The 57,671-nt window shown below is 37.2% G+C and carries 50 protein-coding genes and 1 riboswitch (2 of these 51 cut by a window edge); of the genes, 38 read left to right on the top strand and 12 right to left on the bottom strand.

Annotated elements, in window-relative coordinates; all coding sequences use genetic code 11:
* Positions 1 to 421, bottom strand: the 5' portion of a protein-coding gene (recJ, locus tag ASG31_RS00755) for a single-stranded-DNA-specific exonuclease RecJ (RefSeq protein ID WP_056026711.1). Its footprint begins 1,298 nt before the window's first position; only the first 421 of its 1,719 coding nucleotides appear in the window; the start codon lies at positions 419 to 421; the stop codon falls past the left edge of the window.
* Positions 422 to 523: 102 nt separating this feature from the next.
* On the opposite strand from recJ, the gene ASG31_RS00750 reads away from it, so the two are divergent.
* Complete coding sequence (locus tag ASG31_RS00750) at positions 524 to 1,339, top strand: M48 family metalloprotease (RefSeq protein ID WP_056026708.1); 816 nt, start codon at positions 524 to 526, stop codon at positions 1,337 to 1,339.
* 80 nt (positions 1,340 to 1,419) lie between these two features.
* Here ASG31_RS00750 and ASG31_RS00745 read toward each other — a convergent pair whose 3' ends face one another.
* A complete protein-coding gene (locus ASG31_RS00745) occupies positions 1,420 to 3,042 on the bottom strand; it encodes an ABC-F family ATP-binding cassette domain-containing protein (RefSeq protein ID WP_056028008.1) in 1,623 nt (540 codons plus the stop codon).
* A 119-nt stretch (positions 3,043 to 3,161) separates the two neighbouring features.
* On the opposite strand from ASG31_RS00745, the gene smpB reads away from it, so the two are divergent.
* From smpB to ASG31_RS00720, 5 genes are all read left to right on the top strand, one after another.
* Entirely contained in the window at positions 3,162 to 3,620 is a 459-nt protein-coding gene (gene smpB / locus ASG31_RS00740) for an SsrA-binding protein SmpB (protein ID WP_056026705.1), read from the top strand.
* Between the two features lie 77 nt (positions 3,621 to 3,697).
* Positions 3,698 to 5,167 (top strand): OmpA family protein, encoded by a 1,470-nt coding sequence (locus ASG31_RS00735; RefSeq protein ID WP_056026702.1) that lies wholly within the window; start codon positions 3,698 to 3,700, stop codon positions 5,165 to 5,167.
* Positions 5,168 to 5,260: 93 nt separating this feature from the next.
* Positions 5,261 to 6,001, top strand: a complete 741-nt coding sequence (locus ASG31_RS00730; RefSeq protein ID WP_056026699.1) for a YebC/PmpR family DNA-binding transcriptional regulator — start codon at positions 5,261 to 5,263, stop codon at positions 5,999 to 6,001.
* Between the two features lie 275 nt (positions 6,002 to 6,276).
* Positions 6,277 to 7,101: a UDP-2,3-diacylglucosamine diphosphatase gene (locus ASG31_RS00725; RefSeq protein ID WP_056026696.1), complete on the top strand. Its 825-nt coding sequence runs from the start codon at positions 6,277 to 6,279 to the stop codon at positions 7,099 to 7,101.
* A 90-nt stretch (positions 7,102 to 7,191) separates the two neighbouring features.
* Positions 7,192 to 8,166 (top strand): glycosyltransferase family protein, encoded by a 975-nt coding sequence (locus ASG31_RS00720; RefSeq protein WP_056026694.1) that lies wholly within the window; start codon positions 7,192 to 7,194, stop codon positions 8,164 to 8,166.
* Here the strand turns inward: ASG31_RS00720 and ASG31_RS00715 are convergent.
* Together ASG31_RS00715 and ASG31_RS00710 are read right to left on the bottom strand one after the other, a co-directional pair.
* Positions 8,152 to 8,442, bottom strand: coding sequence for a GNAT family N-acetyltransferase (locus ASG31_RS00715; protein WP_056026690.1), 291 nt, complete (start codon positions 8,440 to 8,442; stop codon positions 8,152 to 8,154). The two genes, ASG31_RS00720 and ASG31_RS00715, sit on opposite strands and share 15 nt — an antisense overlap.
* A 57-nt stretch (positions 8,443 to 8,499) precedes the next feature.
* Positions 8,500 to 9,249: an RDD family protein gene (locus tag ASG31_RS00710; RefSeq protein WP_056026687.1), complete on the bottom strand. Its 750-nt coding sequence runs from the start codon at positions 9,247 to 9,249 to the stop codon at positions 8,500 to 8,502.
* Between the two features lie 27 nt (positions 9,250 to 9,276).
* On the opposite strand from ASG31_RS00710, the gene ASG31_RS00705 reads away from it, so the two are divergent.
* From ASG31_RS00705 to ASG31_RS00660, 10 genes are all read left to right on the top strand, one after another.
* Positions 9,277 to 10,260, top strand: coding sequence for a stage II sporulation protein M (locus ASG31_RS00705; protein ID WP_056026684.1), 984 nt, complete (start codon positions 9,277 to 9,279; stop codon positions 10,258 to 10,260).
* On the top strand, positions 10,244 to 11,206 hold the full coding sequence (locus tag ASG31_RS00700; RefSeq protein WP_056026680.1) for a hypothetical protein: 963 nt from the start codon (positions 10,244 to 10,246) through the stop codon (positions 11,204 to 11,206). The genes ASG31_RS00705 and ASG31_RS00700 overlap by 17 nt, the downstream gene beginning before the upstream one ends.
* Complete coding sequence (locus ASG31_RS00695) at positions 11,199 to 11,993, top strand: hypothetical protein (RefSeq protein ID WP_056026677.1); 795 nt, start codon at positions 11,199 to 11,201, stop codon at positions 11,991 to 11,993. Before ASG31_RS00700 ends, ASG31_RS00695 begins: the two co-directional genes overlap by 8 nt.
* 15 nt (positions 11,994 to 12,008) lie before the next feature.
* Positions 12,009 to 13,166, top strand: a complete 1,158-nt coding sequence (locus ASG31_RS00690; protein ID WP_056026674.1) for a hypothetical protein — start codon at positions 12,009 to 12,011, stop codon at positions 13,164 to 13,166.
* Positions 13,167 to 13,302: 136 nt separating this feature from the next.
* Entirely contained in the window at positions 13,303 to 13,776 is a 474-nt protein-coding gene (gene tnpA, locus ASG31_RS00685) for an IS200/IS605 family transposase (RefSeq protein WP_056026671.1), read from the top strand.
* 94 nt (positions 13,777 to 13,870) lie between these two features.
* Positions 13,871 to 14,899, top strand: a complete 1,029-nt coding sequence (locus tag ASG31_RS00680) for an AAA family ATPase (RefSeq protein ID WP_056026669.1) — start codon at positions 13,871 to 13,873, stop codon at positions 14,897 to 14,899.
* Positions 14,900 to 14,905: 6 nt separating this feature from the next.
* Positions 14,906 to 16,228, top strand: a complete 1,323-nt coding sequence (locus ASG31_RS00675; RefSeq protein WP_056026666.1) for a DUF58 domain-containing protein — start codon at positions 14,906 to 14,908, stop codon at positions 16,226 to 16,228.
* Positions 16,229 to 16,239: 11 nt separating this feature from the next.
* Positions 16,240 to 16,740 carry a YegJ family protein gene (locus tag ASG31_RS00670; RefSeq protein ID WP_056026663.1) on the top strand — a complete coding sequence of 167 codons (501 nt, stop codon included), beginning with the start codon at positions 16,240 to 16,242 and terminating at the stop codon, positions 16,738 to 16,740.
* Between the two features lie 27 nt (positions 16,741 to 16,767).
* Positions 16,768 to 17,334: a YdcF family protein gene (locus ASG31_RS00665; protein ID WP_056026660.1), complete on the top strand. Its 567-nt coding sequence runs from the start codon at positions 16,768 to 16,770 to the stop codon at positions 17,332 to 17,334.
* A gap of 60 nt (positions 17,335 to 17,394) precedes the next feature.
* Positions 17,395 to 17,820 (top strand): OsmC family protein, encoded by a 426-nt coding sequence (locus ASG31_RS00660; protein ID WP_056026656.1) that lies wholly within the window; start codon positions 17,395 to 17,397, stop codon positions 17,818 to 17,820.
* A 94-nt stretch (positions 17,821 to 17,914) separates the two neighbouring features.
* On the opposite strand, the gene ASG31_RS00655 is transcribed toward ASG31_RS00660, so the two are convergent.
* Positions 17,915 to 20,521: an MGH1-like glycoside hydrolase domain-containing protein gene (locus tag ASG31_RS00655; protein WP_056026654.1), complete on the bottom strand. Its 2,607-nt coding sequence runs from the start codon at positions 20,519 to 20,521 to the stop codon at positions 17,915 to 17,917.
* A 186-nt stretch (positions 20,522 to 20,707) separates the two neighbouring features.
* A riboswitch (SAM riboswitch) is annotated at positions 20,708 to 20,819 on the top strand.
* 63 nt (positions 20,820 to 20,882) lie between these two features.
* Between ASG31_RS00655 and ASG31_RS19125 the strand changes: the two genes are divergently transcribed.
* From ASG31_RS19125 to metF, 7 genes are all read left to right on the top strand, one after another.
* A complete protein-coding gene (locus tag ASG31_RS19125; RefSeq protein WP_056026650.1) occupies positions 20,883 to 21,821 on the top strand; it encodes an alpha/beta fold hydrolase in 939 nt (312 codons plus the stop codon).
* Between the two features lie 11 nt (positions 21,822 to 21,832).
* Positions 21,833 to 23,368 (top strand): ACT domain-containing protein, encoded by a 1,536-nt coding sequence (locus ASG31_RS19120; RefSeq protein WP_056028006.1) that lies wholly within the window; start codon positions 21,833 to 21,835, stop codon positions 23,366 to 23,368.
* A 106-nt stretch (positions 23,369 to 23,474) separates the two neighbouring features.
* Positions 23,475 to 24,641 (top strand): O-succinylhomoserine sulfhydrylase, encoded by a 1,167-nt coding sequence (locus ASG31_RS00640; protein ID WP_056026647.1) that lies wholly within the window; start codon positions 23,475 to 23,477, stop codon positions 24,639 to 24,641.
* 155 nt (positions 24,642 to 24,796) lie between these two features.
* Positions 24,797 to 25,807, top strand: coding sequence for a homocysteine S-methyltransferase family protein (locus ASG31_RS00635; protein ID WP_056026644.1), 1,011 nt, complete (start codon positions 24,797 to 24,799; stop codon positions 25,805 to 25,807).
* Between the two features lie 213 nt (positions 25,808 to 26,020).
* Complete coding sequence (metH, locus tag ASG31_RS00630) at positions 26,021 to 28,687, top strand: methionine synthase (RefSeq protein WP_056026641.1); 2,667 nt, start codon at positions 26,021 to 26,023, stop codon at positions 28,685 to 28,687.
* A gap of 1 nt (position 28,688) precedes the next feature.
* Positions 28,689 to 29,168 (top strand): hypothetical protein, encoded by a 480-nt coding sequence (locus tag ASG31_RS18675; RefSeq protein ID WP_131725478.1) that lies wholly within the window; start codon positions 28,689 to 28,691, stop codon positions 29,166 to 29,168.
* 16 nt (positions 29,169 to 29,184) lie between these two features.
* Positions 29,185 to 30,141, top strand: coding sequence for a methylenetetrahydrofolate reductase [NAD(P)H] (metF, locus tag ASG31_RS00620; RefSeq protein ID WP_056026635.1), 957 nt, complete (start codon positions 29,185 to 29,187; stop codon positions 30,139 to 30,141).
* A gap of 70 nt (positions 30,142 to 30,211) precedes the next feature.
* Here metF and ASG31_RS00615 read toward each other — a convergent pair whose 3' ends face one another.
* Positions 30,212 to 31,369 (bottom strand): hypothetical protein, encoded by a 1,158-nt coding sequence (locus ASG31_RS00615; RefSeq protein ID WP_056026632.1) that lies wholly within the window; start codon positions 31,367 to 31,369, stop codon positions 30,212 to 30,214.
* A 98-nt stretch (positions 31,370 to 31,467) separates the two neighbouring features.
* Here ASG31_RS00615 and folE point away from each other — a divergent pair, with 98 nt between their 5' ends.
* The 11 genes from folE to ASG31_RS00560 all read left to right on the top strand — a co-directional run bounded on the left by folE (position 31,468) and on the right by ASG31_RS00560 (position 43,225).
* Entirely contained in the window at positions 31,468 to 32,136 is a 669-nt protein-coding gene (gene folE / locus ASG31_RS00610) for a GTP cyclohydrolase I FolE (protein ID WP_056026629.1), read from the top strand.
* 132 nt (positions 32,137 to 32,268) lie between these two features.
* Complete coding sequence (gene cysS, locus ASG31_RS00605) at positions 32,269 to 33,735, top strand: cysteine--tRNA ligase (protein WP_056028004.1); 1,467 nt, start codon at positions 32,269 to 32,271, stop codon at positions 33,733 to 33,735.
* 314 nt (positions 33,736 to 34,049) lie between these two features.
* Positions 34,050 to 35,216, top strand: coding sequence for a T9SS type A sorting domain-containing protein (locus tag ASG31_RS00600; RefSeq protein ID WP_056026626.1), 1,167 nt, complete (start codon positions 34,050 to 34,052; stop codon positions 35,214 to 35,216).
* Between the two features lie 122 nt (positions 35,217 to 35,338).
* The gene (locus tag ASG31_RS00595; protein ID WP_056026624.1) at positions 35,339 to 37,990 is read left to right on the top strand and encodes a 4-alpha-glucanotransferase; all 2,652 of its coding nucleotides are present in this window, start codon (positions 35,339 to 35,341) and stop codon (positions 37,988 to 37,990) included.
* 137 nt (positions 37,991 to 38,127) lie between these two features.
* Entirely contained in the window at positions 38,128 to 39,162 is a 1,035-nt protein-coding gene (locus ASG31_RS00590) for a hypothetical protein (protein ID WP_056026620.1), read from the top strand.
* 181 nt (positions 39,163 to 39,343) lie between these two features.
* Positions 39,344 to 39,808, top strand: a complete 465-nt coding sequence (locus tag ASG31_RS00585) for a hypothetical protein (protein WP_056026616.1) — start codon at positions 39,344 to 39,346, stop codon at positions 39,806 to 39,808.
* A 170-nt stretch (positions 39,809 to 39,978) separates the two neighbouring features.
* Positions 39,979 to 40,488, top strand: coding sequence for a ferritin (locus ASG31_RS00580; protein ID WP_056026613.1), 510 nt, complete (start codon positions 39,979 to 39,981; stop codon positions 40,486 to 40,488).
* Between the two features lie 159 nt (positions 40,489 to 40,647).
* Positions 40,648 to 41,139, top strand: coding sequence for a hypothetical protein (locus ASG31_RS00575; RefSeq protein WP_056026610.1), 492 nt, complete (start codon positions 40,648 to 40,650; stop codon positions 41,137 to 41,139).
* A 12-nt stretch (positions 41,140 to 41,151) separates the two neighbouring features.
* Positions 41,152 to 41,820: a hypothetical protein gene (locus ASG31_RS00570; protein ID WP_056026608.1), complete on the top strand. Its 669-nt coding sequence runs from the start codon at positions 41,152 to 41,154 to the stop codon at positions 41,818 to 41,820.
* The gene (locus ASG31_RS00565; RefSeq protein ID WP_056026605.1) at positions 41,799 to 42,578 is read left to right on the top strand and encodes a sensor histidine kinase; all 780 of its coding nucleotides are present in this window, start codon (positions 41,799 to 41,801) and stop codon (positions 42,576 to 42,578) included. Before ASG31_RS00570 ends, ASG31_RS00565 begins: the two co-directional genes overlap by 22 nt.
* 2 nt (positions 42,579 to 42,580) lie before the next feature.
* Complete coding sequence (locus ASG31_RS00560) at positions 42,581 to 43,225, top strand: response regulator transcription factor (protein WP_056026602.1); 645 nt, start codon at positions 42,581 to 42,583, stop codon at positions 43,223 to 43,225.
* Positions 43,226 to 43,260: 35 nt separating this feature from the next.
* Here ASG31_RS00560 and ASG31_RS00555 read toward each other — a convergent pair whose 3' ends face one another.
* The 4 genes from ASG31_RS00555 to ASG31_RS00540 all read right to left on the bottom strand — a co-directional run bounded on the left by ASG31_RS00555 (position 43,261) and on the right by ASG31_RS00540 (position 48,193).
* Positions 43,261 to 44,088: an endonuclease/exonuclease/phosphatase family protein gene (locus ASG31_RS00555; RefSeq protein WP_056026599.1), complete on the bottom strand. Its 828-nt coding sequence runs from the start codon at positions 44,086 to 44,088 to the stop codon at positions 43,261 to 43,263.
* Positions 44,089 to 44,448: 360 nt separating this feature from the next.
* Complete coding sequence (locus tag ASG31_RS00550) at positions 44,449 to 46,662, bottom strand: M1 family metallopeptidase (RefSeq protein WP_056026596.1); 2,214 nt, start codon at positions 46,660 to 46,662, stop codon at positions 44,449 to 44,451.
* Positions 46,663 to 46,745: 83 nt separating this feature from the next.
* Complete coding sequence (locus ASG31_RS00545) at positions 46,746 to 47,627, bottom strand: SDR family oxidoreductase (protein WP_056026594.1); 882 nt, start codon at positions 47,625 to 47,627, stop codon at positions 46,746 to 46,748.
* Positions 47,628 to 47,779: 152 nt separating this feature from the next.
* Positions 47,780 to 48,193, bottom strand: coding sequence for a DUF1573 domain-containing protein (locus ASG31_RS00540; protein WP_056026591.1), 414 nt, complete (start codon positions 48,191 to 48,193; stop codon positions 47,780 to 47,782).
* A 171-nt stretch (positions 48,194 to 48,364) separates the two neighbouring features.
* Between ASG31_RS00540 and ASG31_RS00535 the strand changes: the two genes are divergently transcribed.
* From ASG31_RS00535 to ASG31_RS00525, 3 genes are all read left to right on the top strand, one after another.
* Positions 48,365 to 49,615, top strand: a complete 1,251-nt coding sequence (locus ASG31_RS00535) for a sensor histidine kinase (protein ID WP_056026588.1) — start codon at positions 48,365 to 48,367, stop codon at positions 49,613 to 49,615.
* Between the two features lie 9 nt (positions 49,616 to 49,624).
* A complete protein-coding gene (locus tag ASG31_RS00530; protein WP_056026585.1) occupies positions 49,625 to 50,305 on the top strand; it encodes a response regulator transcription factor in 681 nt (226 codons plus the stop codon).
* 87 nt (positions 50,306 to 50,392) lie between these two features.
* Entirely contained in the window at positions 50,393 to 52,690 is a 2,298-nt protein-coding gene (locus tag ASG31_RS00525; RefSeq protein ID WP_082504387.1) for a GH92 family glycosyl hydrolase, read from the top strand.
* Positions 52,691 to 52,758: 68 nt separating this feature from the next.
* Here the strand turns inward: ASG31_RS00525 and ASG31_RS00520 are convergent, their stop codons facing one another.
* Positions 52,759 to 53,334: a TetR/AcrR family transcriptional regulator gene (locus tag ASG31_RS00520; RefSeq protein WP_056026582.1), complete on the bottom strand. Its 576-nt coding sequence runs from the start codon at positions 53,332 to 53,334 to the stop codon at positions 52,759 to 52,761.
* A gap of 400 nt (positions 53,335 to 53,734) precedes the next feature.
* Here ASG31_RS00520 and clpB point away from each other — a divergent pair, with 400 nt between their 5' ends.
* Positions 53,735 to 56,329 carry an ATP-dependent chaperone ClpB gene (clpB, locus tag ASG31_RS00515; protein ID WP_056026578.1) on the top strand — a complete coding sequence of 865 codons (2,595 nt, stop codon included), beginning with the start codon at positions 53,735 to 53,737 and terminating at the stop codon, positions 56,327 to 56,329.
* Between the two features lie 94 nt (positions 56,330 to 56,423).
* Here the strand turns inward: clpB and ASG31_RS00510 are convergent, their stop codons facing one another.
* Positions 56,424 to 57,671, bottom strand: the end of a protein-coding gene (locus ASG31_RS00510; RefSeq protein WP_056026575.1) for a UvrD-helicase domain-containing protein. 1,890 nt of this gene lie beyond the right edge of the window; 1,248 of the gene's 3,138 nt are visible here — the last part of the coding sequence; its start codon lies off the right edge, out of view; it ends in the stop codon at positions 56,424 to 56,426.

Here is a 57,671-nt window from a genome sequence, read left to right as displayed (position 1 = left end):
TTAATGAAAAACCATTTTCTTTGGCGAAATCTATTCCTTCGGTAGAGATTCCGTAGCCTTCAGAATTCCTGTCTGGGATATAATAATCTAAATAACTTTTGTGTACAATTTTTCTGAGGTACAGATACATCAGAGCCACGGCGGTGGTTCCGTCTACGTCATAATCTCCGTAGACCATTATTTTCTCTCCGTTTTCAATAGCCGTAGCAATGCGTTCTACCGCTTTTTGCATATCTGCCATCAGGAAAGGGTTGTGGATGTCGTTGAGGTTGGGTTTAAAAAATTCCCTTGCCTTTTGATAATTGTCAATACCTCTCATAACGAGGAGTTTAGATTCAAAAGTTCCAAAACCAAGCGACGAGCTCAATCCGTCTACAATTTCTTCATCGGGTTCGGGTTTAAAAATCCATTTATGACTCATTTCACAAAAATAGGGAAAATTATTAGCTTTCAAAAATGAAAAGAAATATTGTTCAGGTTTTTCGAAATGCTTATCTTGTCAGCGGAAAAAATTAACATTTAAATGAAAAAAATTATTCTATCTCTGGCTGTTCTAGCCACAGTGGCATCTGTGAATGCTCAGAAAATCAATCTTGGAAAAGCAGCTGGTGTACTGTCTAAAGGTGCTCAGGCACTTACATTTTCAAATGCTGACGCTGTTAAATTATCTAAAGAGTCTGTAGACTATATGGATAAAAATAATCCGGTTGCAGGTCCTAAAGATCCTTATACAGTGAGACTAAACAAGCTTTTCGCTAAGCACAAATCTCAGGACGGTCTGAATCTTAATTATAAAGTCTATAAAGTGGCTGATATCAACGCTTTTGCATGTGCTGACGGCAGTGTAAGAGTATTTTCCGGTTTGATGGATTTGATGACGGATAACGAACTTTTAGCGGTTATCGGTCACGAAATCGGTCATGTGAAAAATGAAGACACCAAAGACGGGATCAAGTCTGCCTATCTGAAAGCTGCGGCAATGGAAGCGGCATCGTCAGCATCAAATGCCGTGGCAACTTTAAGTGAAAGCCAGGTAGGAAAAATGGCGAACGCATTTTTGGATGCTTCTCACAGCAAAAAGCAGGAAAATGAGGCTGATAATTATTCTTATGATTTTATGAAATCTAATAATTATAATGTTGTGGGAGCCTATACAGCATTTAAAAAACTGGCTTTGCTTTCAGAAGGCGGAACGGCTCAGTCTAAATTTCAGAAAATGTTTAATTCGCACCCCGACAGCAATAAAAGGGCAGAAGCGATTAAGAAAAAAGCTGAGAAAGACGGTCTCTGGAAAGATCCGGGAACGGTTTCTTTACCGAAAACAAAACTTACGAAATAATAGAATTTTGTACTGAAATAAAAAACTCCTCAATCAATTTTGAGGAGTTTTTTGTAAAAGTTTTAGATCGATCTTAGAAATTAAGCATACATTTTTTCTCTCAATTCTTTAATCTTTTTATCTGCAAGATATTCGTCATAAGTCATTTCTCTGTCGATGATTCCGTTTGGAGTCAGTTCGATGATTCTGTTACAGACTGTTGAAAGCATTTCGTGGTCATGAGATGCCAACAAAAGATTTCCTTTGAAATTAGACAGTGAGTTGTTTAATGTTGTAATACTTTCAAGGTCTAAGTGATTGGTAGGTTCATCAAGTAAAAGAACGTTTGCTTTCTGAAGCATCATTCTGCTGAACATACATCTCATTTTTTCACCTCCTGAAAGTACTTTACATGATTTTAAAGCTTCGTCACCGGAGAAAAGCATTCTTCCTAAGAAACCTCTCATGAATTCTTCGTGACGCTCTTCATCATTTTTGGTGAACTGTCTCAGCCAATCAACCAAATTGATGTCTTCCTGAAAGAAACTGGTGTTGTCTAGAGGCATGTGAGACTGGTTGGTGGTAACTCCCCAAGCCACAGTTCCTTTATCCGGCTGATTGTTTCCGGCTAAAATTTCAAAAAATTCAGTGATAGCCAAAGAATTTTTAGAAATTACAGCTACTTTATCTCCTTTATTAAGGTTCAAATCAATATTAGAGAAAAGCAATTCGCCGTCTTTTGTTTTTTCTAAATCTTTCACATCTAAAATCTGATCTCCCACCTCTCTTTCCATTTCAAAAATAATGGCAGGGTATCTTCTTGATGAAGGTTTAATATCATCGATGTTCAGCTTGTCGATCATTTTTTTCCTTGCAGTTGCCTGTTTAGCTTTTGCAACGTTTGAACTGAATCTTGCGATGAAGTCCTGAAGTTCTTTCTTCTTTTCTTCTGCTTTTTTGTTAGCCTGTGCTCTCTGTCTTGTTGCTAATTGTGAAGCCTGATACCAGAAAGAGTAGTTACCTGTGTAAAGGTTTAACTTGGCATAATCTAAATCTCCGATATGTGTACAGACAGTGTCTAAGAAGTGACGGTCGTGAGATACAACGATTACTGTATTTTCATAATCTGCCAGGAAATCTTCCAGCCACGCGATTGTTTCGATATCCAGGTCGTTCGTAGGTTCATCCAGAATCAAAACATCAGGATTTCCGAAAAGTGCCTGAGCCAAAAGAACTTTTACTTTGTCTTTATTTTCGAGCTCGCTCATCATCTGCCAGTGCATGTCGTCTTTTACACCTACGTTTGAAAGCATAGTCTGAGCATCAGATTCTGAGTTCCAGCCGCCCATTTCGTCGTAGATTACGCCAAGTTCGCCGGCTTTAATTCCGTCTTCATCAGAGAAGTCTTCTTTCGCATACAGCGCATCCATCTCCTCTTTTATCTCGAATAATTTTTTGTTTCCTCTTAAAACGGCCTCAAGTACATTATATTGATCATAAGCAAAGTGATCCTGCTCCAGAACAGACATTCTTTTTCCTGGCTCCAGAGATACGTGGCCTGTGGTAGGATCCTGTTTTCCTGTTAATATTTTAAGGAAAGTGGATTTACCTGCACCGTTGGCACCGATGATTCCGTAGCAGTTACCTTTCGCAAACATGATGTTTACTTCGTCGAAAAGCACTCTCTTTCCGAATTGTAAAGATAAGTTAGATACTGTTAACATATAAGTTTGTAAATTTGGGCACAAAAATACAAAAAGAATTTCGGTATTTTCTAATATAATAGCATACATATTGTGCTGCTGCATTAATTTTGCATGTTATTTTTTAAAGTTTTGAAATTATGAAGATTGAAAAGACAGTTAATATATTAAATAGAAAAGCAAGGTTTGAATACGAAATCCTTGATGAGCTGGAAGCGGGAATGGTGCTTACAGGCACAGAAATTAAGTCTCTGCGCTCGTCCAAAGCTTCCATTGCTGAATCTTTCTGTCAGTTTATTGATGGTGAATTGTATATCATTAATATGATGATTGATGAATACAAACTGGGAACATTTTACAACCACAAAACAAAAAGGGAACGGAAATTGCTGTTGCACAAAAAAGAATTGGCAAAGCTGGAGAAAAAACTCAAAGATGCGGGGAATACCATAGTGCCTTTGAAGTTGTATATCAATGATAGAGGGAAAGCTAAAGTAAGGATCGCTTTAGCCAGAGGTAAGAAACTTTTTGATAAAAGAGAATCTATAAAGGATAGAGAGAGCAAGAGAAGCCTCGACAGAATATTAAAGAAAAGTTAAAAATCATACTCAAAACTTTGTTTATAAAGAAAAATTATATTTATTTTGCAATATCAATTATTTAATCATTTAATTCTATGAAAAATCTAAAATTAGGAATTTCAGTATTGGCACTTACTGTCGCTTCTACTGTTTTCGCTCAGACTACCAACAATCCGTGGTTAATCGGGGTTGGTGCTCATGGTGAAAATCATAAAGCAGTACGTGGAGAGTTCAGCCAGACTTTTTCGGCTAGAAACTTAACGAAAACTATGTTCAATATGAACAATTTTTCTATCACGCCACCGCTTTCTAAACTAATGGTAGCTAGAAACATCACCAAAGGTTTCGTTATCGATTGGTCTACAACTGTAGGTAATGTTGAGAATCAGAGATTCAACACAGGGAAAGAGTTTATGCTTATGACAGGTCTTGGTTTACAGGCTAAAGCAGCAGGTCTTCTTTGGGACGAAGAGTCTTGGTTTGATCCTTACTTGAGAGTGGGTGCAAACTATTTAAGACAAGATTACACTGGTCTTACATTCCCAAGAACAGACTTATTAGGATATACTCATGACAATGACGGTGATCCTAACGGTAAAGCAAACTTCTTTACAGTATCTGCAGGTGCAGGTGCAAACTTCTGGGTAACTAAAAACTTCGGTATCGGAGTTCAGGGAGATTACGTAGGTACTCCAGTAGACAAGCCAGATTATGCTAACTTTTGGCAGGCTTCTGCTTCCCTATTATTCAGATTCGGAAACAGAGACAGAGATAAGGATGGTATTTTAGATAAAGATGATTTATGTCCTGATACACCAGGTTTACCAGAATTCCAGGGATGTCCTGATACAGATGGTGACGGTGTTCCAGATAAAGACGATCAGTGTCCAGATGTTGCTGGTCCAGTTGAAAACGGTGGATGTCCTTGGCCAGATACTGATGGTGACGGTGTAATCGACAAAGATGATGCTTGTCCTTCAGTTGCAGGTCCTGTTGAAAACAATGGTTGTCCTTGGCCTGATACAGACGGAGACGGAATATTAGATAAAGATGATGCTTGTCCTTCAGTTCCGGGTCTTCCAGAATACAACGGATGTCCTAAGCCTAAAACTGTTACTGCTACAGCTGTACAGGATGAATTCAGAAATGTATATTTCGATTTCAACAAAGCTACAATCAAAGCAGAATCTAAGCCTGCATTAGACAGAGCTGCTGCTTTAATTATGAAAGACGGTGGTAACTACTTGTTAGAAGGTAGAACTGATGCTAAAGGTGCTGAAGCTTACAACTTGAAATTATCTAGAGAAAGAGCTGCTTCTGTAGTTGCTGCTTTAGATGCAAGAGGGGTAGACGCAAACGCTCTTAAATCTATCGGTGTAGGTGAAGCTAAAGCTACTGTAGATGAGAAAGCTTCTGATGCTGAAAGACAAAAAGATAGAATTGTTACTGTAACAGCTATCGAAAACGAAGCTGAGTGGAACGCAATCAAGAAAAGAGATTACGAAGATGCTCCAGTGAAAAAAGCTCCAGCTAAGAAAAAAGCTCCAGCTAAAAAAAGAAAATAATTAATTTTTCTACATAATAAATACCTCCAGTCTTCTGGGGGTATTTTTTTTGTTGTTGATTTTAATTATTTTTGTCAAAATTATATACATAAAATGGGAAGAGCATTTGAATATAGAAAAGCCTCAAAAATGGCGCGTTGGGATAAAATGGCCAAGACCTTTTCAAAAATAGGGAAAGACATTGCCTTAGCTGTAAAAGCAGGAGGTACTGATCCGGAAGCCAATCCTGCACTGAGAAGATGTATCCAGAATGCGAAGGGTGCCAATATGCCGAAAGACAATGTGGAAAGAGCCATCAAAAAAGCAGGTGGTGCAGATGCAGAAAACTACGAAGAGATCACTTACGAAGGATACGGCCAGGGCGGTGTAGCATTTTTCGTGGAATGTACTACAAATAATCCTACGAGAACTGTAGCCAATGTAAGAGCTATTTTCAATAAGTTTGACGGGAACCTGGGGAAGAACGGTGAGTTGGCATTTATCTTCGACAGAAAAGGAATTTTCACGATAGATTTAGCTCAAATCAAAATGGATTGGGATGATTTTGAAATGGAAATGATTGACGGTGGTGCTGAAGATGTTGAAAAAGATGATGAAGAAGTAATGATTACGACGGCGTTCGAAGATTTTGGTTCTCTTTCTCACAAACTGGATGAACTGAAAATTGAAGCTAAAAGTGCGGAACTCCAGAGAATTCCAAACAACACAAAAGAAGTAAATCTGGAGCAGTTTAAAGCCAATATGAAAATGCTGGACCGTTTCGAAGAAGATGATGACGTACAAAACGTTTATCACAACATGGAAATTACTGAGGAATTGTTGGAGTCTTTATAAGTCTGACAATTTTTCAACAGCTAAATATTTTGCCACGAATTCATGAATTAAATTTGTTTAAAATCCTTTTAGGTAAAACTGAATTATTCGTGAGTTCGTGGTTTTTTTATGTCTTCAATTTCTGCCAGCAGGAAAAATAATATTGCATTCATATACAGTTCATTTTCAATCAGTTTCTTTGCAGAAGAATCAGACGTGACATCGCCATCAGTGGTTAATCAAAATACTTACGGTTATGGCGGTCACTTTTGATCAAAGAGAAAAAATCTCTGCTCATGAAAAGAAACGTTGAGTTGGTTGTCATTTCAGATGTTCATTTGGGAACTTATGGATGTAAAGCCAAAGAGTTGCTCAGATACCTGAATTCTGTTCAACCTAAAACATTAGTTTTAAACGGAGATATTATTGATATCTGGCAGTTTAAAAAGTCTTATTTCCCCAAATCTCACCTTAAAGTCATCAGAAAATTTCTTTCTCTGGCTACAAAAAGCACCGATGTGTTCTACATCACGGGAAATCACGACGAGATGTTCCGCAAGTTCACAGATTTTGAACTGGGTAAACTTAAAGTCTGTAACAAACTAAATCTTATTCTTGACGGTAAAAAAACATGGATCTTCCACGGAGATGTTTTTGATGCCTCTGTACAGCATTCAAAATGGATTGCAAAACTCGGCGGAAAGGGCTATGACCTTCTGATTGTCATTAATAATATGGTCAACTGGTTTTTGGAAAAAATGGGTCGTGAGAAATATTCATTTTCAAAAAAGATTAAAAACAACGTGAAAAAAGCCATTAAATATATCGGTGATTTTGAGCTGACAGCTTCAGAATTAGCTATCGACAATGGTTACGACTATGTACTTTGCGGTCATATTCATCAGCCCCAGATGAGAGAAGTTCAGAACAAAAAAGGTTCATGCCTGTATCTGAATTCTGGTGACTGGATTGAGAATCTGTCGGCACTGGAATACAATGAAGGAAAATGGTCCGTATTCAATTATGACGATCATAAACATAATCTGAAAGATCATGAAACAGACGAAATTCAGGATATCAACAGCGATCAGCTGATGCAAATTGTAACTCAATTTTCATGATATGAAATCGCCATTAATATAATTTGTAAAAAAAGACAAAGAAGATGTGGCGATACCATACGACCATTAAATTACAATAAAAATCTACATATGAAAATATTGTACGCCTTTCAGGGAACAGGAAATGGCCACATGGCAAGAGCTCAGGAAATCGTTCCTTTGCTTAAAAAATACGGTTGCGTGGAGACGTTAATCAGTGGTCATCAGTCCCAACTGAAGTCAGATTTTAAGATTGATTTTCAACATAAAGGGATTTCACTTCTGTACAACAGTTCAGGCGGGATTTCTTACTCTAAAATTCTTTTTGAAAATAATTACCTCAGGGCTTTTAATACCATCAAGTCTCTTGATTTATCAAAATATGATTTAGTTATTAACGATTACGAACCTTTAACAGGATGGGCATGTAAAATCAAGAAAATTCCGTTTCTGGAATTGAGCCATCAGGCGTCGATGAGTTTTTGTGAAACTCCAAAACCTGTAAAAAAGGATTTTTTTGGCGAGCAGGTTTTGAAATATTATGTTCCGAGCGAGCATAGGATTGGTTTTCATTTTGAACCGTATCATTCTCAAATCAAAACGCCGGTGATCAGAAAGAAAATCCGTCAGCTTGACGGTTTTAGAAAAGGATTTTATCTGGTTTATCTCCCAAGTTTTTCAGATGAAAATATCATTAAAATTTTAAGTCAGATCCCTGTGGAATGGAAAGTATTTTCAAAGTATTCCAAACTTTATTTTAAAAATAAAAATGTTGAGGTTTTCCCGATAGACCAGATGGAATATTTAAAAGCATTCGAAAGTTGCGAAGGTATTTTATGCAACGCAGGCTTCGAAACTCCTGCCGAAGCTTTGTTTTTAGATAAAAAGCTTTTTGTCATTCCTATTCATAACCAGTACGAACAGGAATGCAATGCCGCTGCTCTGGATTTACTGGGAATTCCCAATTCGAAAAACCTGAGAAAAGAGGAGATTGAAAACTGGGTCAGTTCAAAACAGCGTCTGAAAGTGAATTACCCGGATAATATCGAAGAGGTTTTGGTGAATGAAGTTTTAACGTTCAAGTAAAATATCGTCTACATCGTTCATTCTTTTCATCACAGCTCTCGCATATGAACAGTGAGGATATACATTCCATTTGTTTTCTCTGCTGAATTTAATCGCTTCTTCAACCAAATATTTCCCCAGTCCGCGACCTTCAAATTCACTGTGAACCAAAACAAAAGAAATAATCAGTTTTTTATCTTCAGGGAATATCGTGTAAGTTAATCTTCCGACCTCGCTGATCTCGTTATTCAGGGTGATTACACCGCCGTTTCCGCTTTTATTATTGGTGAATGTCATAAGTTTAATTTACAGAAAAGCCTGCAAAAACTGAACCGAGCAGAAATTGTTAAGAAATTAACTTTCTCTTCCGGTATAAAAATTATAATCCTTTATCACAATCCCGATGAACTGTCTTTCTGTCATTTGCCGCGGATCCACTTCGAGTTTCAGAATGCTTTTAATTTTGTCTGAAAGTTTGGTGATCACCTGTCTGTCGTCAATTTTTAAAGCTTTAAGAAAATTGTCTTTGATAATTCTCATATCGTTATCGCTCAGAGCAATCACCTGAGGGAACGTAGGAATATAATCATCCTGAAGTTTCTCGAGAATGGTGTGTGAAATATTGATGTTGTTTTTAAGCGAAATCACTGCGGTTCCGGCAGCAATATCCCCTAATCTCTGGTTGTTTCTGGTAGCTATTGCAGAAATAAGGCCTACAATTCCTAAAAAAGTTACATCAATTACCCTGAATACCCAACGGATAAGATAATCTCCAAAACTTGCCTGGTAGCCGTCTATTTTCACAACTCTGATTTTCATTATCTTTTTTCCGGGAGTCTGGCCTTCCATCAGGCTTTCCATCACTAAAGGATACACTGTAGCAGGAAACGCGATGACGATAGAAATGGCTCTCTGTGACCACTGATCCAGCCCCATCATATATGTGTAAAGATTAAAAAAGTCAAACAGCGCATAATACATCAGGAGCAGATATACAAGCCGGATTGCGCCGTCAATAAGAAATGCCAGAAATCTTTCACCAATATTGGATATGTTAAAATTAATATTAACATTTTGTGATGTATTTATCGCAATTTGAGACATAATTTTTATTATTTTAGCTTTACAATTATGAGAGAAGTTTATTTCATCAAACAAAATAAAGAAAAATGGTTGGGAATAGAGGAGGTTATTCAGGGTAAATTGAAAAAAAATCCTGACGAGCTCTCATCGCTTTACATCAACCTGATCAACGACCTTTCTTTTGCCCAGACTTATTATCCTAAAAGCAATACGGTGGTTTATCTCAATCATCTTTCTTCGCAGATCTATCAGCAGATTTACAAGACCAAAAGGGTAGAGCAGAACAGGCTTTTCCATTTTTTTGCGACTGAAGTTCCGCTGCTGGTGCATCAGTACAGAAGATATTTGGGTTACGCTTTTGCGTTTTTCCTGCTGTTTACAAGCATCGGCGTAGTTTCCGCGGTTTATGATAAAGAATTTGTGAACATTATTTTGGGCGAAGATTATGTAAATATGACCGTCGAAAATATCAAAAATAAAAATGCGGTAGGGGTTTACCAGAGCGGTTCTACATGGGGAAGTACTATTGGAATTGTCTTTAATAATATTCAGGTGGGTGCAAAATTGTATCTCTTTGGATTGTTTGCGGGCATCGGAACTTTATTTTTTTACCTCTCAAACTGCGTGATGCTGGGTTCTTTCCAGTATTTTTTCTACGATAACGGTGCGTTGGCAGACAGTGCGAAAGGCATCTGGCTTCACGGTACATTCGAGATTTTTTCGATGGTGATTGAGGCGATGTGCGGGCTGATTTTAGGAGCGTCCATCCTCTTTCCTAAAACGCTTTCAAGATTTAACTCTCTGAAAAGAGGTTTTAAAGATTCATTTAAAATATTTCTGAGCACGGTTCCGTTCACGGTCTGTGCAGGAATTATTGAAGGTTACGTAACGAGACATGCTTTAGATATGCCTTTGGCCATTAATCTACTTATTATTTTAGGTTCGCTTGTTTTAATTGGCGGATACTATATTATTTACCCTAACTACGTTGCAAAACAGCAAAAACTATTAGCGAATGATCACATTTTATAAAAACCGCGACTTCGGATCTTTTATTACCGACAGTTTTGCGTTCTTCAAATTCAACGGAAAAAATTATTTTAAAAATTTTATTCTCATCAACGGGATGGTGCTGATTCTTTTGGTTTTGGTAATGTATTTCGGTTTTAGAGAATTGTTGGGGCAGTTTTTCAACGGAAACTTAGAAGGGCAAAGTTATTTTTTTGAAAGATATTTCGAAGATAATCTTGGGCTGACGATCATCACGGGAATTATCATCATGCTGATTTATTCTTTTCTGATGATGCTCAATTTTCTGTATCCTGTATTTTACATGAAACGCGTTGCCAATGGACAAAAGCTGGTAAGTGTTGAAGATATTATTTCTGATCTGAAAACCAATTCCAGAAAGCTGATTCAGCTGTATTTCGGGTTAATACTTCTTGTAATTCCTGCTGCCTTTGTGCTTTTTGCGATTTCCTATGCCATGGTTTTGATTTTGATAGGAATTCCAGTCATACTTTTCATTGTTCCCACGCTTTTTAATGCCATCACTTTTTTAGTCTATGATTTTATTTACACAAACCGTGGATTTTTCGGAAGCCTGAGTTATGCCATCAGATCCCAGTTTTCTTACGCTAACGGAAGAGAAAAAACACCCTATTGGAAATATTGGGGCTCCACCATCATTCTCTTTGTGTTGTATTATGTCATCACATCTGTTTTCACAGCCATTCCGATGGTTATTTTAATGATGAGACTTGCTACAACTACTTCAGATAACGGATTTGAGCAGAATCCTTTCGAGGGCGGTTTTGGTGCAGTAATTATGGTTGTTTACGGAATTTCAGTGATCATTTCTGCTTTGCTAATGAATGTGCTGTACATAAATTCTGGTTTACTGTATTTTGACAGCAGAAGAGATCTGCACCAGAAACTGGAAATTGAAGAAATAGAAAGCATCGGTCTCAATGCGTAAACTGATACTTTTACTGAGCGTTTTAATATTCTCTGATCCTGCTGCTGCACAGGATTACGATTCTGCCTATGTGGAAGAAGATTCTGTGGAGCAGGTGTATGAAGAGGGCAATCCTTTTGACGGAATGGTTTCTTCAGACTCACTGCTTTTAGAAAGACCGCAGACAGAAAATACGGTTTACAGCAGAAAATTTAAAGAAAATATCTCTTCCAGGTACAAAGATGAAGACTTCAACTATGAAACAGTAAAACCCCGCGAGTCTTTTTGGGAAAGATTAATGCGGAAATTTGAACGTTTTTTTGGCAGTATTTTCGGTAATGATCTAAATTCATCATTCAGTTTAGGGAAGCTGCTTTTGAGGATTTTTGTTATTATACTGGCAGGATTTGTCATCTATTTTGTGATAAAATTTCTGATCGGAAAAAACATTGGATTCTTTGGCAGAAAAAATTCCGGTACTGAAATTAAAGAGGAGGATCTGCACGAAAATATTCACGAAATAAACTTTGCCGAGACCATTGCACAATTTGAAAACAGTGCAGAATACCGCCTCGCAGTAAGATACCAGTTTCTTTTAATCCTTAAAAAACTCAGCGATAAAAAACTCATCTCATGGAATCCCGAGAAAACAAACAAAGAATACAGTTACGAAATTAAAGACGAAAATCTGAAGCAGAAGTTCTCTGATCTGGCTTTGATTTTCGATTATATCTGGTACGGCGAGTTTGGTGTAGACCATAATTCTTACCTTAAATTTAAAGAGCAGTTCCAGTCATTCAAACCGTAAATCAGAATTTTTAAAATGAATAAAACTTTCAAAATATATGCTGTAATTTTAGCCATCATTCTGGCCATTATAGCGTTGCTTGAAGTCAACAAAACGGAAGTTACAGACTGGCGGAAAAATTTTAATACTTCAAAAAAATCTCCTTTCGGTTTCTATGTTTTTAATCAGGAAGCCAAGTTTCTATTTAAAGATAAGCTGAAGAAAATTTCAGAAAATCCTTACGATTATTACGAAAGCAATAGCAGGAAGTCACACAATATTTTTGTTTTGGAAACGGAGCTCGATATAGAATCCTGGAAGAAAATCATGCACGAAGTTTCCAAAGGGTCAGACGCGATGGTGATTTTCCAGTATATTCCCAAGAATATTTCAGACAGCATTGGTTTTTATACTTCGAATTTTTCTTATTCTGAAAGCAATGTATTAAAGCTTACCGATAAAAAATTCTCAAACAGCTTCATTAAAATTGATAAATTTCCGGGCGGACGGGGCTTTACGTATGTGAAACCTGAAATTGAAATTCTGGGAAAGATTGTTTCTGAAGAAGCAGATGATCAGGCAGGTTTTATCAAAGCAAAATATGGTAAAGGTCATTTCTACGTGCATTCTGAACCACTTTTTTTAACGAATTATTATCTTCTTAAAAAAGGAAATAACCATTACGCACAGGATGTTTTCTCTTATCTCCCTGATCGGGAAACATTATGGTTTACAGATAAGAAAAGCGAAAAATCAAAGTTTTTTCTGAGGTTTATTTTTGATAATCCTGCTTTGAAATACGCATGGTGGCTTCTGCTTGCCGGGATGCTTCTCTTCATATTTTTTAACGCAAAAAGAAAACAGAGAATTGTTCCTGAAATCGATCCGCTGAAAAATTCTTCTATAGATTTTGTGAAAAGTATTGGAAATCTCTACATGCAGGAAGGCGATTTCCACGAAATGATGGCTAAAAAAGCACAGTATTTTCTTCATAAAGTGAGGCTTGATCTTTTAATCGATACCCAAAATATAGATGACGATTTTGCTGAAAAACTTCAGCTGAAAACAGGCAGAGTCCAGGAAAAAATAAATGAAGCAATTGTTTTAATCAAAAAAGCTCAGGATCCGTATGCATCGGTGATGAAGGAAGATTTGGTGAGAATGAATGCGTTGCTGGATGAGATATTGAAGTAATTTAAGTTTTTTAGATTACGCAATTTTAGGGCGGCTCCCAAGGAGCCTAACCTTTGTAGCAGAAAGATTTGTATCAAATGCGAAGCTCCGTAGGAGCGGCACCTTTGTAAAAAATAATGTTGTTAAATTATCTGATATGGCAAATACATATTCTCAAATTTTTGTTCAGTTTGTCTTCGCTGTTAAAGGCAGAGAAAGACAAATTCCCGAAGATATGCGAGAACGTTTGGAGAAATATATGACAGGAATCGTTCAAAAAAACCAGCAGAAACTACTTGCAATTTATGCAAATCCAGATCATGTTCATGTTTTTGTAGGTTTTAATAATTTAAATATTACAATTCCAAATTTGATTAGAGATATTAAAGCGGGCTCTTCAAAAATGATAAATGATGAAAGATGGTTTGATGAAAAATTTAACTGGCAGGAAGGTTATGGAGCATTTTCTTACTCAAGAAGTCAAATTGACAGAGTTGTAAAGTATATACTGAATCAGAAACATCATCATAAGAAAAAATCTTTTAGAGAAGAGTATTTGGAATTTTTACAAAAATTTGAAATAGATTACAAAGAAGAATATATTTTTGAATTTTATGATGATAATGATTAAAGGTGTCGCTCCTACGGAGCTAAGAAATGAGCATTCGCTTAACAACAAAGGTGAGGCTCCTACGGAGCCTATTGAAAAACAATAAAAAAAAACAATGGAAAACATTGAAAATCAAAATACAGAAAATACAGGTATAAATCTTCAGAAAGAAGACAATAACTTCGAATTGAGAATCGACATGATCGATCTCAAAAACAGCCTGCAAAAAGTAAAATCTGAATTGGCAAAAGTAATTGTAGGTCAGGAAGACATGATCGAGCACTTACTTGCGGCGTTACTTTCCAATGGTCACGTCTTAATTGAAGGCGTTCCCGGTGTGGCGAAAACCATTACGGCAAAATTATTGGCAAAAACGATAGAGGTCGATTTCAGCAGAATTCAGTTTACACCGGATCTGATGCCTTCGGACATTTTGGGGACATCAGTTTTCAATGTCAAAAACTCCGAATTTGAGTTTAAAAAAGGTCCTATCTTTTCAAGCTTTGTTTTGATTGATGAAATCAACAGATCCCCAGCGAAAACACAGTCCGCCTTATTTGAGGTTATGGAAGAGAGACAGATCACGATGGATGGGATCCGTTACCAGATGGATGAACCTTTTATCGTCATCGCCACCCAAAACCCAATCGAGCACGAAGGAACATACCGTCTTCCGGAAGCCCAGTTGGACAGGTTTTTATTTAAAATCAATGTTGGCTATCCCAATTTGAAGCAGGAAATTGCCATTATTAAAAACCAGCACGAAAGCCGTGTGGAAGATAAAACCGAAGGAATCACTACGGTACTTACAGCAAGCCAGCTGAAAACCTATCAGAATTTAGTAAAAGAAATCGTTGTAGAATCCCAGCTGATTGAATATATCGCTAAAATCATTTCCAATACGAGAGAGAATCAGTTTTTATATTTGGGAGCTTCTCCGAGAGCAAGTTTGGCGTTGCTTACAGCATCAAAAGCTTTTGCAGCTTTGAGAGGAAGAGATTTTGTAACTCCTGAAGACATCAAGGAAGCGAGTTTTGCTGTTTTAAGACACCGAGTTATAGTATCTCCGGAGCGTGAAATGGAAGGTCTTACCGCTGACGAAATTATCAGACAGATTTTAGAAGGAATTGAAATTCCGAGATAAGTTTTAATGAAAAATCTCTACATCCATACCCGTTTTTTTCTGGCGCTCATCATAGTGGGAATTGTGTATGTCTTTGCATTCTTTTTTCCGTGGATGATGGTCGTGGCGCATATTTTACTGCTGCTGGTTTTTCTTGCTGCGATGGTGGAATCCTTGTTTTTGTTCAGCAAAAAAGAAAATATTTCGGCACAGAGAATTTTACCTGAAAAACTTTCTAACGGCGACGAAAATCCAGTGAAGATTGACCTTAGAAATAATTACAGTTTTAAAGTTAATGTAAACGTTATCGATGAAATACCATTTCAGTTTCAAAAGAGGGATTTTTTAATTAAAAAGCAGATTGAAAGTGGTAAAAATGCCTATTTCCAGTATATTTTAGAGCCGAAAGAACGTGGTGAATACAGTTTTGGAGCTTTGAATGTGTACGCATCTTCGTCATTGGGTTTTGTGGCAAAAAGATATAGATTTCAAAAAGATGCGATGCTGGCGGCGTATCCGTCGTTTATTCATTTACGGAAATATGAACTGATGGCTTTACAGAATGAAGTTCTTCTGGGCGGAATCAAAAAAATCAGAAAGCTAGGGCATACAATGGAGTTTGAGCAGATCAAAGAATACGTTCCCGGCGATGACATCCGTACGGTCAACTGGAAAGCGACTTCCAAAACCAACAGGTTAATGGTAAATCAGTTTCAGGATGAAAAATCGCAGCGTATTTTCATGATTATTGACAAAGGCAGAACGATGAAAATGCCTTTTAAAGGATTGAGTTTACTGGATTATTCCATCAATGCGTCCATGGCTTTATCACATATTATTTTGAAGAAAAGCGACCGCGCCGGAATGATGACTTTCTCTAAAAAAGCAGAAAACAAAGTGTCTGCAGACAATAAGTCTGGCCAACTCAGAAAGATTTCCGAAGCTTTGTACAATGTGAAAACCGATTTTTTTGAAAGTGATTTCAACAGGCTTTATCAGGACGTCAAATTTTCATTAAACCAAAGAAGTTTAGTCTTGCTTTTTACCAATTTTGAAACACTGGACGGGCTTAACCGCCAAATGAAATACCTCCGGGGAATTGCCAAAAATCATCTTCTCGTAGTTGTTTTCTTTAAAAATTCTGAACTTCATCAGCTGATCGATAAAAACCCTGAAAACACTCAGGAAGTCTATGACCAGATCATTGCCGAAAAATTTGAATTTGAAAAAAAACTCATCATTCAGGAACTCAGAAAATACGGAATTTTCTCTGTCTACACCCTTCCCGAAAATCTGAATATTGAGGTGATTAATAAATATCTCGAGATTAAAGCGAGAGGAATTTTGTAAAATTAAATCATATGAAAAAAATATTTATTATTGCTGTAATTGCCTTTATTACGGTGGGTTGTCAGGAGAAGAAAGAGAAAATTGAGAGAGAAGGTGAACCACCTGTAGTTCTCGTGAAATCTGAAGATGACGAGATGAATATCGCTATCGAAAATGCTAAGAAAACTTTTGGAAAAGACTTTCATACAGCACTTTTAAGCAAAAATCCGGATTATTCAAATTTTACAATCAAACAAAGATTTGATTTGCCGGATAACAACGGTGAACATATCTGGATTGGCGATATTACTTTTAAAAATGGTAAATATTCCGGTGTGATTCAAAATGAACCTTACGAACAAGTTGGCGTTAAGCTGGGTGATACAGTTGATGTGAATATTGATAATCTGTCAGACTGGATGTATTATGATAAAAATATTGTAAAAGGAGCGTACACCGTTAAAGTTTTACGAAAATCATTAACCGATGAAGAGAAAAAACAGATGGATGTTGGCGGTTTGATTTACGAATAATTTCATATTCATTGACTACTATTAATAATGAAAAAGGCTTTCAAACTGTTTAAAAGAATTATTGGCGTTCTCATTTTGTGGTTTCTTATTCATTCTGTCTTGATTATTTACGATGGTTTAAGAGATAAAAATCAAAATGCTGATGTAGCCATTGTTCTTGGAAATAAAATTAATACCGATGGAACTCCTTCAGAAAGACTTAAAGCAAGACTTGACAAAAGCTTAGAATTATATGAAGCAAAGCGTATCAACAAAATAATTGTCAGCGGTGGCTTTGGCATAGAAGGTTTTTGGGAAGGAGATAAAATGAAACAATATTTAGAATCTAAAAATATTCCTTCAGATAAAATAATTGTTGATAATTATGGAAATGATACCGAAAAAACGGTTGAAAATTCCATCAGAATTATGGATAGTTTAAATATAAAAAGTGCGGTTTCTGTTTCGCAATATTTTCATCAAACCAGAACGAAGCAATTGTTCAGAAAACATCATTTTAAGAACATAGAAAGTTCAAGCCCGAATTATTTTGAAATGCGTGACTTTTATTCTGTTATCAGAGAGTTTCTCGCTTTTTACGCAGATTTGCTTTAATAAATGAAATTTCAAAATTGATTTTGTAATTTTACACTCATTACTCATTACTCATTACTCATGAAAATAACCCTCAACCGAATCAATGACGATTTTTTATTTGAATGCACCAACGCACAGGGAAATTCAATTCTTTTAGATAACACTTCGCAACCTGGAGCAAAAGGCGTTTCTCCCATGGAAAGCGTCATGATGGCAGTAGCAGGATGCAGCGGAATTGACGTTGTCTCCATCCTGAAAAAACAAAGACAGGAAATCACAGATTTTAAAGCAGAAGTGGAAGGCGAACGAATTCCGGTAGATGATGCAAAACCATTCAAATCAATGGTTGTAAAATTCTTTCTGGAAGGGAATATCGATCCAAAAAAAGCATTAAAAGCTTCAGAATTATCATTTGAAAAATACTGTTCCGTCTCAAAAACCTTGGAACCGAATGTAGAAATCAGCTACGAAGTTTTTGTAAATGGAAATAAGGTTGAGCTGTAGGGAGGGAGCGTATTGGAGTTTGAGCGTTTGTGTGTAAGAGCTGAAATGTAATGAAAACTTTTCCACTCAAACACTCAAACCCTCAAACAAAAATTTACATCCTTGGTCTTAAAAGTTTCGCCACTGTTGCAGTCCATCCCGTTTGGTGTGAAGCTCCTACGCCACGGCCATTGTCACCATGGAAATATTCAAAGAAAGTGATGTAATCTTTAAAATTTTCGTCAAAATTAAATTTATCGTATTCACCGTTAAAGGCTCTTCTTCCATTTTCGTCTTTCAGAAATATTGAACAAAGTCTGTTGCTGATATCCTGGGCAACTTCATCAAGATCTTTCTTTTCGCCGCTTCCTGTGGGAAATTCTACCTGAAAGCTGCTTCCGTAATAAAAGTGGAAACGCTGAAGGCTTTCCACAATCAGGAAATTAATAGGAAACCAAATTGGACCACGCCAGTTGCTGTTCCCTCCAAACATACGGCTGTCGCTTTCTGCAGGAGTATAATAAACAACGTTTTCAACACCGTCTATTGAGAATACAAACGGATTTTCTTCATAAACTTTAGACATCGCACGGATTCCGTAAATGCTCAAAAACTCTTTTTCATCAAGCATTCTTGTTAAGACCTTTGTTAATCGGGTTCTTCTTACAATGCTCATCAGGTGCTTCCGGCCATGGCCTTCTTCATCCCAGTGCGAAACGAGATTGGCAAGTTCCGGTTTGTTTTTCAGAATCCATTCCATTCTGCCTTGGAAATTCGGCATTTTTTCAAGCAGGTGATGGTCTATAATTTCTACGGCAAACAGGGGAATTAATCCAACGATGCTTCTCAGTCTCAAAGAAACCGCGTCGCCGCTCTGCAACTGTAAAACGTCATAGAAAAAGCCGTCTTCTTCGTTCCAGAGACCTTTGGTTCCTTCACCAAGGTTTTCCATCGCTTCAGCAATGTAAAGATAATGTTCGAAAAATTTGATGGCCATATCTTCATAAACCTGGTAATACTGAGCCAGCTCCATGGCAATTCTCATCATGTTGAGTGCATACATTGCCATCCAGCTTGTACCATCTGCCTGCTCAAGATGTTCACCATCTCTCAGTTCCATATTCCTGTCAAACGCACCGATATTATCGAGACCGAGGAAGCCTCCGCCAAAAATATTCTGACCGTTTTTGTCTTTTCTGTTTACCCACCATGTGAAATTCAGTAGCAGTTTCTGGAAAACTTTTTCTAAAAATAACAGATCCGGTTTTCCGTTGGCTTTCTCGTCGATTTTAAAAACCCTGAAGCAGGACCAGGCATGAACCGGAGGATTTACGTCGCTTAAATTCCATTCGTAGGCGGGCATTTGTCCATTCGGGTGCATGTACCATTCTTTGGTGAGAAGAACAAGTTGGTTTTTTGCAAAATCGGCATCAATCAAGGCAAACGGCACGCAGTGAAAAGCGAGATCCCAGGTTGCATACCACGGATATTCCCATTTATCCGGCATAGAAATGATATCTTTATTGTGAAGGTGGTCCCACTCAAAATTTCTCACATACTGTTTAAAATTTCTCGGAGCTTCAAATTTAGGATCTCCTTTCAGCCATTTTCCTACGTTGTAGTGATAAAACTGTTTGTTCCAAAGCAATCCTGCAAACGCCTGTCTCTGCACATTTTTTTCGTCATCACTTAGAATTTCTTCCTGAACGGTTGCGTAAAAATCATCAGCCTCAGCGATTCTTTCAGCAAAAATACTGTCAAAATTTTCAAAAGGATTTTCGGTTTCCGAAGAGGCAAGTTTAAATTCAAATACCTCGCAGCTGCCTGCTTTTATATTTTTATTGATAGAAATTGCAGCTTTTGTGCCCCTTTTTTCAGAATTTACTGTAGGCAGCTTTTTTGTAATGTAATTGTTGATTCCGTCTTTATAATAAGCGTTTTCTCTCTCAGGGCAATCGTAAATTTTGGGAGTATTGGTTTCATTCTCACAGAAAAGAGCTTCACCGGAAGATTTAGTGTAGAGCTTTTTAATAGCAATACTGTCGTGGTAAATATTAATTTGGTCATCAGAAAAAGCATTAAGCTGTCCTTTGTATTCATTATAACCCCATTTCCAGTTGTTTCTGAACCATAGTGTGGGCAGAATGGTAAGTGGTGCATCTTCTTTACTTCTGTTGTAAACACTTACTCTTACTAAGATATCGTCACGGTCTGCTTTGCAGTACTCGATAAAAATATCAAAATACTCATCATTGTCAAAAATTCCGGTGTCTACAATTTCGTATTCACGTTCTTTTTTACTTCGGCTGGCATTTTCCCGGCGAATATCGTCATAAGGAAATTCATTAATGGGGTATTTATACAGCATTTTCATGTAGCTGTGAGTAGGGGTGTTATCAAGATAGTAGAAAAGTTCTTTCACATCTTCACCATGGTTTCCCTGAGGATTGCTCAGCCCGAAGAAACGTTCCTTCACCATTTTGTCTTTCCCGTTCCAAAATGACAACGCAAAACATAAAAGTTGTTTATGATCACAAATTCCGGCAATCCCTTCTTCACCCCAGCGGTAGGTGTAGCTTTCAGCATTGTCATGATTGGTGAAATTCCATGCATCACCGTTTGGGCTGTAGTCTTCACGCACATTTCCCCATTGCCTGTTGCTCACGTATGGCCCCCAGTTTTGCCAGTCGTGGCTGTTTAATTTTTCTTTTTCTACAGTCATACAAGTACTTTTACCTTACGAATTTAATTTTTTTTGTGAATAAAAAACAATTTTTATGGTCTGAATAATTATTAATATTCATTGTAATGCTTTTATCAGAGCTAATTTTCAATGTTACATTAATTTATTTTAATAATTAAAAATAATGCCATATCTTTGCACCATTCGTTCATTAAAATATTGAAAATGTTATCAAGAAAGGTTGAGGGACAGACCCTGTGAAACCTTAGCAACCCTTTGCGCAAGCGAAGAAGGTGCTACGTTCTACCAAAAGTTTTATTTTTTGGACAGATAACTTACTGATTTTTTTCAGCCATTTCCTGTGGCATTTTCAATTGTATTATCATAAAGTGTAATAGAATTGAAGCCAGAACTTAAACATATTAATTTTTCGTATCAAACCAATTCCGGTAAACAATACAATATCCCGTTAAGCTATCAGCTTTTTGGGAAAGACTTGTTTTCAGCACCTATCATTTTAGTTAATCATGCCTTAACTGGAAATTCAAACGTTTCCGGAGAAAAAGGTTGGTGGAAACAGTTGATCGCTGAAAATCAGGCAATTGATACCAATAAATATACAGTGCTTTGTTTCAATATTCCCGGAAACGGATTTGATGAATTTTTAATTGATGAGTATGAAGATTTCACACCTTCAGATATAGCCAGAATCTTTCTAAAAGGTCTTGAAATTTTAAAGATTAAGAATCTGTACGCCGTTATCGGCGGTTCACTTGGCGGCGGGATAGGTTGGCACATGTTGTCTGAAAATCCTGCAATCGCAGAAATATTTATTCCGATAGCCTGCGATTACAAAACTCACGACTGGCTTCATGCCCAATGTCTCGTTCAGAAGTTTTTATTGAATCAGAATGACGAACCTTTACAGAAAGCCAGAATTCATGCCATGCTGTGCTACAGAACCCCAGAATCTTTGAATGAAAGATTCAGAAATAAATATAATCAGGAAAAAAACAGGCTGGAATCAGAAGACTGGCTCCGATATCACGGAGATTCTTTAAACGAAAGGTTTAGTTTGAAATCTTACAAACTGATGAACCATTTGTTAATGAATATTAACGTGAATGATAGTTACCTGAGTAAAATTAAGGCTCGGATTCACATGATTTCTGTTGATACAGATTTATTTTTCCCTGCTTCTGAAATCCGGATGTGCTGTGAAAAGCTGAAAAAAGAACAAGATGATGTTTACTATTACGAGATCAAATCAATTCACGGCCACGACGCCTTTTTAATGGAATACCAACAGTTAAATACTATCATAAAAAATATTTTGTAGAAATGAGTAAGATGAATGCCAACGAAATAAAATTTTTTAAAAACAGATCAATCATTAAATTTGAAGGAGCAGATTTTCTGGGTGAAATCGGGATTGACGGAAGGGTGTTTAAAGCACTCACTCTGGCAAGAATAAGTGTGGGAGTAATCTCTCAGCAGGCTGTAGAAAACGGCTTGTCTATTCTGGTACACGAAGATGATTCTGAAAAAGCAGTAACCTGCCTGATTGACGAGTTTGCCGAAGAGAGAAAATCTGGAAAGGTTTCTCAGATTTACAGCATTAATAATGTTTCTGTGATTGGTTTTGTGGCGGATGATCTGAATAAAATACTTTCTGAACTTGCCAGAAATAATGTGTTCCCATTGCTGCTAAACCAAAATTCGAGCGAAAAACGAATAAATATAGTTGTTACCTCTTCCCAGGATGAGAAAACTAAAAACATTATTGAATCTGAAATTTTTAAAAAACCGAAAACCGTTCATTTGGCAATCATCGGTCACGGAAATGTTGGTAAAACTTTAATCGAACAGGTTTTACATTCTTCTGAAGAAATTAAGCGACGAAAAAATATACATCTGAAAGTAGTTGCTGTAGCCAATTCCCGGAAAATTGCTTTCAATAAAAAAGGATTTGATTCTACCTGGAACAATGAAATTTTTGCAGCCGAAAAATCTTCTGATATTTCTGAATTAATCAATTTCTCAAAAGAAAATCAACTGGAAAATCTTATCGTTGTAGATAATACCGCGAGTGTGGATTTTGTAAAAAACTACCATGCCTTGGCCGAAAATGGATTTGATTTGGTTTCTTCCAATAAAATTTTCAATACACTTCCTATTGAAGAATACCGTAAACTAAGATATACGTTGAACAAAAACAACAGACGTTATCTTTATGAAACCAATGTAGGTGCAGGTTTACCTTTGATTGACACCATTAAACTTCTTCACCTTTCGGGTGAAAACATTACCAGAATCAAAGGGGTTTTCTCAGGAACATTGAGCTACGTGTTCAATAATTTTTCTTTAAGGGGTGATAAGTTTTCCACAATCGTTAATGAAGCTTTGGAAAAAGGCTATACAGAACCGGATCCGAGAGAAGATCTGTCTGGAAATGATGTTGCCAGAAAACTGTTGATTTTAGCGAGAGAACTGGATTTAATCAATGAATTCAGTGACATCAATATTCAGAATTTAGTTGCTGAAGCTTTACTTTCCGTTTCAAAACAGGAATTTCTTGCAAGACTCGAAGAATTGGATGATGAGTATGAAAAAATTAAGAAAAATCAGGAGCCAAATCATGTTTTAAGATATGTTGGCGATCTGCACGGAGATTTACAACAGGAAAAAGGCAAACTAGATGTGAAGTTAATCTCTGTTCCCGCAACTTCTGCTTTAGGACAGCTCAAAGGTTCAGACTCAATTTTCGAAATCTATACCGAAAGTTATGGTGAAAACCCAATTGTCATCATGGGCGCAGGCGCTGGAGCAAAAGTAACCGCGCGCGGTGTTTTCGGCGATATTTTAAGACTCAGTGAAACAAAATAGATTAATGTACCAATATAACAATTTACCAGTGTAATAGTCAATTTATGGCATTTTATATTGTTACATTGTTACATTCATACACTGGTAGATTGGTAAATTTAAATTTATGGAAAAAGAAAATTTTGAAACCCTCGCGATAAGAACCCAAACCGAAAGATCTCAGTTTGATGAGCATTCTACGCCTTTATATCTTACTTCAAGCTTTGTATTTGAAGACGCAGAAGATATGAGAGCGAGTTTTGCCGAAGAGAAATCTAAAAATCTGTACAGCCGGTTTTCAAACCCAAACGTCACAGAATTCACAGATAAAATTGTCAAAATGGAAGGCGCTGAGGCAGGTTATGCTTTTGCCACCGGAATGGCCGCAATTTACTCTACATTTGCAACTTTGTTGGATGCTGGAGATCATATTGTGAGCTGTCAGTCGGTTTTCGGATCTACGCACACTTTGTTCACAAAATATTTTCCGAAATGGAATATTGAAACTACCTATTTCAAAGCCGAAGATTCTGAAAACGTTGAGCAGTACATCAAACCAAACACAAAGATTTTATATCTCGAAACCCCCACAAACCCTGCAATTGAAATTTTAGATCTCGAATTTTTCGGAAAGATTGCCAAAAAGTATAATCTTATTTTCATTGTAGACAACTGTTTTGCGACGCCTTACCTTCAGCAGCCAATAAAATACGGAGCTGATCTGGTAGTGCATTCAGCCACAAAACTGATTGACGGTCAGGGTCGTGTTTTGGGAGGAGTAGCAGTGGGCAGAGAAGATATGATCCGTGAGATTTATCTTTTCGCAAGAAATACAGGCCCTGCCATGTCACCATTCAACGCCTGGGTTTTGTCTAAAAGTTTAGAAACATTGGCCATCCGCGTAGAAAGACATTGTGAAAACGCATTGAAAGTGGCAGAGTTTTTAGCAAATCACCCCAATGTACAAATGGTAAAATATCCGTTTTTAAAATCGCATCCAAGCTATGAAATTGCCAAAAAACAAATGAAGTTAGGCGGAAATATTGTTGCCTTCGAAATCAAGGGAGGCATTGAAGGCGGAAGAAACTTTTTAGATAAAATAAAAATGTGTTCCCTCTCTGCAAACCTGGGCGACACCCGTACGATTGTCACGCATCCTGCATCTACAACGCATTCCAAATTGTCTGATGAAGAAAGAAATGAAGTGGGAATTACCGCTGGTTTGGTTCGCTGCTCAGTAGGTCTGGAAAATGTGGATGATATTATTGCAGATTTGAAGCAGGCACTGGATTAGAATGATTTGGGCAGCTGTATCCGCCTTCCACTCCCGCTTTTTTGCCTCCGCTTCGCTGCGACAAAAAGAGCTCCGTTCAAGTCGGGCTGCAAGAGAGATTCAGCGCAAAAAATTGAAAAAGTCGAATATAATTCGTGTAATTAGTATTAAATAAAATGAAAAATACAAAACAACTATACAAAGCCCTTTCCGAAAGAATTCTTATCCTCGACGGAGCTATGGGAACCATGCTTCAGAGATACAAATTTCAGGAAGAAGATTACCGTGGTGAGCGTTTCAAAGATTGGGAACATCCCGTTCAGGGAAATAATGACCTTCTTTCACTCACACAGCCAAAGGCAATTGAAGAAGTCCACAGAAAATATCTGGAGGCAGGTGCAGACATCATCGAAACCAACACATTTTCCGGAACTACAATTGCGATGGCAGATTACCACATGGAAGATTTGGTGTATGAGCTCAACTGTGAATCTGCAAAAATTGCCAGAAAAGTTTGCGACGAATTTACAGCCCAAAATCCGAACAAACCAAGATTTGTTGCGGGCTCCATCGGGCCTACCAACAGAACGGCAAGTTTAAGCCCGGATGTGAATGATCCCGGCTTTCGTGCAATCACCTTTGAAGAATTGAGACTCGCTTACAAACAACAGTGCGAAGCTTTATTAGACGGCGGTTCAGACATTCTTTTGGTAGAAACTATTTTCGATACTCTCAATGCAAAAGCGGCACTTTTTGCTATTGACGAAATTCAGGAAGAAAGAAATATTCAAATCCCCATCATGGTTTCAGGTACAATTACCGATGCGTCAGGAAGAACATTGAGCGGGCAGACAGCTGAGGCGTTTTTGATTTCAGTCTCACATCTCAATTTACTGAGCGTAGGCTTCAACTGCGCCTTGGGAGCCAATCAGCTGACGCCTTATTTAGAGACTTTGGCGCACAATTCAGACTTTTTTGTGTCGGCCTATCCCAACGCAGGTTTGCCAAACGCTTTCGGCCAGTATGACGAACCTCCAAATCAGATGGCGGCTCAGATTAAAGAATACGTTGAGAAGGGATTGATCAATATTATCGGCGGATGCTGTGGTACAACGCCGGAACACATCAAAGCGATTGCCGATTTGGTAGATAAATACGAACCGAGAAAAGTGGTTGCGGATATTTAGTTTTTGGGCAGCTATTTCCGCCTTCCACTACCAATCTTTTTTGCTGCAATATTTTAGCTGGTTGAGCTTTAGTGCAGGCAAAAAAGGATTTCCGTTCAAGTCGGGCTGCGAGAGATTCAAAGCTGATAAAACAATAAAAAATTAAACAAAATCAATTTAGTAAATATTCCGATTGGTAAACTGTTAAACTGATACATTGTTACATTTATAACTATGAAATATTTAAAATTATCCGGTTTAGAACCGTTAATTATAACTCCCGAAAGTAATTTCATCAACGTTGGCGAAAGAACAAACGTTGCCGGATCCAAAAAGTTTTTACGATTAATCAAAGAAGAGAAATTTTCTGAAGCCTTAGATATCGCCAGAGACCAGGTAGAAGGAGGAGCTCAGATTCTTGACGTCAATTTTGATGACGGTTTGATCGACGGGAAAGCTTCCATGATCAAATTCTTAAATCTCATAGGCTCCGAACCCGATATTTCCAAAATCCCAATCATGGTCGATTCTTCCAAATGGGAAATTCTGGAAGCTGGTCTTCAGGTCGTTCAGGGGAAATGCGTGGTCAATTCCATCAGTTTAAAAGAAGGAAAAGAGGAATTCGTAAAACACGCCAAAGCCATCAAAAGATACGGTGCAGCGGTGATAGTAATGGCATTTGATGAGGTGGGGCAAGCCGATAATTACGATAGAAGACTTGAAATTACCCAGCGTTCTTATGATATTCTGGTTAATGAAGTAAAATTTCCGGCCGAAGATATTATTTTCGATTTAAATATTTTTCCAGTAGCAACCGGGATGGATGAACACCGCAGAAACGCAGTCGATTTCATTGAAGCAACACGTTGGGTTCGTCAGAATCTTCCTTATGTATCTGTGAGCGGCGGAGTTTCCAATGTTTCTTTTTCCTTCCGTGGAAATGATACGGTGCGTGAAGCGATGCACTCGGTTTTTCTGTACCACGCAATTCAGGCGGGGATGAACATGGGAATCGTAAATCCTGCATTGCTTGAGGTTTATGATGAAATTAATAAAGAACTTCTCGAGCTTGTAGAAGACGTAATCCTCGACAGAAGAGATGATGCCACGGAGAGACTTTTAGATTATTCCGAAAGAAATAAATCGGTTAAAAAAGAAAAAGTTGAGGAGCTTGAATGGCGTACACACTCATTGCAGGAAAGAATCACGCATTCTCTGGTAAAAGGAATTGACCGGTTTATAGAAGAAGATGTGGAAGAAGCCAGATTGCTTGCTGACCGCCCGCTCCATGTCATCGAAGTCAATCTGATGACCGGAATGGGCGTTGTAGGAGATCTCTTCGGTGCCGGAAAAATGTTTCTTCCGCAGGTAGTGAAATCTGCCCGCGTGATGAAAAAAGCCGTTGCTTATTTACAGCCATTTATCGAAGCTGAAAAAGACGTAGCTCAGAAACCCAACGGAAAAATTTTGATGGCAACTGTAAAAGGTGATGTTCACGATATCGGAAAAAATATTGTGAGCGTGGTTTTGGGTTGTAATAATTACGATATTGTCGATTTGGGCGTGATGGTTCCTGCCGAAAAAATTATTCAGGCCGCGATTGAGCACAACGTCGATGTCATCGGTCTGAGCGGTTTGATCACGCCAAGTCTGGATGAAATGGTATACATCGCCTCAGAACTTGAAAGGCAAAACTTAAATTTTCCTTTGCTCATCGGTGGTGCAACAACTTCCAAAGCGCACACAGCGGTTAAGATTGATTTAAAATACAAAAACGCAGTTGTTCATGTGAATGATGCGTCCAGAGCTGTAAATGTAGTAAGTTCACTCTTGGGCGACAGAAATAAAGAATATGTGGATGATTTGAAAACAGACTACTCAGAATTCAGAGAGAAATTTTTGAACAGACAGATTGAAAAAACTTATACTTCGCTTGAAAATGCAAGAAAAGAGAAGTTTAAAATCGATTGGGAAAACGAAGAAATTTTTACCCCGAATCAACTGGGTATTCAGGTTTTTGAAAATCAGGATTTGGAAGAGCTCATTCCGTTTATAGACTGGTCGCCGTTTTTCAGAAGTTGGGATCTGCACGGGAAATACCCGAATATTTTTGACGATGAAGTGGTAGGCGAGCAGGCAAAAGAATTGTTTGCAGACGGACAGAAAATCTTAAAGAAAATTGTTGACGAAAAACTGTTGGTTGCTAAAGCCATTTTCGGAATTTTTAAAGCCAATTCTAACGAAACAGACGATATTCTAATCTTTGACGAAAATAATGAAGAGAAAGTTAAATTCCTTACTTTGAGACAGCAGGCTCAGCGTTCACAAGGGAAAGATTATCTGGCATTAAGCGATTTTATTGCGCCTCAAAGTTCAGGTAAGACTGATTACATGGGTGCTTTCTGTGTATGCACAGGTTTCGGAACGGATGAACTGTCTGATCAATATGAAAAAGATAATGACGACTATAATGCCATCATGGTAAAAGCCATCGCCGACCGTTTTGCTGAAGCTTACGCAGAATTTTTACATAAAAAAGTGCGTACAGAATACTGGGGTTATGCCAATCAGGAAAATTTAAGCAACGAAGATCTAATTGCTGAAAAATACAAGGGAATTCGTCCGGCTCCGGGTTATCCAGCCTGTCCCGATCACCTGGAAAAGCATGCTATTTGGGATTTATTAAAAGTGGAAGAAAACATCGGTGTTTATCTTACAGAAAGTTTAGCCATGTTCCCCACTGCAGCCGTTTCAGGATATTATTTCGGAAGTCCGCATGCTAAGTATTTTGGTTTAGGAAAAATTGATGAAGACCAGTTGAAAGAGTATTCCGAAAGAAAAGGCATTTCTCTACAGGAAGCAAGAAAATGGCTGAACCCTAATTTGGCAGATGGAATTTAAAATGAAAAAACTTTTTTCTTTTATAATTTTTATGATCTACAGTTCTTCGTTTGCGCAGAACTGTACTTATCAGGTAGCCATCAATTCAGAAAATTTAAAAGGAACAGGGAAATTCAAATTAACAATTAAAAACACAGACTCTCAATCTTTCAAAATTCCGAAAAAAATTAATTTGTGTAATATGAGATTGATCGATCTGGAAATGTATAATGAAAGTAAAAAATCTTTTGAAAAAATAAATTTAGCCAAAAAAGATATTGATTGTTTTGATTTTAAAGATAAATCAATAAAGCTTAAACCTGCTAAAGCCAATATTTACACAGTTGATATCAAATCTGATCTTGCTGTATTGCAATCGACTGATTTTTTCGAAACCTTTAATGACCGAAAATACAGATTTAAAATTTCTTTTCCTCTCGACTCTTACGCTCGCTGTGGAGAATCAAACAAATTAATTACTGACTGGGTATACAAAAATTAAACGACTATTATAATAAATGAAAATCACAGACCATATAAAAAACGCCAACGGCAAAACGCTTTTCTCCCTCGAAGTTGTTCCTCCACAGAAGGGTATAGGGATTGAAGATTTATATAAAAACATCGATCCTTTAATGGAATTTAAACCTCCATTTATTGATGTGACAACTTCCAGAGAAGAATATATTTACATAGACAAAGGTAATGGCTTGATGGAGCGCAGAATCACAAGAATGCGTCCCGGAACTTTGGGAATTTGTGCGGCAATTCAGCATAAATATAATGTGGATACAGTTCCTCACCTGCTTTGCGGAGGTTTTACCAAAGAAGAAACAGAATATCTTTTGGTGGACTGTATGTATCTGGGTATCGATAATATTATGGCCTTACGAGGTGATGCGATGAAAGGGCATCAGTATTTTGAAGCCACTCCCGGAGGCCACTCCAGCGCTATGGAGCTGGTTCATCAGATTAATGATTTGGGTAGAGGAAAATATCTGCATGATGAGCAGGCGTGTGATGATCACAATAAATTCTGCATCGGAGTTGCCGGTTATCCCGAAAAACACATGGAAGCGCCTTCAATGAATTACGATTTGAAATGGCTGAAACAGAAAGTAGATGCCGGGGCAGATTACATCGTTACTCAAATGTTTTTCGACAATAAAAAGTTCATAGAATTTGTAAACAAAGCCCGTGATATGGGAATCACCGTTCCCATTATTCCAGGAATCAAGCCGATTGCTACAAAAAAACATTTGAAACTCTTGCCTCAGGTTTTTAAAATTGATTTGCCGGAAGACTTAATCAACGCTGTAGAAAGTGCAAAAAATAATGAAGCAGTAAAACAGATCGGCGTGGAATGGGCAATCAGCCAGTGCAAAGAATTGCTTGATTTCGGCGTTCCCGTACTGCATTTTTACTCTATGGGGAAAAGTGATAATATTAAAAAAGTTGCAGGAGAACTGTTTTAATGGATTAAGCTGATATTTCAGCAGCTATAAAAAAACCGGTGACACTCCAGTATCACCGGTTTTCCTTTGTTTATAAAACTGTTGGATGCCTCTCAAATTCTTTATTTCTGTCGAATAAATAACGGTATGTTGCCAGCTTTCTCGTTACTTCAGTTTCCAGATGTTTCGCCAGACCCAGCATTTTAGGATTAAAATCTCCAATCCACTGCATTTCAAAATCTTCAAATTTTGTTGCAACCCTGAAATGATTTGCAGCTTCAACGATAAGGTAACCTTCCACACCTTTATTCTGCCATTCAGGAACGACTCCGAAAATTAATCCTACAAATTTAGAATTGTGTTTGAAAGCCTTATAGTAAAGGAATTTCAGTTTTTCCCAAAGTCCGAATTTTCCATTCAAATACTTAAACCACTGGTTCAGATCCGGAATGTTAATCCACATGGCAACCGGATTTCCGCTTTCATATGCAAACCATGCAATGTGCTCATTCATAACGGGTTTCATGCTGTTAAACATTTTTTTCACTTCCGCAAGGTTCATCTGTTTACCACCACCGTGACTTTCCCATGATTTATTGTAAATAGTGAAAAAATCTTCTGCAAACTGATCCATATTGGCCTTGGTGACACGTTTCGAAGAAAAATTCTCATTCTTACTGTGTTTCGCATGCATTACATTGAAAATTCTCGACGTAGGTGCATGTGCTTTTCTGCTGAAACACAGTTGGTTATAGTAAATTTCAAATCCGTAATTTTCAAAAAGTTCTTTGTAATATGGGAAATTATAATTCATTCCATACAAAGGTTGAGAAAATCCTTCAATCAAAACACCCCAGAATTTGTCTCTTTCACCAAAGTTAATTGAGCCATCCATCGCTTCCATTCCCCTTTTCAACAGCCAGTTTCTGCAGTGATCAAAAATAAAATTGGCTGTGGTCTGGTCATTGATACAGTCAAAAAAACCAATCCCACCGGTCGGCTGTTTTTCGATGTACTTTTTGTTAATAAAAACAGCAACTTTTCCTACTGTCTTTCCGTTTTTGTCTGTAAATAGAAAACGGGAGCTTTCGCCATTTTCAAAACATTTATTCTTATTACTGTCAAAAATACCCTCAATATCTTCGTCTAATGGCCGAATGTAAGCTTTGTCAGCTCTGTAAAGTCTGGCAGGAAACTCCAGAAATTCCTTCTTTTGGGCGGCATTCAGTACTTCTTCGGCGGTAATCATGTTTTTTAAAATAATAGATGTAAAAGGTAATCCAAAATTGAGGTAAATTAAAATATAGAATAAATTTTATCCGTATTTTTGTTGCAAATTAAATAAAAATGGTTGATTTTACCGATAACGATGATGATATTTTCACGGGAAAAGAGCATACGCCGATCCGTGAAGATGCTTTTGAGAAATCGCCACAGGAAAAAATAGAAAAAATTACCGGACTTTTTGCAGAAATTATGGAAACCTTAGGTCTTGATATGACTGATGATTCCTTAAAAGATTCTCCTAAAAGAGTTGCTAAAATGTATGTAAACGAAATTTTTGGCGGACTTCTTCCGGAAAACAAACCAGGAATTTCTACATTTTCAAACAAATATAAATACCGTCAGATGTTGGTGGAAAAAGACATCACCGTTTATTCGTTCTGCGAGCATCACTTCTTACCAATCATTGGGAGAGCGCATGTAGCATATATCTCCAGCGGTGAAGTCATCGGGCTTTCAAAGATCAACAGAATTGTAGACTATTACGCAAAAAGGCCACAGGTTCAGGAAAGACTCACGATGCAGATTGTTGATGCTCTACGAGATGCTTTAGGAACACAAAATGTTGCCTGTATCATCGATGCAAAACATCTTTGCGTAAACTGCAGAGGAATAAAAGACACCGCAAGTTCTACAATTACGGCAGAATTAAGCGGAATTTTCAGAACCAATCCTATCACGAGACAGGAATTCCTTCATTACGTAGGAAGCCATGCGAAACTGGATTATTAGAAATAAATAAATGATAAAATTTAAAACAGTTTCAAATAGAATTTTTATTGCAACAATCGTCTGTTGTAAATGATTTTTCTTAGAATTAATTTTAAAATCAATCATCAATTATCAATCATCATTTATATAAAGATGCAGTTAAAAATATACAATTCGCTTACAGGCGAAAAAGAAATATTCAAACCAATCCACGAAAATAATATCGGAATGTACGTCTGCGGACCAACCGTTTACAGCAATGTGCATTTAGGAAATGTAAGAACTTTCCTTTCCTTCGATTTTATCTACAGAAGCCTGATGCATTTGGGTTACAAAGTGCGTTACGTAAGAAATATCACCGATGCAGGGCATCTTACCGACGATGGAGACGTAAACAATGACCGTTTCGTAAAACAAACGCGTCTGGAAAAACTGGAACCGATGGAAATTGTACAGAAATACACTGTTGATTTTCATAAAGTTTTGGAAATGTTCAACTTACTTCCACCCAACATTGAGCCCACCGCAACCGGACATATCGTAGAGCAGATTGAGCTTACTCAGAAATTAGTGGAGACTGGTTTTGCTTATGAAAGCAACGGTTCGGTTTATTTTGATGTTTTAGAATACAACAAAAGAGGGCTGAATTATGGTGAACTTTCAAAACGGAACATCGAAGAACTTTTTGCCAACACCAGAGACCTTGACGGACAGGGAGAAAAGAAAAATCCTCAGGATTTCGCTTTGTGGAAAAAAGCTTCTCCCGCTCACATTATGCGCTGGAACTCGCCTTGGGGAGAAGGTTTCCCGGGATGGCACCTTGAATGTACTGCGATGAGCACGAAATATTTAGGTGAAACTTTCGACATCCACGGTGGCGGAATGGATCTTAAATTTCCACATCACGAATGTGAAATCGCACAGGGGAAAGCCTGCAACGGCGCATCTCCTGTGAATTACTGGATGCACGCCAATATGTTGACCATGAATTCCCAGCGTATGAGCAAATCTACAGGTAATTATATTTTGCCGAAACAGTTAGTTTCCGGTGAAAATGATTTTTTTGAAAAAGCTTTTCATCCTGCGATTGTTCGTTTCTGCTTTTTGCAGGCACATTACAGAAGTGTTCTGGATATTTCCAATGACGCGATGTTGGCCAGTGAAAAAGGTTTCAGCCGTTTAATGGAAGCGCTGAAAGTTTTAAACTCAATTGAATCAAATGACTCAAAACAATCTGAATTTAATTTTTCTGAGTGGAAAACAAAAGCTTACGATGCATTAACCGATGATTTCAACTCACCCGTTTTGATAGCTCATTTATTTGAAGCCGTAAAATTTATTTTTGCATTAAAAGATGGTAAAGAATCGGTGTCAGCTTCAGACCTTGAAGAATTAAAAACCACATTGAATGCTTTGGTGTTCGATGTTTTGGGACTTCAGAATATCGAAGAAAACAACAATGGAAAATTAGATCAGACCTTGCAGGTTTTAATAGAACTGAGAAATCAGGCAAGAAAATCAAAGAATTTTGAACTTTCAGATCAGATCAGAGACAAACTTTTAGCGGAAGGAATTGAACTGAAGGACGGCAGAGACGGAACTTCGTATGTTTTAAACTGATTTTTTCCCACTTAACTACAGCTCCCGCAGATTCTACGGATTTAGCAGATTTTAGATCAATCAGCGAATCTGTGGGATTTTTTTTAGTTTTAGTTTACAGATTAACTTTGATGTTATATGAATATGTTGCAGATTTTCAGTAAAAAATTAAATCAAACTATGAAAGCCTTTTAAAGTTTTACAATTTTTCACCTGCATCATTATTCTCAAACTCAATCTCAACCTAAGTCTTAACCTTAACCTCAGCCTCAACCAAAAAAAATACTTTTCCAATTCAAAAAATTCTTAACTTAGTCATAATAAAATATTTACTTATGAAAAAACATTTATTCCCTATCGTTCTGCTTTTGCTTGGAAATACCTTTCATGCTCAGCAGGATTTTTTTGCACTTGCAGGAAAAGATTCTCCGAGAATTGAATTTAATGACATCCGTGCGATGAATTCTGACGGAAGTTCGGGTGCTCAACTTTTTACTTCTGCTTCACAGTCTGATGTGTTTTCACAAAACAGCAGAACCAGAATTTCTGAAGATAAAAATTCTTTAGGAAATTCTCAGGCTGTAAATTTAGCCGCACTCGCAACAGATTCTTCGCAGGAAAATCTGATTTATATGCCGATGTTTTCGTCAAACATCTATGTTTTAAACCAAAAGACAAAACAGGTTACTTTGGTTGAGAATACTACTGCCAGAGTTTCCTCCTGCGATATTAATTCCCACATCACAAGAATGACTTTGGGCTATGACGGAAATATTTACGCCATGAACAATGCAGGAACTCAGCTGCTTCAGATTTCAAAGAAAAACGGACAGTATTCCGTTGCAGATTTAGGCATTGTGAAAGACGCTGCTTCAAACGGTAAAAACTCATTTACCTCTATGGATACAGGCTTCGGCGGTGATATGATTTCTGACGCAGAAGGTAATTTCTATGCTTTTGCTGCTTCGGGAAATGTGTTTAAAATTTCTCCTAAAAATCTCGAAGCTTACTTTTTGGGAAAAATATCAGGCTTACCGGAAAACTACTCTGTGAACGGTGCTGCGGTAAACTCTAAAGGCAGAATTGTAGTGGCAAGTGCCAAAGGAAATGCTTTGTTTGAAGTGAATTTCGAAAGTCTTGAAGCGAAGCAGATGGCTGGCGAAACCAATCTGCATATTTACGATCTGGCAAGCAAGTATTTTCTGAATGACAGAGCAGCAAGAGCGGAGACGCCTCAGATCAACGCAGAAATTTATCCAACGAGAGTGGATGAAAATTTTATTATGGTAAATCTGAAACAAACTGAAATAAAAGGAAATATTAAAGTTGATATTTTTGATCTTTCAGGAAAGAATGTTTTAACCAAAAAAATATCTGTAAAAGACGGTAATCTGAATCAAAGAATTGAGCTGTCTGGTCTTTCTCAGGGAGCTTATCTGGTGAGCATTTGTGATAGCTACGGTAAAGTGATTTCTACGAAGAAAGTTCTTAAAACCAAATAGTGAATATTTAATTTTTCATACCAGCCTTTCAAATATTTTTGGAAGGCTTTTTAATGAATATTTGATGCTGAAAATAGGTGTTTTACGTTATAAAACACTATTTTTATCCCAAAATATATGAGATGAAATTGTATTTTAGTTTAAAATATATTACCAAACACGGAGAGAATTTATTTTTAACGGTAACTGCGGAAGGGCAGGAGCAGCAGGATTATCCGATGTACCATACAGATTTCGGAATCTGGAAAGCTGAAGTAGATTATTTTTCTAAACAGATAAGCTACAGATACTGTGTAAAAGATGACAGCGGAAATGTGATGTCTGAAGAAGAAGTAGGGCATGAGCTTTCTTTCCCGCACAATTATAAAGAATTTGTAATCACAGACCTCTGGAACAAAAAGAATTTCCCGGAGAATTACCTTACCAATAAAATCCTGAAAAATAAACTCACAGGTCTTAAGCTGGAAAAAAACAGCATTTTGAAAAAGCACACACATCTTTTCAGAATTTCAGCACCGGTGTATCATCCTTACTGGAATATTGCCGTTTTTGGTAGTTCTCAGTCGCTGGGAAACTGGGATTATGAAAGCATAATTCTATTTTCGCAGACAGATTTTGGTATCTGGGAAGCTTCAGTAGAAATTTCAGAAAATTATCCTGTAGAATACAAATACTGCATTTACGATACCATTCAGAACAAAGTAATAGATGTAGAATCAGGCTCAAACAGGCTGGTTTATCCCAACCCGAATAACGATATTCTGCAGATTGTTTCTGATCATTATTTTAAGTTTAAATCTTATCAGATGTATCACGATGCCGGCGTTGCTGTTCCGGTTTTTTCACTGAGAACAGAAGACGGTTTTGGTGTAGGAGAATTTCCGGATTTGAAGAAACTTGCAGACTGGAACAAAGAAACCGGTTTGGGAATCATTCAGATTTTACCAATCAATGATACTACAGCAAACTATACCTGGACAGATTCTTATCCATACGCAGCGGTTTCTGTGTACGCTTTACATCCGCAATATCTTTCATTAGAAAAATTAGATTATGCATTGCCTAAGAATTTAGTTGAAGAATTTAAGGCTGAGAAAAAAGAGCTAAATCAGCTGGAACTTATTGATTACGAAAAGGTAATCTCAGGGAAGTGGAAGTTTATAAAAGCTGTTTTTGAAGAGCAGAAAGAAAAGATTTTTAAAGACAGAAATTTTAAAAAATTCTTGAAAGACAATGAAACCTGGCTAACGCCTTATGCTGCATTTTGTGTGTTGAGAGACAAGTACAAGACTCCCAATTTCGGAGAATGGAAAACCCATAAAAAGTACATTGCCGGAAAAATTTCTCAGCTTTTTACGGTTAAAAATAAAGATTATGAAGCTGTAATGCTGCATTCTTGGGTGCAGTTTCAGCTTCACAAGCAGTTAAAGGATGCGGTCGACTACATTCATGGTTTAGGAATTTCAATCAAAGGAGATTTGCCTATCGGAATTTACCGCTATTCAGTGGAAGCGTGGACGGAACCTGAATTGTTTGGAATGGATTTTCAGGCCGGAGCACCGCCGGATCAGTTTACAGATTTGGGTCAGAATTGGGAATTCCCTACTTACAACTGGGAAGCAATGAAAAATGACGGTTACCAATGGTGGAAAAACAGATTCAAAGCCCTTGAAAAGTATTTTGATGCCATGAGAATTGATCATATTTTAGGCTTTTTCAGAATTTGGAGAATGCCCGTTTCTGCCACGCAGGGTATTTTGGGCTATTTTTACCCAGCCGTGCCTGTCACCGTAAACGAATTTAAAAAACTAAATCTTCCGTTTGATTTTAACAGATATTGTAAGCCATTCATCAATAATCAGATTTTAGAAAATTATCTTGGTGAAGACAGGGAGAAGGCATTATCTTTTTTAAATGAAAATCAGGATGAAACCTATTCTTTTAAGCCTGAATTTGATACGCAGAGAAAGCTTTCAGATTATTTTAAAAAGAAACCCGATGAAGATCTTTCGGAAAAACTTATAGCTCTTTCGGCAAATGTTTTGTTTTTGGCGGAAGAAAAAGAAGGCGAAACGGTCTACCATCCACGCTTTAATGTTTACCGAACAGAGTCATATCAATATCTTTCAGATTGGGAAAAACGTACGATTTATCATCTTTACAATGATTATTTCTTTAAAAGACAAGATGGTTTATGGTACGAAAAAGCTCTTGAGAAACTCCCGGTAATTTTAAATGCCACAAATATGTTGATTTGTGGTGAAGATCTCGGTCTTGTGCCTGACTGCGTGCCTGTGGTAATGGATGAGCTGGCAATTGTTGCGTTAAAAGTACAGAGAATGCCTTCAAAAAATATTCCGTTCTATAATCCTAAAAATGCAGATTATATGAATGTGGTTACAGCATCTTCTCATGATAGTTCTACATTGAGGCAGTGGTGGAAGGAAGATCCGGAACTTACTCAAAAATATTATAATCAGCAACTGAATCAGTACGGGAGAGCTCCTGAAGATTTAGAGCCTTACCTGGCTGAAATTATTATGAAACAGCATCTGTATAATGAAGCAATGCTGGCAATTTTCCCCATTCAGGAATTTCTGGCGACCGATGAGACACTTTCAAACCCAAATATAGATCAGGAAAGAATCAATAATCCCGCGGTATTTCCACATTACTGGAGATACCGAATGCATCTTGGGCTGGAGGAACTTAAAAGCAGAAATACCTTCAATGAGAAGATTAAAAACTGGGTGGCAGACAGTGGTAGATTGTAAATTTAACAATTGATTATCAGTTATTTAAAATAATTTTAAAAGAAGTTTTATCGCAGGATTTAACTTCTTTTTTTTTCCTATATCCAAAAGATAGAATTGAGAGATTCAATTAAACTTAACAATTTAGATTTATAGAAATGAAAAAAATACTTTTGGGATTTGCTTTGGGATTTGCGACTTTGTCGATGGCTCAGCAATATCCGGATTATGGATACGGAAATAACGGTTACTCTGATGGATATTACAGTGATGAAGATGATCAGAATTATTTCCCTGATGATTATTACTACAATTATCCACAGGATTATTATCCGCAGGATTATTATCAGAGCTATTACAACGATTACAGAAACTCAGTTATCAATATCAACTGGAATGTGTTTTTCAGACAAAACAGGTTATCAAGATGGCAGATCGATCAGATTTTATATCTGAACAGTCTCTACAGTAATTTTGCAACGTGGAATAATTTCTATGGTTACAACCCAGACAGATGGTATTATGACAGGTTTTACGCTTTGGAAAGAATTATGGGACCGAGAGTATTTGTGGTTTTCCAGAATAATTACTACAGAGGAAACGCGCCGATTGTCTACTTCCAGAATTACAGAAGAAGTTATTACACACCAAGATTCAGAGTTACTCCAAGATACAGAAATGTGAACATCAATATTTACAGAGTAAACAGAGTAGATTTCAGAAGAACGGAAAACCCAACTTTAAATGCGGTGAGAGGTTCAAGCTTTAGAAATAATTCTGAATCAGGTTTCAGAGGAAATTCCGGCAACAGTGGAACAAGAAACCCAAATGGTGGTTTCAGAGACAATAATAATTCCGGAACAAGACCTGGAAACGGTGGTTTTAGAAACGGTTCTGAAAGTCAGCCAAGATCTAACGGAGGTTTCAGAAATGAATCATCAACGCAGCCAAGAAGCAATGGCGGGTTCAGAAACGAAAACAGTTCGCCGAGAGCTGAAAGTCCTTCACCAAGAGGCGGAGGTTTCAGAGGTGGAAATGGCGAGGTGAAGAGAGATGAGCCTACAAGATCTGGCGGAGGATTCAGAAATGGTGGTGAAGCTCGCCCGCAAAGAAATGAAGCACCTTCAGGAAGAGGTAACTCCGGCGGTGGCGAAAGAAGCGGAGGGTTCAGAACCCGGTTAGCAGGAAATTAGTTTTCATATATTATATTTGAGTGGTGTGGAGAGTAGATATTTTATCTACTCTCTTTTTATTATCCAATATTAGTAAATATTTAATAAATAAATTTAACATTTTTTATGAATTTCATTTTTAACTTTTAGATAGTTTCCATATCAAACCAATAGAAAACAATTAATAAATACCTTAAATAAAATGAAAAAATTAATCTTATCATTAGCGTTAGTAGGATTCGGAAGTTTAGCAATGGCTCAGCAAAATGTAACGCCTGAGCAGAGAGAGGCAAAAAGAGCTGAAATGCAGCAAAAAATGCAGCAGCGCGAGAAAGATCATTTAGACAAGATGCAGAAAGATCTTAATCTGTCTAAAGATCAGGTGGCGAAAATAAAAAATCTTCAGGATCAGAAAAGGGCTGAAAGAAAGGCAGATTTTGATAGAAACAAAGATGCAAGAATGGCTAAAATGAAAGAGATGAAAGATAAAAGAGCCCAGATGGATCAGGAAATGAAAAAGATTTTAAGCCCAGATCAATACACAAAATGGGAAGCCGATAGAAAGGCGAAAATGGAGCAGAGAAAGATGGCGATGAAAGACAGAAAAAATAAAGGCGCAGGATCTCACCACAAGCCGATGAATACGGCAGTGGAGCCTTTGAAATAATGAGTTCATAATTTGATTTTAATGTGTGGTTTGGAGCGGAATTTTTTATTCCGCTCTTTTTTTTCTGGTGGCTGTTTGGTTTTTAATTTTTATCTAATCTAAAATTAAATTTACGTCATCATTTCACAAACCGCCGCATATTCCTTAAATTTGAAGATAAATTTAGAATTATGGTAACCGAAAAAATTGCACAACTTATAAACGAACAAATAGCGCACGAGCAGTATGCGGCTCAATATTATCTTTCAATGTCTGCATGGTTTTCTGCAAGAGATCTTGACGGTATTGCCAATTACTTCAGAGTTCAGAGCAAAGAAGAATTGATGCACGCAGATAAAATGTTTGATTACCTGAATGATGTAGGAGGCGAAATCATCATCGGTGAAATAGCAAAGCCGCCTCACGAGTTTCTTAACGCAACAGATATCTTCGAAAAAGCTCTTGCACACGAGAAAACTGTAACCAGAAGTATCTTCAATATCGTAAAAAATGCGAATGACGAAGGTGATTTTGCCACAACCTCTTTTCTGCAGTGGTTCATCAATGAGCAGGTAGAAGAGGAGGCTAGCGCTTCCCAGTACGTCACAAAAATAAAAATGGTGTGCGATAACCCTTCTGCTCTGTATCTTTTTGATCAGGAACTGGCCACCAGAAAATTTGTTGCAGATGCCAACGCATAAAATATTTTTTTAAATATCTCCAAACCCCGAAAATTAATAGTTTTTCGGGGTTTTTTATTGTTCAGAAAAATTTACCGTAAAAATACGGTGGCAATATGGGGAAAATACGGTTTCACAGTATCAGTTTTTTTATCACATTTGTAAAAACTAAATTATATCATGGGAAACGAATTTGATTCAGGAAACAGAGATGAGGCAAACAGCCTTAGTGTCGATTTTATTAAAGCTGCCGTTAAGCAGTACAGAACCAGCCAGCTGCAATGTACCGCAGACAATCTGGGCATGGCAGATGCGCATTCTATTTGGTTTGATTTACCCAAACTGAAAAAGTTTATTGCAGACATTGAAAATCTGGCAAGCAGCTCAGATCCATCAGTTAGAGAAGAAGATTTGGGCATAAGAATGTATTATGCAGCCTATCCGGATCATTTTCCTGGTGCAGATATTAAAGAAGAATATCTTAAAAAGCACACGCTCATCATGGTTCCCACCAAAAAACAGGAGCAGTCTGAAGGCAGATTTGTTCACAGAGATTATAATCCTCTGGAAAATTCTTCAGAAAGAAGACTTGCTCTGGCTACAGGAAATGCAATGGCTCAAAATCACGGAAGCCTTGCACCTCCCGATTCCTGTGTTGGAGAATTATATTAAAATAGAAAATAAATGGAATTTTTTCGGCATATTTTAGATTATGTTTTCTATGGCAGTGAGGGTTTGGCAGCTTTGGTCGCGCTGCTGTATCTGCCACGTTTGAAAAATACATACTGGAAGTATTTTGCAGTATACCTTATTTTTATATTCATCAGTGAGACACTGGCAGGGCAGAATGTGTTTTCGAAAGAAGGCAAAGTTCAGTTTTACAACTATCTTGTGATCCCGGCTCAGTTTTTATTTTTCTACTGGCTCTATGCTGCAAAATCATTTCAAAACCCGAAACTTTTCTACATATTTTCAGTTTCATACCTCCTTTCATTTATACCTCACGAAATACTTTTCAATTCAAAGAAAATCGTGTTTTCACTTAATTACACTCTTGGCTCTCTGTTTTTGCTGTACCTTGTTGTGCTGGAATATTACAGGCAGGTAAATTCTGCCAATATCCTTAATTTCAGTGACAACAGAATGTTTTACATCAACTGGGGCGTTACCGTTTTTTACATCGGCACATTACCGCTGTTCTCTTTCTGGAGCGTCTTTGCAAAACTCAAAGATGTATTCAGTATTTACTATATTTACTTCCAGATTTCAGGTATTGTAATGTATACTTTATTTGCAGTTTCATTTATTTTAGGAAAAGAAAAAGCTGGAGTATGGATAAAGCAGAGCTCTTAATTACAGTAATACTTTTTAACTTCTTTTTTCTGGGTTTTATCATTGCGATAATGATCTACATCAGAAAGTACAAACAGAGAAAGAAAGAGTATCTGTCTGAAATTCAGATTAAAAACGAGATACATCAGAAAGAGCTTCTCGCCACACAGCTTGAGATTCAGCAGTCTACGATGAAGCAGATTGGGCGTGAGCTGCACGATAACATCGGTCAGAAGCTCACTTTGGTAAGTCTTTACACGCAGCAGCTGCTTCACGAAAATAAATTTCCCGATGTGAATGATAAAATTGAGCAGGTTTCAGATATTATCAATCAGTCAATAGATGAGCTGAGAAGTTTGTCTAAAACGCTTACCGATAATAAGATAAGCCAAAACAGAATTGTAGAACTGATAATGGATGAAGTAAACGTTGCCAATGCTGTGAAAAAATGTAAAGTCTCTTTTCAACACGATTTTGAAAACTCAGATTTGAATTTCGAACATAAAAGTGTGGTGCTGAGAATTATTCAGGAGTTTATCCAAAACAGCATGAAGCATTCTGAAGCTGAAAATATTTTTATCAGTCTGAAATCTGGCAGAGAAACACAATGGAATCTTACCTTAAATGATGACGGAAAAGGCTTTGATCCAACCGCAGTGAAGTCAAACGGAATTGGGCTTACCAATATGAAAAACCGTGCAGAAATCATTGGTGCCGATTTTACTTTGACAAGTGAAAAAAATATTGGAACTTCGCTTAAAATTGTTTTAAATAAATAACTATGAAAAAAACAATTGTTCTTGTAGACGATCATATTCTGATCGCCAAAGCCCTTGAAGGTATTATCAGTCATTTTGCAGATTTTGAAGTCATTTACTGTGCAGAAAACGGCAAAGACCTGATGGATAAATTTTCTTATAACCGAAAGATTCCTGATATTATTCTGCTTGACATCAGTATGCCGGTGATGAATGGTTTTGAAACTGTTCTGTGGCTTACAGAAAATTATCCTCAGGTGAAAGTGATGGCGCTGAGCATGCAGGATGATGACAAAAGCGTTATTAAAATGATTAAGAACGGCGCCAAAGGCTATCTTCTAAAAAATTCGCATCCAAAAGATTTAGAAAAAGCACTGTCTGAGTTAATGAAAGAAGGATTTTATTATCCCGACTGGGCGTCAAAAATCATTTTTTCTAACGCAAAAACGGAGACTGAAATAATCAAAGGGGCAAAAATTTCAGAGCGGGAAAAAGAGTTTTTAAGCTACACAACCACAGAGATGAGCTACAAGGAAATTGCCCTAGAAATGGGTTGCAGCCCGCGAACTGTGGAAAGTTACCGTGATGCACTCTGCGATAAATTTGATCTGAAAACCCGTGTGGGCCTCGCGATCTTTGCACTAAAAAACGGTTTTGCCGAAACATAAAAAAAGTTGCTCCGTAAAAGCAACTTTTTTCTTTTTTAAAAACTAATTTCACATAATACCGGAAAATGATCTGACGGATACAGCAGATTTTCCCTTCGGTCACTGATGTGTCTGTGGGACTTTACCTTAAAACCCTTTACAAAAATATAGTCAATTCTTTCTTTTGGTATTATGTTGATATTAAAACCGGTAAACGTGCCTTTCGGTCCGTAATGTTTCTTATCTGAATGGTAAAAAGTGTCTTTTAGGTTCTGAGACAAGATTTTTACAGGTTCAGTATCTTCTGTCAGATTAAAATCTCCTGTCAAAACCAAAGGAAGATTTTTAGGGTTTAACTCTTTAACCTTTCTCAAAATTAATTCTGAAGATTTTACTCTTGCCAAATTTCCAATATGATCAAAATGAATATTCATTGCGAGAAATTCTTTTTTGGATTTTAAATCTTTAAAAAAGGCATACGTACAGATTCTGTTCAACGCGGCATCCCAGCCTTTCGAAGGTTTTTCAGGAGTTTCAGAAAGCCAGAAAGTTCCGGATTTTACAACCTGAAGTTTTTGGGTATCAAAAAATATCGCTGAAAATTCACCTTTATCTTTTCCGTCATCACGTCCCACGCCTACAAAATCGTAGTTTTTCAATCCCGATCTGATATCTTTCATCTGCTCGGGCAAAGCTTCCTGCACGCCCATCACGTCGGGATGATAATATTCTACCAAAGCTAAGGCTTCTTCTTTTCTTTTAGGCCAGGCATTTTCCTGATCAGATTCTACATTCAGTCTGATATTAAAAGACATTACTTTTAAATCCTGAGAAAATGCTATTGAAAAGTTCAGGACTGAGAAAAATATTACTAATTTCTTCATATTTTAAATTTAAAACAAAAATAGAATTTCAGCAGGAATTTTAAGTTTTAAAATAAATTATTTAAACATTAATTTTTCTGACAAATTCTGAAATTTCAATTCCCAATACAAGGATTTCGAATGAGCTTTAGCAAAATTTAAGAAGCTTATTTTAATATAATCAGTAAAGACTTCCTGCAGTTTTAAAAATAGACAGTGAGCATTTTTAAAAAGATAACGGGGAGTTTGGTAAATGCTCTCGGGGACTTCAGCAAAACTCCCGATTATTTAGTTGAAAGGTCTCAATGACGCAATCACAATAAAAAAGTCCGTTTCAGTTAATGTGAAACGGACTTTTTACATGTCGAATAATACTTAATATTACTCTTTCGTAAATTTCACATCTGTACCGCCCTGTGCGATATTGAAAGATTTTTTGTCCTTGCTGAAAGTAATTTCAATCTGAGCCATCTCATAAGAAAATTTGTTGTCACCCAGATATTCCAGAGGAAAAGCCTGCTGACCTGTCGCCTGAGCAAAGAGCTGTCCGTCTTTCTCGGTAAGAAATATTTTTACAGGAACCTGTTTATTGCTGAAAGTTCCAACAAAATCTTTAGGGTTGATCTTATCTGTAGAAGCAGTAGCCTGAGCTGAACTCCACGTGTTGTTTTTTAAATTAACATCAGGAATTGAACTCGTTGGATCAAGTTTTACTTCGCTGATTTCTTTAGTGGAATTTACCTTGAATGTCCAGTCGTTATTTCTCTTCCAAACTTCTACAGGAAGTTTCACAGTATCAGTACTTCCGTCTTTAAATTTAAGCTGAACCGTCGTAGGCATCGGCAATTGACCTAAGTTTTCAACTGTAATCTGCGCCCCGTTTTTGAAATCCCCGTTCACATATTTTACAGTTTTTATAGCCTGATCCACTTTCCATTTGTTGATAAACCAGCCTCTCCAGAACCAGTTCAGTTCTTCACCGGAAACATTTTCCATAGTATGGAAGAAATCCCACGGGGTAGGGTGTTTAAACGCCCATCTGTCTATATAAGTTCTGAAAGCTTTGTCAAATTTTTCAGGACCTAATACAGATTCACGCAAAACGCCAAGACCAAGACCCGGTTTGTAGTAAGCAAGAGTTCCAATGTTTCTCTCCTTCATATTATCTGGGCCCACCATGATTGGCTCAATATTATCCGTCATCAGATAGGGTCCAGACTGTGCTACGTTTTTCTTACGGTAGTATTCTCCGTTGTTGAAAGCTTCCGTAGAAAGCTCGTTGATAAAAGTGTTGAAACCCTCATCCATCCACGCAAAAAGTCTCTCGTTAGAACCTACAATCATCGGGAACCAGTTGTGTCCAAATTCGTGATCGGTTACTCCCCAAAGACTTTCACCTGCAGAATCCATGTGGCAGAAAACAATTCCGGGATATTCCATACCGCCTTCATTTCCTGCTACGTTGGTTGCTGCGGGATAAGTGTATTCGTACCATTTTTTAGAATAATGTTCTATAGATGCCTTTGTGTATTCTGTAGATCTTCCCCAGGCTTTATCACCGGCACTTTCTACCGGATAAGCAGAGATGGCAATAGATTTTTTACCGCTTGGAAGATTGATTTTTGCTGCATCTAAAATAAATGCCGGCGATGATGCCCATGCAAAATCTCTGGTCTGGGTAATCTTAAATTTCCAGGTTTTAGTTCCTGATGCCTGACCGTTTTTTACCTCAGATTCTTTTCTGATTATCACCGTCTTGTCTGAATTTCTTGCCTGTTCCCAACGTTGGTTTTCTTCTTTTGAATACACTTCTTTCGGGTTTAAAAGTTCTCCCGACGCTACAACGTAATGATTAGAAGGAACGGTAATGTTTGCCGTGATATCTCCGTATTCCAGATAAAACTCTGATGCACCAAGGTATGGAAGCGTGTTCCAGCCCATCACGTCGTCATACACGCACATTCTTGGGTACCATTGAGCAAGAGTGTAGATGTTTCCGTTTTTAGTTTCTTCAATTCCCATTCGGTCTGAACCGTATTTTGGGGAAACGAAAGAATATTCTATTTTAATTTTTGCCTTTCCACCTTTTGCTGCAAGATTTTGTGGGAGATCAATCTGCATTCTTGTATCGGTAACGGTGTATTTTACCTGTTTGCCATCGTAGGTCACAGATTTGATTTTATATCCGCCATCAAAAGCTTCGCCATGGGCTCCATTTCTGCTTCCGGATAAAGGAACTACAGCATTCCCTCTGGAATCTTTAGCAAATAAATTCTGATCAAGCTGCAGCCAGAGGAAACCCAGCTGATCAGGGCTGTTGTTTACATACGAGATTTCTGCGCTTCCTGTGAGTTCGTTTTTCTTTTCATCAAGGCTGATGTCAAGTTTGTAATCTGCAGAATTTTGCCAGTAAGCGTGACCGGGCTGTCCGCTTGCTGATCTTGTTTCCGTACCTGTCTGCGGATAGAAAAACGGTTTGAAAGCTTCTACAAAATCGTACTTTGGAGCTTCTTTAGAGGTTTCCTGGGCCGAAAACTGAGCCGAAACCGCAAAAACGGCAGCTATGAAAATTTTTGAGGAGAATTTAAAATTCATTTGGGAAAGGTTTAATTTAGAATGATAAGTAAAGAAAATCCCGGAATCGTTACAAATTTCGGGATTAAAAGGGATAAAAAGTTTTAGTTTGATTTTTTAGCTTTAATCATGGCTTCCAGAGCGTCCCACATTTCCTGCGGAATGTCTTCCAGCATATTAAATTCACCGGCGCCCTGCAGCCATTCGCCACCGTCGATGGTTACCACCTCACCGTTCATATATGCAGAGTAATCTGAAACAAGATACGCAGCAAGATTTGCCAGCTCCTGATGTTCGCCTACTCTTCTCAACGGTACTTTTTTTCTCATATCAAATTTCTCCTGCAAATTTCCCGGCAACAGCCTGTCCCATGCTCCTTTGGTAGGGAAAGGTCCCGGTGCAATGGCATTAAAACGGATTCCGTATTTTGCCCATTCAACGGCTAAGCTTCTGGTCATTGCCAAAACTCCCGCCTTAGCACAGGCAGATGGAACAACGTATGCAGAGCCCGTCCAGGCATAAGTGGTTACTATATTTAAAACTGTTCCTGATGTTTTGGAATCAATCCAGTGTTTGCCGATGGAGAGCGTGCAGTTCTTTGTACCTTTTAAAACAATATCTAAGATCGAATCAAATGCAGAGTGCGTCAGTCTTTCCGTTGGTGAAATGAAATTTCCGGCTGCGTTGTTTAGAAGAATATCAATTTTGCCAAATTCTTTTAGGGTTGCTTCCTTCATGGCTTCCACTTCGTCCCATTTTCTTACATCGCAGGCAACACAAAGGATTTTTCCGCCGGTTTGTTCTTCTAATTCATCAGCTGTAACCTGTAGCTTTTCTAAATTTCTGGAGGTAATCACCACTTTCGCTCCCAATTCGAGGAAATATTTGGTCATTGCTTTTCCAAGACCGCTTCCGCCACCGGTGACGATGGCTACTTTATCTTTCAGTGCGTCTTCCCGCAGCATGGGCTGAGTGTACAAGTTCATAAATTTATTTTTCCTAAAAATAATAAATATTGAGCGGATGAAGTTTAAAAATTTCAGATAAATGATGTTATAAATAACTGTTTTAGGTTTTAAACAAAAAACAGCCCTGTAAAAATTACAGAGCTGCCGACACTTTTATATGTATGAAATTTTTATTTTGCCACTACCGTTCCTTTAAAAGAAAGTGTTTTGGGAGTTTTGCTGTCGCTGGTAGTTACAGTTACCGTCTTCACAAATGCTCCGGGATTTGCTGCATTGAAGTTGGCAGCTACAAATCCTTTTTTACCCGGTGCGATAGGGGTTTTGGTATAATCTGCAGTTGTGCATCCACAAGCTGGAGCTACGTTTTCGATGATGATGGGTGCTTTTGAAGTATTCGTAAATTCAAATCTGATCAATTTAGGAGTTCCCTGAGGAATGTTTCCCACGTCTATAGATTCAGCTTTCCATTTGATTGCGTCAGCGATTACGTTTACAATTGCATTGTTTGCAACAGGCAGAACTTCAGCATAGTAAGTAGAGAATGCTAAAACGGCCAATAAAGCGGAGATTTTTAATTTTTTCATAAAATTATATTTATTGTTATTATTCAGTTCTAAAAATCCATTCCTGAATTTTTGATGTAACAAATTTACTGTAGATTTTGGTAATTATTGTTAATCACTTTCAAAGATTTGTTAATGAGTTGTTAACAATGAAAATAAAACAGATATTTTTAGATAATATTGTCTCTGAAAATGGAAATTAAGAAACTCAATATCGTTATAACCTTAGGTCTTGTGGCCATCGTGGGAATTTTGATCGCCCAGCTTTTGTGGACGAGGCAGGCCTATAATCTGGAAGATAAAAAATTCAACCAAACTGTGAATATAGCATTGCTGGAAGTTGTGGAGAAACTTTCTGCCCCAGGAACTTCATTTGCAAAAAGTCCCATTCAAAATATCGCTAATGATTATTATGTTGTCAATATCAACAATGAATTTCACCCCGATGTTTTGGAACATTATCTGAAAACCGAATTTACAAGGCTTCAGATCAACACCAATTACGTTTATGCTGTTTACAACTGTCACAGCGACAAAATGCTGTACGGAAAATACATCAGCCCCGAAACAAAATCTTCTGAACACAAGAAAATCAGTTTTCCAAAACATGATAATCTTACCTACTATTTTTCGATCCGTTTTCCGGATAAGACAACTTACCTTATCAGTTCGCTCAGATTTTGGTATTTGCTTACGTTTGCCCTGATCATCATACTTTTGGTGTATGTTTATTCTATTTATACCATTATTCAGCAGAAAAAATTCTCAGAACTGCAGCGGGATTTTATCAATAATATGACGCATGAATTCAAAACGCCGCTTTCGTCGATACTTTTGGCTACAGAAGCTTTAAACAAACAGCAGTCTGTGATTGAAAATCCTAAGCTTCAGAAATATACTTCAATTATATCGAATCAAAGTTTAAAACTGAACAGTCATGTAGAAAAAATTCTGAATATTGCAAAACATGATGCTTCCGGTCTGGATTTAAAGCTGGAAAAAATACATCTAAATTACTTTATCAAAGATATTTTGGAAGTCTTAAAACAGAAAAATGAAAATCTGAAAATTGAACTGGAAATTGATGACAATCTGGTGATTTATGCCGATGAATTTCATTTCAGTAATGTAATTTATAATCTTTTGGATAACTCGGCAAAATACTGTGATACCAATCCGGAGATTAAAATTTTTTCTTTAAAAGATTCAAAAGGCTTATATTTAAAGTTTCAGGATAATGGGATGGGAATTCCGCCAAAAAATATTCCTCAGATTTTTGATAAATTCTACAGAGTAAATTCTAAAAAAAGTGATGAGGTTAATGGTTTTGGGCTCGGATTATTTTATGTGAAAAAGGTGGTGCAGCAACATCACTGGAAAATTTCTGTAGAAAATAATAAGGAAAGCGGAATTACAACAACATTGTTTATCCCGAATAATTAAGTGTAAACCATGGGGAAATCTAAAATTTTATACGCTGAAGATGACGAAACGATTGCGTTTCTCATTCAGGACAGCCTGGAAAATTTTTACGACATTCAGCATTTTTCAAACGGAAAATCAGCTTTAGAGGCCTTTGATAAAGATCAGTTTGATATTTGTCTTCTGGATATTATGATGCCTGAAATCAACGGTTTTGAAGTTGCGGAAAAGATCCGTGAAAAAAATTCTGAAATCCCTATTATTTTTACTTCGGCAAAAGCGTTAAAGGAAGACAGGATAAGAGGTTTAAAAATTGGCGCAGATGATTATCTGGTGAAGCCTTTCAGTATCGAAGAACTGATATTAAAAATTGAAGTTTTCCTCAAACGATCAAACAAAACAGAAGCCGTTCCATTAAAGTATAAAGTTGGAAAATATAGTTTTGACCCTAAAAATTACACATTATCTGACGGTCAAAATACAGTTTCCTTAACTCAGAGAGAATCTGATCTGCTGTTCTATTTTATCCGCCACAAAAATACTGTGTTGAAAAGACAGGATATTTTAAAAGCCATCTGGGGCGATGACGATTACTTCATGGGAAGAAGTCTGGATGTTTTTATCTCAAGACTCCGAAAGGTTCTGGCTGATGAAGAGCAGGTTTCCATTGAAAATATTCACGGAATCGGGTTTCGTTTTTCTGAAAAGTAAATCTGAATGAAATTTGATTTGCATTAATTTAAACCATAACACTTTACGGCTGATTTTTATTTAAATTTACGCATCTAATAAACCTTCATGAGAAAGCCGGCAATTCTTCTTTTTATCATCGTTTCCATTTTCAGTTTAAATCTGACTGCACAAAAAACGGAAATGTTAATACAATACGTAAATCCTCTCATCGGAACTGAGAAAATGGGGCATACCTATCCCGGAGCAACGTCACCTTTCGGAGCGGTACAGCTGAGTCCTGAAACCGACACGATTTCTTACGCTTTAAATGGAAAATACAACGGTGAAGTTTACAAATACTGCGCAGGCTATCGCTATGAAGACAAAACGATTGTAGGTTTCAGTTCGACCCATTTCAGCGGAACCGGACATTCTGATTTGGGAGATTTTTTAATCATGCCGACTGTAGGAAAACTACAGTTGAATCCCGGAACCTCTTCCAATCCTGAAAACGGCTACCGAAGCAGATTTTCACATCAGAATGAAAAAGCAGAAGCTGGATATTACAAAGTAAAACTGGATGATCACAATATTTTAGCTGAACTGACAGCAACTACAAGAGTTGGCGTTCACCGTTACACCTTTCCAAGGTCTGATCAGGCGCATATAATTTTAGATTTAATGGCCGGAATTTACAATTATGAAGGCAAAAATGTCTGGACTTATGTGCGTGTAGAAAATGGAAATACTTTAACGGGTTACCGTCAAACCAACGGTTGGGCAAGAACCAGAACAGTTTACTTTGCGATGAAATTTTCAAAGCCTTTTAAATCTTACGGTCAGAAAAATTACGATGGAAAGCAGGTGTACAATGGTTTTTGGAGAAAATTTGATCAAACCAAAAACTTTCCCGAAATCGCCGGAAAAAATCTGAAAATGTATTTTGATTTTGACACCAATGAAAATGAAGCGATTGAAGTAAAACTCGCAATTTCACCTGTAAGTCAGGCAAATGCGATGGAGAATTTAGAAAAAGAAACCGGAAATCTATCTTTTGATGCAGTCAGAAAACAAACTCAGGAAATCTGGAATAAAGAATTAAATAAAATAATCGTTCAGGGTTCTGAAACCAATAGAACTAACTTTTATACGGCGATGTATCACACCTTCATCAGTCCGACAACGTACACTGATTTCAACGGCGAATACAAAGGTTTAGACCAAAATATTCATAAGGCAGAAGGTTTTACGAATTATACAACATTCTCAATCTGGGATACTTACCGTGCACTACATCCTTTTTTCAACATCATTCAACCCAAACGGAATAATGATATGGTGAAATCGATGCTGGCACATTACAACCAGTTTTCGATGAAGATGTTGCCAATCTGGTCACATTATGCCAACGACAACTGGTGCATGAGCGGCTACCACAGCGTAAGTGTAGTTGCGGATGCGATCATCAAAGGAAATTATGACGGAGATGCAAAAGCTGCCTTGATGGCCTGTATGGAAACTGCGAACAAAAGAGATTACGAAGGCATCGGTTTTTATAATGACAAAGGCTATATTCCTGCGGAAAAAAGTGGAATTTCAATTTCAAATACCTTGGAATACGCTTACGATGACTGGGCAATTGCTCAATTGGCAAAGCATTTGGGCGAAACGGAAATTTACAGTCAGCTCATCAAACGTTCAGAAAACTGGAAAAATAATTATGATAAAAGCATCGGATTTATGCGTCCGCGATTGGAAGATGGAAGTTTTAAAAAAGATTTTAATGCCTTAAGCACGCATGGGCAAGGCTTCATCGAAGGAAACTCATGGAATTACAGTTTTTTTGTCCCTCATAATCCCGATGAGTTGATTACCGTGATGGGTGGAAAGAAAAAATTCGCTTCAAAATTAGACGAACTGTTCACAATGCATCTGCCAGACGAGTTTTTTGCAGATACTGAAGATATTACCAGAGAAGGAATCATCGGCGGCTATGTTCACGGAAACGAACCTGCTCATCACGTTGCTTACCTTTATAATTGGGCAGGACAAGCGTGGAAAACGCAGGAACAAATCAGAAGGATTTTGGAGATGCAATACAAAGCAACACCCGATGGATTGGGCGGAAATGACGATGCCGGACAGATGAGTGCTTGGTATATTCTGAGCTCGCTTGGTTTTTATCCGGTCGCTCCTGGTTCGGAAGATTATGCAATCGGAAGTCCGGCTGTTGAACGTGCTGTTTTATATTTAGAAAACGGAAAAACTTTTGAGATTGAAGCGGTTGATCAAAGTCCCAAAAATATCTATGTTCGGAAAATTCTATTAAATGGAAAGGAAATTAAGAATTTTACATTGAAACATTCAGAGATTATGAATGGCGGGAAACTTACTTTTTACATGAGTGGAAAACCGAAAATGTAATTTTAGAAAGTCATTGCGAAGGACGAAGCAATCTGTTGACCTAAAATATATTGCTTTTGATGGAAATATTACTTTGCGTTCCCAATCAGGCCAAATAAAAGTTTTTCCTTGATTTCTTCCCTGATGTCATCCGTAGATTCAATATTTCTTTTAAACCAGAAATAAGAATTATTCAGGGTATGAAGAATAAATCTTGTCGTGAAAGTCGGCGATTTCAGTTCCCAGTTTTCGGCAGTGTAAATTTCAGAAATCAGCTGCTCAACTTCCTGCTGATAGTTTTTTCTTAAATCTACAAATTCCGTCAAGCGTACTTCCAGATGTTTCCATTCATTAGAGTAAATGTGCGTCACATCACGGTTTTTCAGAACAATAGAAAGATGTTTGTCAATAAAAAGATTGAGTTTTTCTTTTGGTGGAAGGCTGGTGGTTTTTATCACTTGAAGTTCATCAAAAAATTCCTGAGCCACACCGAAACAGATCCATTCTAAAATTTCTTCCTTCGAACGGATGTGCGCATAAAGAGACGCTGCTTTAATGTTCAGCTTCGTTGCCAAATCCCTTACAGAGCTTGCCGGATACCCTTTTTCTTTAAAAAGTTCTATGGCAACTTCCAGTATTTTCTGTTGTTTTTCTTTCAATTCCATGATAGGCTACAAAAGTAAATATTCTGAGTTTAAATCTATTCTTTTTGATGAGTGATTTTCAAACTATGGCCTTTTACGATTTCATAAAATTTAAAAATCGTTAGACTCACCAATTTTAATAATCAAATCTATCAATTTTAAGCAAAAACGGAAATTTTGTCTTTTTTTAAATGCTAATGAAATGTTAAATTCGGAAATTTTGACCTTATTTTTTATAAAATCAATAATTGAATACTTTTTGCGATAAAGGTTTCAGAATAAATGATTGAGTGAACATTAAGAATTTAAATCTTAAAAATTTAACTTCTTAATGTTTTTTAAAAACTAAAGTTGAACTGAATTTGATACAATTCAAAGATCAATTATCATTTATTATAAGGAAACAATTAATTATAAAAGTATGAATCTAAATCAATATACAGTAAAGTCACAGGAAGCCATTCAGGCTGCACAGCAGGTTGCTATGGAATTTGGCAATCAGCAGATTGAACCGCAACATCTTCTGGAAGGAATTTTTCAGGTGGATGAAAATATATCGCCTTTCTTGCTCAAAAAAGCGGAAGCAGATGCAACGTTGGTAAGAGAGCGCAACAGAGAAAATTTAGAAAAACTCCCAAAAGTTCAGGGAGGAAATATTTACCTTTCGCAGTCAGCCAACAAAGTTCTGTTGGATGCACCTAACATCGCCAAAAAAATGGGTGATGAATTTGTAACCATCGAACATCTTTGGCTTTCACTTTTAGAAACCAGTTCTGAGGTTTCGAAAACTTTGAAAGATATGGGTGTAACCAAAAGCCTTCTGGAAGGCGGAATCAAAGAATTAAGAAAAGGCTCGAAAGCAACTTCTGCAAGTTCGGAAGAAACGTATCAGTCTTTAAATAAATATGCAAAAAATTTCAACGAACTCGCAGCAGAAGGGAAATTAGACCCGGTTATCGGTCGTGATGAAGAAATCAGAAGGGTTTTACAGATTCTTTCGAGAAGAACGAAAAATAACCCGATTCTGATTGGTGAGCCAGGCGTTGGTAAAACCGCAATTGCAGAAGGAATTGCGCACAGAATTATTTCCGGAGATATTCCTGAAAATCTAATGGATAAAACCTTGTATTCTTTGGATATGGGCGCTTTGATTGCCGGTGCAAAATACAAAGGTGAGTTTGAAGAGCGATTGAAATCCGTCATCAATGAAGTCACAAAATCAAACGGACAAATCATTCTTTTCATCGATGAAATCCACACTTTGGTGGGAGCCGGAGGTGGTGAAGGCGCAATGGATGCTGCGAATATCTTAAAACCCGCTTTGGCAAGAGGAGAATTAAGAGCGATCGGTGCGACAACTCTAAATGAATATCAAAAATATTTTGAAAAAGATAAAGCGCTTGAAAGACGTTTCCAGAAAGTAATGGTGGAAGAACCGGATACAGAATCTGCGATTTCCATTCTTCGTGGAATTAAAGATAAATATGAAGCGCACCACAAGGTAAGAATCAAAGATGAAGCGATTATTGCTGCGGTGGAAATGTCTCAGCGTTATATTTCAGACCGATTTTTACCGGACAAAGCGATTGATTTAATTGATGAAGCTTCAGCGAAGTTGAGAATGGAAATCAATTCAAAACCTGAAGAATTGGACGTTCTCGATAGAAAACTGATGCAGATGGAAATTGAATTGGCTGCCATTTCAAGAGAAGGCAATCAGACAAAAATCGACCATTTAAAAGAAGATATTTCAAAAATTTCCGAGCAGAGAAATGAGATCAATGCCAAATGGCTCAAAGAAAAACAAAAATCTGAGGATTTAACCTCGATTAAAAAAGATATTGAATCTCTGAAACTGGAAGCAGAAAGAGCTTCAAGAGCTGGAGACTATGCAAAAGTTGCTGAAATTCAGTACGGAAAAATTAAAGAGAAGGAAGATGCTTTGCAAAAACTTGAACTGGAGATGCAAAACCATCAGAATGAATTGATTAAAGAAGAAGTAACCGCTGACAATATCTCAGAAGTGATTGGAAAATGGACAGGAATTCCTGTTACAAAGCTACTTCAATCTGAAAGGGAAAAATTATTGCATCTGGAAACTGAACTTCATCACAGAGTTGTTGGTCAGGAAGAAGCGATTCAAGCAGTTGCTGATGCTATCAGAAGAAACAGAGCGGGATTGAGCGACGAAAAAAAACCTATCGGAAGTTTCTTGTTTTTAGGAACAACAGGTGTTGGTAAAACTGAGTTGGCAAAAGCTTTGGCCGAGTTTTTATTTGATGATGAAAATAATATGACGAGAATCGACATGAGTGAATATCAGGAAAGACATTCTGTCTCTCGTTTGGTTGGTGCGCCTCCAGGATATGTTGGCTACGATGAAGGCGGGCAATTGACGGAAGCTGTAAGAAGAAGACCTTATTCAGTGGTGCTTTTAGATGAAATTGAAAAAGCGCATCCTGATGTTTTCAATACCTTATTACAAGTTTTGGATGATGGTCGTTTGACCGATAATAAAGGTAGGGTTGTGAATTTCAAAAACTCAATTATCATTATGACTTCGAATTTGGGTTCGCATATCATTCAGGAAAATTTTGAAAATATCACCGAAGAAAATCAGGATGAAATTGTAGCTAAAACTAAAATTGAAGTTTTTGATTTACTGAAACAAACTTTACGTCCGGAATTCCTGAACAGAATTGATGAAACCGTATTGTTCCAACCTTTAAGAAAAAAAGAAATCGGAAAAATCGTGCAGTATCAGTTGCGAGGTTTCAATGATCTATTGGCAAAGAGAAATATCATTATGACTGCAACACAGGATGCACTTAATTATTTAACCAACAAAGGATACGACCCGGTTTTTGGAGCAAGACCTTTGAAAAGAGTAATTCAGCAGGAAGTATTGAATAAATTATCAAAAGAAATCCTCGCAGGAACTGTAAATGACGGTGATAGAATTACCTTGGATTATTTTGAAGAGACAGGTTTGGTTTTCAGACCCACAGAAAAGTAATAGTTTTTTCATATTTAGTTTTTTAAAATTCCGGTTGGAGGTATTGCTTCCGACCGGAATTTGTTTTTAAACCTGAACTTCTAAATTTTTAAAATCATATATAAATCAACTGCGTTTTCACAACCTTTCTCCCTAAACTTTCCAAAACAGATTTGTAATTTTCAATCTGAGCATCATTTTTTTCGTTTTCCTCTCCGGTTTTAAAATCTACAATCACGTATTCATTCTGATGTTTCAGAATCCTATCTGGTCTGTAGATTTTTGTAACTCCGTTTTCAGAAATCATAATGTCTTTTTCGTTGATGACTTCCCATTTTTCATCAAAAAATTCGCTGTGCTGATTAATAATTCTGAGTAGATTTTTTTCAATATCCATTTTCTCTTCCAGCGTGATTTGACCTTCAAGAATATATTTTTCCAAAACCTTTGCAATGTCTTTTTTAGTATTGATTTTCGAAAGAAGTTCGTGCACAAAAAGACCGATTCTCACTTTCTCAATTCTTGTCTGATAATTTTTAGAAGGCGTCGCTACCTTTATTGAAGTTGTCTTTTCGTTGAGGTTCTTCAGCTCAGTAATATTTTTGGATCTGAAAGAAGATTTTTTATGGAAAACCTTTTTCTTCAGCATTTCAGGGTCGGTAGGGTAGATATCAAATTCATCTGCATTTTCGGTGTTTTTAGTTTGCACAAACTCCAAAATTTCAAGGTTATTGGAAGTTTTATTTGCTTTCTGAATGTAAAAAAACAGCTGTTCAACAGGTCGTGTTGTCGCAACGTATTGTAAACAAAGTCTGTCAACAAAATTTTTGTAGGAGTTTTCCTGATTAAAATTTCCTATTTCTTCATCATAAACCTCAAGATTTTTGCTGAACTGGCTGATATTTACAGACTGTAAAATTTCGTTATCGCCTGTACCGAACCAATTGGTAAACTCTGCGTCACGGTTTTTGTTGATCATTGGGATAAAAACAATAGGAAACTCAAGTCCTTTTGCTTTATGGATGGTCATAATCTGAATCGCATCAATGTTTTCCGATGCCTGAATGGTATGTTTCGAAGCCTCTTCATCCCAGTATTTCAAAAATTCTTTGGTGCTCGCTCCGGCATTCTGAGTAAAGTTGAAAAGCATCTCGAGAAAGTTCAGAAGGAAATCGGTTTCCCTGTTTTCCACTGAAAATTCATTGATGTAAAATTCAACAAAATTATAGAGGTTAAACTTTGGGAAATCATCCTGGAAAAGCTTCACACCATATCTCTGCTGAATAATTTCTGCCTGTAAGTTATGGTCAAAAATATTCAGAATTTCCTGCATTCCAACAGTGAAGTCATCCATCAAAATGCG

Source organism: Chryseobacterium sp. Leaf404 (assembly GCF_001424145.1).
Classification (GTDB): domain Bacteria; phylum Bacteroidota; class Bacteroidia; order Flavobacteriales; family Weeksellaceae; genus Chryseobacterium.
This window is presented reverse-complemented; position numbering and strand designations above follow the sequence as displayed.

Coding starts and splice junctions, on each gene's coding strand:
- ASG31_RS00750 (WP_056026708.1), top strand. CDS start 524: ATGAAAAAAATTATTCTATCTCTGGCTGTTCTAGCCACAGTGGCATCT.
- ASG31_RS00745 (WP_056028008.1), bottom strand. CDS start 3,042: ATGTTAACAGTATCTAACTTATCTTTACAATTCGGAAAGAGAGTGCTT.
- smpB (WP_056026705.1), top strand. CDS start 3,162: ATGAAGATTGAAAAGACAGTTAATATATTAAATAGAAAAGCAAGGTTT.
- ASG31_RS00735 (WP_056026702.1), top strand. CDS start 3,698: ATGAAAAATCTAAAATTAGGAATTTCAGTATTGGCACTTACTGTCGCT.
- ASG31_RS00730 (WP_056026699.1), top strand. CDS start 5,261: ATGGGAAGAGCATTTGAATATAGAAAAGCCTCAAAAATGGCGCGTTGG.
- ASG31_RS00725 (WP_056026696.1), top strand. CDS start 6,277: ATGAAAAGAAACGTTGAGTTGGTTGTCATTTCAGATGTTCATTTGGGA.
- ASG31_RS00720 (WP_056026694.1), top strand. CDS start 7,192: ATGAAAATATTGTACGCCTTTCAGGGAACAGGAAATGGCCACATGGCA.
- ASG31_RS00715 (WP_056026690.1), bottom strand. CDS start 8,442: ATGACATTCACCAATAATAAAAGCGGAAACGGCGGTGTAATCACCCTG.
- ASG31_RS00710 (WP_056026687.1), bottom strand. CDS start 9,249: ATGTCTCAAATTGCGATAAATACATCACAAAATGTTAATATTAATTTT.
- ASG31_RS00705 (WP_056026684.1), top strand. CDS start 9,277: ATGAGAGAAGTTTATTTCATCAAACAAAATAAAGAAAAATGGTTGGGA.
- ASG31_RS00700 (WP_056026680.1), top strand. CDS start 10,244: ATGATCACATTTTATAAAAACCGCGACTTCGGATCTTTTATTACCGAC.
- ASG31_RS00695 (WP_056026677.1), top strand. CDS start 11,199: ATGCGTAAACTGATACTTTTACTGAGCGTTTTAATATTCTCTGATCCT.
- ASG31_RS00690 (WP_056026674.1), top strand. CDS start 12,009: ATGAATAAAACTTTCAAAATATATGCTGTAATTTTAGCCATCATTCTG.
- tnpA (WP_056026671.1), top strand. CDS start 13,303: ATGGCAAATACATATTCTCAAATTTTTGTTCAGTTTGTCTTCGCTGTT.
- ASG31_RS00680 (WP_056026669.1), top strand. CDS start 13,871: ATGGAAAACATTGAAAATCAAAATACAGAAAATACAGGTATAAATCTT.
- ASG31_RS00675 (WP_056026666.1), top strand. CDS start 14,906: ATGAAAAATCTCTACATCCATACCCGTTTTTTTCTGGCGCTCATCATA.
- ASG31_RS00670 (WP_056026663.1), top strand. CDS start 16,240: ATGAAAAAAATATTTATTATTGCTGTAATTGCCTTTATTACGGTGGGT.
- ASG31_RS00665 (WP_056026660.1), top strand. CDS start 16,768: ATGAAAAAGGCTTTCAAACTGTTTAAAAGAATTATTGGCGTTCTCATT.
- ASG31_RS00660 (WP_056026656.1), top strand. CDS start 17,395: ATGAAAATAACCCTCAACCGAATCAATGACGATTTTTTATTTGAATGC.
- ASG31_RS00655 (WP_056026654.1), bottom strand. CDS start 20,521: ATGACTGTAGAAAAAGAAAAATTAAACAGCCACGACTGGCAAAACTGG.
- ASG31_RS19120 (WP_056028006.1), top strand. CDS start 21,833: ATGAATGCCAACGAAATAAAATTTTTTAAAAACAGATCAATCATTAAA.
- ASG31_RS00640 (WP_056026647.1), top strand. CDS start 23,475: ATGGAAAAAGAAAATTTTGAAACCCTCGCGATAAGAACCCAAACCGAA.
- ASG31_RS00635 (WP_056026644.1), top strand. CDS start 24,797: ATGAAAAATACAAAACAACTATACAAAGCCCTTTCCGAAAGAATTCTT.
- metH (WP_056026641.1), top strand. CDS start 26,021: ATGAAATATTTAAAATTATCCGGTTTAGAACCGTTAATTATAACTCCC.
- ASG31_RS18675 (WP_131725478.1), top strand. CDS start 28,689: ATGAAAAAACTTTTTTCTTTTATAATTTTTATGATCTACAGTTCTTCG.
- metF (WP_056026635.1), top strand. CDS start 29,185: ATGAAAATCACAGACCATATAAAAAACGCCAACGGCAAAACGCTTTTC.
- ASG31_RS00615 (WP_056026632.1), bottom strand. CDS start 31,369: ATGATTACCGCCGAAGAAGTACTGAATGCCGCCCAAAAGAAGGAATTT.
- folE (WP_056026629.1), top strand. CDS start 31,468: ATGGTTGATTTTACCGATAACGATGATGATATTTTCACGGGAAAAGAG.
- cysS (WP_056028004.1), top strand. CDS start 32,269: ATGCAGTTAAAAATATACAATTCGCTTACAGGCGAAAAAGAAATATTC.
- ASG31_RS00600 (WP_056026626.1), top strand. CDS start 34,050: ATGAAAAAACATTTATTCCCTATCGTTCTGCTTTTGCTTGGAAATACC.
- ASG31_RS00595 (WP_056026624.1), top strand. CDS start 35,339: ATGAAATTGTATTTTAGTTTAAAATATATTACCAAACACGGAGAGAAT.
- ASG31_RS00590 (WP_056026620.1), top strand. CDS start 38,128: ATGAAAAAAATACTTTTGGGATTTGCTTTGGGATTTGCGACTTTGTCG.
- ASG31_RS00585 (WP_056026616.1), top strand. CDS start 39,344: ATGAAAAAATTAATCTTATCATTAGCGTTAGTAGGATTCGGAAGTTTA.
- ASG31_RS00580 (WP_056026613.1), top strand. CDS start 39,979: ATGGTAACCGAAAAAATTGCACAACTTATAAACGAACAAATAGCGCAC.
- ASG31_RS00575 (WP_056026610.1), top strand. CDS start 40,648: ATGGGAAACGAATTTGATTCAGGAAACAGAGATGAGGCAAACAGCCTT.
- ASG31_RS00570 (WP_056026608.1), top strand. CDS start 41,152: ATGGAATTTTTTCGGCATATTTTAGATTATGTTTTCTATGGCAGTGAG.
- ASG31_RS00565 (WP_056026605.1), top strand. CDS start 41,799: ATGGATAAAGCAGAGCTCTTAATTACAGTAATACTTTTTAACTTCTTT.
- ASG31_RS00560 (WP_056026602.1), top strand. CDS start 42,581: ATGAAAAAAACAATTGTTCTTGTAGACGATCATATTCTGATCGCCAAA.
- ASG31_RS00555 (WP_056026599.1), bottom strand. CDS start 44,088: ATGAAGAAATTAGTAATATTTTTCTCAGTCCTGAACTTTTCAATAGCA.
- ASG31_RS00550 (WP_056026596.1), bottom strand. CDS start 46,662: ATGAATTTTAAATTCTCCTCAAAAATTTTCATAGCTGCCGTTTTTGCG.
- ASG31_RS00545 (WP_056026594.1), bottom strand. CDS start 47,627: ATGAACTTGTACACTCAGCCCATGCTGCGGGAAGACGCACTGAAAGAT.
- ASG31_RS00540 (WP_056026591.1), bottom strand. CDS start 48,193: ATGAAAAAATTAAAAATCTCCGCTTTATTGGCCGTTTTAGCATTCTCT.
- ASG31_RS00535 (WP_056026588.1), top strand. CDS start 48,365: ATGGAAATTAAGAAACTCAATATCGTTATAACCTTAGGTCTTGTGGCC.
- ASG31_RS00530 (WP_056026585.1), top strand. CDS start 49,625: ATGGGGAAATCTAAAATTTTATACGCTGAAGATGACGAAACGATTGCG.
- ASG31_RS00525 (WP_082504387.1), top strand. CDS start 50,393: ATGAGAAAGCCGGCAATTCTTCTTTTTATCATCGTTTCCATTTTCAGT.
- ASG31_RS00520 (WP_056026582.1), bottom strand. CDS start 53,334: ATGGAATTGAAAGAAAAACAACAGAAAATACTGGAAGTTGCCATAGAA.
- clpB (WP_056026578.1), top strand. CDS start 53,735: ATGAATCTAAATCAATATACAGTAAAGTCACAGGAAGCCATTCAGGCT.